This window comes from Streptomyces odonnellii, from assembly GCF_000981895.1.
GTDB lineage: Bacteria > Actinomycetota > Actinomycetes > Streptomycetales > Streptomycetaceae > Streptomyces > Streptomyces odonnellii.
Genome location: NZ_LATD01000026.1, coordinates 1 through 47,879, shown reverse-complemented (window position 1 = coordinate 47,879; position 47,879 = coordinate 1). Strand labels below are relative to the sequence as shown.

Annotated in this window: 34 protein-coding genes and 1 pseudogene; 32 read left to right on the top strand and 3 right to left on the bottom strand. The window is 71.6% G+C overall.

Annotated elements, in window-relative coordinates; translation table 11 throughout:
• Positions 1–59: 59 nt before the first annotated feature.
• Positions 60–2,564, bottom strand: coding sequence for a SpoIIE family protein phosphatase (locus WH07_RS03885; protein ID WP_052744226.1), 2,505 nt, complete (start codon positions 2,562–2,564; stop codon positions 60–62).
• Positions 2,565–2,824: 260 nt separating this feature from the next.
• Here WH07_RS03885 and WH07_RS03880 point away from each other — a divergent pair, with 260 nt between their 5' ends.
• Positions 2,825–4,408, top strand: coding sequence for an extracellular catalytic domain type 1 short-chain-length polyhydroxyalkanoate depolymerase (locus WH07_RS03880; protein WP_079022921.1), 1,584 nt, complete (start codon positions 2,825–2,827; stop codon positions 4,406–4,408).
• Positions 4,409–4,684: 276 nt separating this feature from the next.
• Here WH07_RS03880 and WH07_RS03875 read toward each other — a convergent pair whose 3' ends face one another.
• The gene (locus WH07_RS03875; RefSeq protein ID WP_079022920.1) at positions 4,685–5,191 is read right to left on the bottom strand and encodes an SPW repeat protein; all 507 of its coding nucleotides are present in this window, start codon (positions 5,189–5,191) and stop codon (positions 4,685–4,687) included.
• 279 nt (positions 5,192–5,470) lie between these two features.
• Here WH07_RS03875 and WH07_RS03870 point away from each other — a divergent pair, with 279 nt between their 5' ends.
• From WH07_RS03870 to WH07_RS03755, 24 genes and pseudogenes are all read left to right on the top strand, one after another.
• Complete coding sequence (locus tag WH07_RS03870; RefSeq protein WP_046495265.1) at positions 5,471–5,977, top strand: MarR family winged helix-turn-helix transcriptional regulator; 507 nt, start codon at positions 5,471–5,473, stop codon at positions 5,975–5,977.
• Between the two features lie 121 nt (positions 5,978–6,098).
• Positions 6,099–6,428: a CU044_2847 family protein gene (locus tag WH07_RS03865; RefSeq protein WP_046495263.1), complete on the top strand. Its 330-nt coding sequence runs from the start codon at positions 6,099–6,101 to the stop codon at positions 6,426–6,428.
• A 334-nt stretch (positions 6,429–6,762) separates the two neighbouring features.
• Positions 6,763–8,496 carry an aa3-type cytochrome oxidase subunit I gene (ctaD, locus tag WH07_RS03860; RefSeq protein ID WP_046495262.1) on the top strand — a complete coding sequence of 578 codons (1,734 nt, stop codon included), beginning with the start codon at positions 6,763–6,765 and terminating at the stop codon, positions 8,494–8,496.
• Positions 8,497–8,523: 27 nt separating this feature from the next.
• Complete coding sequence (locus WH07_RS03855; protein WP_046495260.1) at positions 8,524–8,871, top strand: hypothetical protein; 348 nt, start codon at positions 8,524–8,526, stop codon at positions 8,869–8,871.
• Positions 8,872–9,333: 462 nt separating this feature from the next.
• Positions 9,334–11,184, top strand: a complete 1,851-nt coding sequence (locus WH07_RS03850) for a phage tail sheath C-terminal domain-containing protein (RefSeq protein WP_046495258.1) — start codon at positions 9,334–9,336, stop codon at positions 11,182–11,184.
• A 28-nt stretch (positions 11,185–11,212) separates the two neighbouring features.
• A pseudogene (locus WH07_RS41905) lies at positions 11,213–11,735 on the top strand (phage tail protein).
• The gene (locus tag WH07_RS03840) at positions 11,732–12,475 is read left to right on the top strand and encodes a T4 family baseplate hub assembly chaperone (RefSeq protein ID WP_046495256.1); all 744 of its coding nucleotides are present in this window, start codon (positions 11,732–11,734) and stop codon (positions 12,473–12,475) included. Before WH07_RS41905 ends, WH07_RS03840 begins: the two are co-directional and overlap by 4 nt.
• Positions 12,468–13,190, top strand: a complete 723-nt coding sequence (locus WH07_RS39515) for a hypothetical protein (protein ID WP_046495254.1) — start codon at positions 12,468–12,470, stop codon at positions 13,188–13,190. Before WH07_RS03840 ends, WH07_RS39515 begins: the two co-directional genes overlap by 8 nt.
• 4 nt (positions 13,191–13,194) lie before the next feature.
• Positions 13,195–14,100: a DUF4255 domain-containing protein gene (locus WH07_RS03830; RefSeq protein WP_046495252.1), complete on the top strand. Its 906-nt coding sequence runs from the start codon at positions 13,195–13,197 to the stop codon at positions 14,098–14,100.
• 33 nt (positions 14,101–14,133) lie between these two features.
• Complete coding sequence (locus WH07_RS03825; protein ID WP_046495272.1) at positions 14,134–16,101, top strand: ATP-binding protein; 1,968 nt, start codon at positions 14,134–14,136, stop codon at positions 16,099–16,101.
• Positions 16,092–16,388, top strand: a complete 297-nt coding sequence (locus WH07_RS03820) for a hypothetical protein (RefSeq protein ID WP_046495250.1) — start codon at positions 16,092–16,094, stop codon at positions 16,386–16,388. Before WH07_RS03825 ends, WH07_RS03820 begins: the two co-directional genes overlap by 10 nt.
• Positions 16,385–23,140 carry an eCIS core domain-containing protein gene (locus WH07_RS03815; protein WP_046495248.1) on the top strand — a complete coding sequence of 2,252 codons (6,756 nt, stop codon included), beginning with the start codon at positions 16,385–16,387 and terminating at the stop codon, positions 23,138–23,140. Before WH07_RS03820 ends, WH07_RS03815 begins: the two co-directional genes overlap by 4 nt.
• A 14-nt stretch (positions 23,141–23,154) precedes the next feature.
• Entirely contained in the window at positions 23,155–23,847 is a 693-nt protein-coding gene (locus tag WH07_RS03810; RefSeq protein WP_046495246.1) for a hypothetical protein, read from the top strand.
• Positions 23,844–24,524 (top strand): hypothetical protein, encoded by a 681-nt coding sequence (locus WH07_RS03805; RefSeq protein WP_046495243.1) that lies wholly within the window; start codon positions 23,844–23,846, stop codon positions 24,522–24,524. Before WH07_RS03810 ends, WH07_RS03805 begins: the two co-directional genes overlap by 4 nt.
• A 7-nt stretch (positions 24,525–24,531) precedes the next feature.
• Complete coding sequence (locus WH07_RS03800; protein WP_046495241.1) at positions 24,532–24,882, top strand: LysM peptidoglycan-binding domain-containing protein; 351 nt, start codon at positions 24,532–24,534, stop codon at positions 24,880–24,882.
• Positions 24,875–26,014: a hypothetical protein gene (locus WH07_RS03795; RefSeq protein ID WP_046495240.1), complete on the top strand. Its 1,140-nt coding sequence runs from the start codon at positions 24,875–24,877 to the stop codon at positions 26,012–26,014. Before WH07_RS03800 ends, WH07_RS03795 begins: the two co-directional genes overlap by 8 nt.
• 18 nt (positions 26,015–26,032) lie before the next feature.
• Complete coding sequence (locus tag WH07_RS03790) at positions 26,033–26,560, top strand: phage baseplate assembly protein V (protein ID WP_046495237.1); 528 nt, start codon at positions 26,033–26,035, stop codon at positions 26,558–26,560.
• A gap of 77 nt (positions 26,561–26,637) precedes the next feature.
• On the top strand, positions 26,638–26,982 hold the full coding sequence (locus WH07_RS03785) for a hypothetical protein (protein WP_232788702.1): 345 nt from the start codon (positions 26,638–26,640) through the stop codon (positions 26,980–26,982).
• Positions 26,979–27,356, top strand: coding sequence for a GPW/gp25 family protein (locus tag WH07_RS03780; RefSeq protein ID WP_046495233.1), 378 nt, complete (start codon positions 26,979–26,981; stop codon positions 27,354–27,356). Before WH07_RS03785 ends, WH07_RS03780 begins: the two co-directional genes overlap by 4 nt.
• Complete coding sequence (locus WH07_RS03775; RefSeq protein ID WP_046495231.1) at positions 27,353–30,607, top strand: putative baseplate assembly protein; 3,255 nt, start codon at positions 27,353–27,355, stop codon at positions 30,605–30,607. The genes WH07_RS03780 and WH07_RS03775 overlap by 4 nt, the downstream gene beginning before the upstream one ends.
• Positions 30,604–34,404 carry a putative baseplate assembly protein gene (locus WH07_RS03770; RefSeq protein WP_046495229.1) on the top strand — a complete coding sequence of 1,267 codons (3,801 nt, stop codon included), beginning with the start codon at positions 30,604–30,606 and terminating at the stop codon, positions 34,402–34,404. Before WH07_RS03775 ends, WH07_RS03770 begins: the two co-directional genes overlap by 4 nt.
• Positions 34,401–36,635 carry a hypothetical protein gene (locus tag WH07_RS03765; protein ID WP_046495227.1) on the top strand — a complete coding sequence of 745 codons (2,235 nt, stop codon included), beginning with the start codon at positions 34,401–34,403 and terminating at the stop codon, positions 36,633–36,635. Before WH07_RS03770 ends, WH07_RS03765 begins: the two co-directional genes overlap by 4 nt.
• A 141-nt stretch (positions 36,636–36,776) precedes the next feature.
• Positions 36,777–38,354 (top strand): DUF6519 domain-containing protein, encoded by a 1,578-nt coding sequence (locus tag WH07_RS03760; RefSeq protein WP_046495226.1) that lies wholly within the window; start codon positions 36,777–36,779, stop codon positions 38,352–38,354.
• A gap of 28 nt (positions 38,355–38,382) precedes the next feature.
• A complete protein-coding gene (locus WH07_RS03755) occupies positions 38,383–39,267 on the top strand; it encodes a peptidoglycan-binding protein (RefSeq protein ID WP_046495223.1) in 885 nt (294 codons plus the stop codon).
• Positions 39,268–39,457: 190 nt separating this feature from the next.
• Here WH07_RS03755 and WH07_RS03750 read toward each other — a convergent pair whose 3' ends face one another.
• Positions 39,458–41,161: an IclR family transcriptional regulator domain-containing protein gene (locus tag WH07_RS03750; RefSeq protein WP_046495220.1), complete on the bottom strand. Its 1,704-nt coding sequence runs from the start codon at positions 41,159–41,161 to the stop codon at positions 39,458–39,460.
• 115 nt (positions 41,162–41,276) lie between these two features.
• On the opposite strand from WH07_RS03750, the gene WH07_RS03745 reads away from it, so the two are divergent.
• The 7 genes from WH07_RS03745 to WH07_RS03715 all read left to right on the top strand — a co-directional run.
• Positions 41,277–42,032, top strand: coding sequence for a CoA transferase subunit A (locus WH07_RS03745; RefSeq protein WP_046495218.1), 756 nt, complete (start codon positions 41,277–41,279; stop codon positions 42,030–42,032).
• Positions 42,032–42,685 carry a CoA transferase subunit B gene (locus tag WH07_RS03740; protein ID WP_046495216.1) on the top strand — a complete coding sequence of 218 codons (654 nt, stop codon included), beginning with the start codon at positions 42,032–42,034 and terminating at the stop codon, positions 42,683–42,685. The genes WH07_RS03745 and WH07_RS03740 overlap by 1 nt, the downstream gene beginning before the upstream one ends.
• Positions 42,686–42,687: 2 nt before the next feature.
• Positions 42,688–43,878: a thiolase family protein gene (locus WH07_RS03735; protein WP_046495215.1), complete on the top strand. Its 1,191-nt coding sequence runs from the start codon at positions 42,688–42,690 to the stop codon at positions 43,876–43,878.
• 4 nt (positions 43,879–43,882) lie between these two features.
• Positions 43,883–44,749, top strand: coding sequence for a protocatechuate 3,4-dioxygenase subunit beta (gene pcaH / locus WH07_RS03730; RefSeq protein ID WP_079022919.1), 867 nt, complete (start codon positions 43,883–43,885; stop codon positions 44,747–44,749).
• Positions 44,749–45,354, top strand: a complete 606-nt coding sequence (gene pcaG, locus WH07_RS03725; RefSeq protein WP_046495213.1) for a protocatechuate 3,4-dioxygenase subunit alpha — start codon at positions 44,749–44,751, stop codon at positions 45,352–45,354. Before pcaH ends, pcaG begins: the two co-directional genes overlap by 1 nt.
• Positions 45,338–46,858, top strand: a complete 1,521-nt coding sequence (pcaB, locus tag WH07_RS03720) for a 3-carboxy-cis,cis-muconate cycloisomerase (protein ID WP_063775732.1) — start codon at positions 45,338–45,340, stop codon at positions 46,856–46,858. Before pcaG ends, pcaB begins: the two co-directional genes overlap by 17 nt.
• Before the next feature lie 245 nt (positions 46,859–47,103).
• Positions 47,104–47,879 (top strand): alpha/beta fold hydrolase (locus tag WH07_RS03715; RefSeq protein WP_157877186.1); only part of this gene is annotated, 776 nt, incomplete at its 3' end.

The following is a 47,879-nucleotide window of genomic DNA, read 5'->3' as shown; positions in this document are numbered from 1 at the left end:
GCCCTCGCCTGCCCTCGTATGCCCCCCGTGCCCTCGCGTACCGGAAGACCGTACGGGGATCAGGCCGCCGGAAGCGCCTGTTCCGCCCAGATCGCCTTGCCGGTGGGAAGCTGTCTGGTCCCCCACCGCTCGGTGAGCTGGGCCACCAGCAGCAGCCCCCGCCCGCCCTCGTCGAAGACCCGGGCCCGGCGCATGTGCGGGGCGGTGGTGCTGCCGTCGGAGACCTCGCAGATCAGTGTGCGGTCGCGGATCAGCCGGAGCTGGACGGGTCCGCCGGCGTGCAGGATGGCATTGGTGAACAGCTCGCTGACCACCATCTCCGTGGTGAAGGTCAGTTCCTCCAGGCCCCACATGGCGAGCTGGTCCGCCGCACGCTCGCGGGCGTCGGCGACCAGCGCGGGCTCGGCCGGCAGCTCCCAGGTGGCGACCTGTCCGGCGTCGAGGGCCTGGGTGCGCGCGACGAGCAGCGCCACGTCGTCGACGGGCCGGGTGGACTGGAGGGTCCGGAGAACGATGTCACAGACGGCCTCGGGCGAGGCGGACGAGGCGGACGCGGTGCGCAGGATGTCGCACAGGACATCGATGCCGGAGCCGACGTCGTGTTCTGGTGATTCGATCAGGCCGTCGGTGTAGAGGACGAGCAGACTGCCCTCCGGGATCTCGAACTCGGCTGCCTCGAAGGGCAGATCGCCCAGCCCCAGGGTCGGGCTCGGCGGCAGCCGCAGCACCTCGACCGTGCCGTCCGGCCTGGCGAGTATGGGCGGCGGATGGCCCGCCCTGGCGGCGCTGCAGTGCCTGGAGACCGGGTCGTACACGGTGTACAGACAGCTCGCGCCGAGATAGGCGTCGTCCGCCGACTGGTCGGCGTTCTCCGAGGCGAGCCGCAGGACCACGTCGTCGAGGTGGGTGAAGAGTTCGTCCGGCGGCAGGTCCATGTCCGCGAGGGTGCGTACGGCGGTACGGAGCCGGCCCATGGTGGCGGAGGCGTGGATGCCGTGCCCGACGACATCGCCGACGACCAGCGCGACCCGGGAGCCGGAGAGCGGAATGACATCGAACCAGTCGCCGCCCACGCCGTACTGGGAGTCGGCGGGCCGGTAGCGGGTGGCGACCTCGACGGCCGACTGCCGGGCCGCGCCCCTCGGCAGCAGGCTGCGCTGCAGGGCGACGGCGGTGCTGCGCTCGCGGGTGTAGCGCCGGGCGTTGTCGATGCAGACGGCGGCCCTGGCGGCGAGCTGTTCGGCGAGGAGCAGATCGTCCGCCGTGAAGGCCTCCGGGTTGGCGCTGCGGCAGAACAGAGCCGCGCCCAGCACGTTCCCGCGCGCGACCAGCGGCGCGGCCACGATCGACTGGACCCCGTAGTTCGGGCAGTTCGCGGCCCGCCGGGGGTCCCGCGCCATCCACTCGGTGTAGCCGGCGTCCCAGGGCCCCGTGAGGACGGCGCGGCCGGTGGCCAGACAGCGCGCGGGCGGTGAGAACTCGGGGTAGTTGTCCACCTCGCCGATGGCGACGGCGGCCTCGGGCACATCGGCGCGCTGGGCCGACTGGTGGGCGACACGGCGCAGCCGTATGTCGCCGGAGAGGGGCCCGGGAGTTGGCTCGTCCCCGTGCAGTACGGAGTCCAGCAGGTCGACGCTGATGAAGTCGGCGAACTGCGGCAGGGGGGTGCTCGCCAGTTCCTCGGCGGTACGGGTCACGTCCAGGGTGGTGCCGATCCGCAGACCGGCCTCGCTGAGCAGGGTGAGTCCCTCGCGGGCCCGGAACTCCTCGCTGATCTCGAGACCGGCCAGGGCGATGGCTCTGACCTTGCCGTCCTGGCCCTTGAGGGGCGAGAGCGAGACGAGCCAGGCCCGCTCACGGCCCTCGCCCGCGGCGGTACGGAAGGTCATCGCGGTCTCCGCCTCGCCGGTGCGCAGCACGCGCCGCATGGGCCCGGAGACCTGGACGTCCTGACGGTTGCCGGTCAGGAACCCGGTCCGCTTTCCGCGCATCCCGTCCTCGGTCAGCCCGGTGATCCGGCACATCTCCGGGTTGGCGCGGATCACCCGGAGGTCGGTGTCATGGATGGCCATCGGAAGCACCGACTGGGCGAACGCGTGATCCATCAGGTCGGTGTCGAGCGGCTCTGTTCCGTGCGGGTCCGTGTCGTGTCTCCGGTCTGTGCGGGAACGGGGAGGGACGTCACGGCCGGTGCCAGGTCCGGACACGGCCGCCAGCAGCCACGCCCCGGCTCCTTCGGCGTCCGTTCCGTCGACGTCCGTTAGCGGGCAGGCGAACAGGTCCATGTCCACGGGGTCGCCGTCCCGGTGGCGCGCCGCGACCTCGCCGCTCCAGGGTTCCCGGCCGGCCAGCGAGCGCCGGGCCGACTCGGGCAGCGAGCCCCGGAGAAGCCTCTTGGCCGCGTGACCCACGATCTCGGCCGGCAGATAGCCCAGCGCCTGCTCGGCGCCCGCGCTCCAGCACGCCACTATGCCGTCGGCGTCGATCGTTGCTGTCGCCCACCTCACCCCCGCACCGGACCCTTCCGGCGCCTTCCAGGTGGCCGCACCACGCGTGTCATCCATCCCGATCTCTACCCTTTGATGATTCTACCATTTCCCTTTTATCGGACTTTAGACCTCCCAGTGATATTCCCTCTGGGCGGAACCGTCATGCCTTGGGCGGTACCGCTCCCAGGGGCGCCGGTGGTATCGCCCCCGGAACGTCCATATGGCCGGACCCCACCGATCCGCTGGATTGATGGTGGTCCGGCCCGTGCTCCGTGCTGTGCGAGCGGCCCTACTGTCCGTATCCCACAGAGGGGGGACACCTCTAAGGAGCCGCCATGCATGCGATCCGTACCGGTATCCGTACTCGTACGAGAACACTCCGTACACGTACGAGAAAACTCTCCGCCGCCGGGCTGCTGCTCGCGCTGCTGGTCGCCCTGCTCGGTGCGGGCGGACCCGGGTTCGTACCCGAGGCACGGGCCGCCTCGCTCACCGAGGTGACCGGCTTCGGCTCGAACCCCGGCAATCTGCGGATGTTCCGCTATGTGCCGGACGGGCTGCCCGCGGGCCGGCCGCTGGTCGTGGCGATGCACGGCTGTACGCAGTCGGCCGCCGCGTACGACACGGAGACCGGCTGGACCAAATGGGCCGACCAGTGGGGGTTCGCCCTGGTGCTGCCGCAGCAGCAGGGCGGTAACAACCTCAATTCCTGCTTCAACTGGTTCGAGTCCGGGGACATCCGGCGCGGAGCGGGCGAGGCCCTGTCGATCAAGCAGATGACCGACCGGATGAAGACCGACCTGGGCAGCGACCCCGCGCGGGTGTACGCGACCGGGCTCTCCGCCGGGGCCGCGATGACCAATGTGATGCTTGCCGCCTACCCGGACGTCTTCAGCGCCGGAGCGCCGGTGGCGGGGCTGCCGTACGCCTGCGCGACCAGTGTGCTGGCCGCGTACACCTGCATGAACCCGGGGACGAACCTGTCGCCGGCGGCCTGGGCCGACAAGGTCCGTGGCGCCTATCCCGGGTACGCGGGTCCCTGGCCCTCGGTCTCCGTCTGGCAGGGCACGAGCGACACGACCGTCGTCCCGGCCAATATGACCGAGACCGTGGAGCAGTGGACCGCGGTCCACGGCACGGACACCACGGCCGATGCCACCGACACCGTGGCCGGCTATCCGCACGCGGTGTACCGCGACGGCGCGGGGCGCGCGGTGGTGGAGACGTACGCGCTCACCGGGATGGGGCACGGCCAGCCGGTCGACCCGGGAACGGGGGCGCAGCAGTGCGGTACGGCGGGCGCGTACATCCTTGACGTCAATCTGTGCGCGTCGTACCGCATCGGCCAGTTCTGGGGGCTGGACGGCGGCGACGGCGGCGGGACGCCGCCCGGTGAGGAGCCGCACTCCGCGGTGTTCCCGAGCCTGGCCTCGGACGACGGCTATGTGAAGGCGTCGGCGACCGGCGGCGGTCCCGCGGTCGGCACGCTGGAGGGCAGCCTCGGGCTGGCGGTCGGCCGGGGCACGGACGGGCTGCACAACCGGACCCTGCTCTCCTTCGACACCTCGTCGATCCCGGACGGGGCGACGGTGACCCGCGCGTATCTGACGGTGACGCGCGCCAGTGGAAGCGGTGACCCGTGGGCGGGCGGCAACCGGATGGTGGCGGACATCAGGACGGGCTGCTTCGGGGCGGCGTGCACAACGGGCACGGACGACTGGGCCGCCGCGGCCTCGGTGACGGAGGCGGCGGAGTTCGGCGCCTTCTCCTCGGGGACGAAGGCGTCGGGCTCCTTCACCACCGTGAACCGTACGGGCGTCACCCAGGCGCGGCTGCGGCTGGTGAACGCGCCCGCGTCGACGGCGTACGTCTTCCTGAGGCCGGGGGCGGACGCGACGCTGACGGTCGAGTGGGAGTAGCCGCCGGTCCGACGTGACACCACGAACACGCGGTGGTGCGGCCGAGAGCGGAATGCCGGCCGCACCACCGCGGATCAGCCGTTCAGGGCGGACGCCCGGATGAGTCGTTCAGGGCGGACGCCGTCGTTCAGCGGGACGCCGGTCCGGATCCATGGCACAACTGCCTTGCCGGCAGCGGGAGTCGGGCAGCGCGGGCATGCGGCAGGCCTCGGCGGAGCCGAGGCCTGTGTCCGCTCCGGCCCGGGTCAGGCCTGCGGAGTCCGCTGGCCGGTCACCTCATTTTCCTTCCGTGGTACCGACCCTGGGGCCTTCCGCGGGCCCGAGCCTGCGGCCCCGGCCGCCGCCCCTCATCGCCCCGCTCTTCATGGCCGCCGCCGCGCAGACCAGACCGAACAGGAAGACGAGCGCACCGATGACGACGTTGCTCCAGATGATGCCCTTGTCGGCACCGCTGCCCACGACCCACGGGGTCACGATCATCCAGATCCCCATCAGGCACATGGCCCAGCTCAGCCCGTACATCCTGGACGGTGTGTTGGTGAAACCGAGCGCCAGCACGGCGATGGCGATACCCATGATCAGGTTGTGTGCCGCCAGCGACGGCTGAGTGCGGGAGAAGTGCAGGATCCAGGGTGACAGCGCGCAGTACAGACCCACGAGGAACAGTGGTCCGTCCACGAGTGCCACATCGCGCCCGCCGAGCAGGCGCGCGTAACGCTCCCGCATCTCGGGGACATCGGGATGACCGGCAAGGTCCCCCCTCGCATGTGAGACGTCGGCCATACGACTCGCCTCCTTCGTTCGCGCAAGTCCGACCGCGATGCGCGACGCCGAGTCGCGCCCTATCTATTTTGCGCGCTTTGTCGGTTTTTGTGTAGCGCAGGCATCTTGGGCGCGGAATGCACTTCGCTGGTAAAATTCCGCGCTTCCATTTCGGGCCGCCGAGGACCGTATACAGAGCCCGGTATTGCCTGGCCGGGCGCGCCATGGACCGGCCTCCGGCTGGGCAGAATCGGCCTCTGACCGGAACCATGCCCCTGACAGGACCAGAGGAGCGCACAGGTGGCCGAGGATGTCGTCGCAGGGGTGATACGGCAGTGGGAGCAGGTACTGCCCGGACTTGAGCTGGCGCCGATCGCGGTGATCGGGCGGCTCAACCGCTGTTTCGCACTGCTCCAGCAGGCCGCCGACGCGCCCCTGCGGCGGGAGGGCCTGACCAGGCCGGAGTTCGACATCCTGGGCGCCCTGCGGCGTACGGACCGGGAGCTGACACCCGGACGTATCGCACGCGAGACCTTCGCCTCCGGAGCCGCCGTGACCAAGCGGCTGCGGCAGTTGGAGGGCCGGGGCCTGCTCACCCGACGGCTCGACGAACGGGACCGCCGGGTCGCGCATCTCTCCCTGACCGCCGACGGCCGCACGCTGCTCGACCGGCTGCTGCCCGAGCAACTGCGGTACGAGGCGGCCCTGCTGGAAGGCCTCGGCGCCCGGAGCCAGGCCCAGCTCGCCGACGGTCTGGGCGAGTTGCTCGTACTGCTCGAAGGGCGGCTGGGCAGCCTGGTCGACTGACACCGGGGGCGGGCACACCGTACCGAGGGCGACCGTGTGGCAACTCCATTGATTTCGGGGTCATTTCGCCGGATCCTTACGGAACCGGCCGACCGCCGGGCCGAGTCAGCGAGGAGTTGCCATGCCGTATGTGGGGGAACTGCGGCTCGCGGACGGGACGTCGGTCCCGCTGGAGATCGCCGAGGGCGAGGGCGGCGGTATCTCCCGGGCGGGCCGCGGGGGCGCGCAGGTGGGAGCGGTCGCCGACACCCTTCAGGAGGCCCTGGACCTGGTGCGGCCCGCGCTCAACGCGATGGTGGAGCGGGTACGCGATCTGGCGCACCCGCCGGACACGGTCGCCGTGGACTTCGGGGTCAAACTGACCGCGGAGGCGGGAGTGGTGGTGGCGAAGGCGGCCACCGAGGCGAATTTCACCGTCCATCTGGAGTGGCACACCGACCGGCCGGCGTAATACGCGCCGGGCCGGGCCGGGCGTCCAGCACGGCCCACGCCGCGGCGGGCCGACACGCCGACCGACACCGCACACTCTCTCGCGGACACAACACGACCGGACAGCACCCACGCATCCACTCCATCGGGTGAATGTTGCGCGCCGCGGCTGACGGCAGGGAGCCCCGGGCCGGTGACCGGCTCTGCCACGGGCCCCCGGAAACACCGCACCTCCGAGGCGTACGGACACGGTCCGCACGACGCGCCGGGGACGAACCGGTCGCGCCACGCCGGGGAAAGCGGCGCCATGCTGCTTGCCGACCCCACCCCAGGCGTTGACCGGAGGAACGTTCGCAGTGACGACCACAGGCACCGAAGAGCCGGCCGAGGCCGAGGACTCCTATGAGAACGAGGTGCCGGTACGGCGCAAGCAGCCGGGCCGTGTCATCGTCGGCTGGCTGACCACCACCGACCACAAGACGATCGGCACGCTCTATCTGATCACCTCGTTCGGATTCTTCATCGTGGGGGGCGCGCTGGCGCTCTTCATGCGTGCCGAACTCGCCAGGCCCGGCATCCAGATCATCTCGCACGAGCAGTTCAACCAGGCGTTCACCATGCATGGCACGATCATGCTGCTGCTGTTCGCGACACCGCTCTTCGCGGGATTCACCAACTGGATCATGCCGCTCCAGATCGGGGCGCCCGATGTGGCCTTCCCCCGGCTGAACATCCTGGCGTACTGGCTCTATCTCTTCGGCGGCCTCATCGTGCTCGGGGGCTTCGTCACCCCCAACGGCGCCGCCGACTTCGGCTGGTTCGCGTACTCCCCGCTCACCGACGGGGTCCACTCGCCCGGTGTCGGCGGGGACCTGTGGATCATGGGGCTGGTGCTGTCCGGCTTCGGCACGATCCTCGGTTCCGTCAACTTCATCGCGACGATCATCTGTATGCGGGCACCCGGTATGACGGTGTTCCGAATGCCGATCTTCACCTGGAATGTGCTGCTGACCGCCGTACTGGTGCTGTTCGCCTTCCCGGTGCTGGCCGCCGCGCTGCTCGCGCTGGAGGCCGACCGCAAGTTCGGCGCGCACGCCTTTGACCCGGCCAACGGAGGCGCGCTGCTGTGGCAGCACCTCTTCTGGTTCTTCGGGCACCCGGAGGTGTACATCATCGCGCTGCCGTTCTTCGGCATCGTGACCGAGATCCTGCCGGTCTTCAGCCGCAAGCCGGTCTTCGGCTACATCGGACTGGTGGGCGCCACCATCGCGATCGCGGGGCTGTCCATCACGGTGTGGGCGCACCACATGTTCGTGACCGGCGGTGTGCTGCTGCCGTTCTTCTCGTTCATGTCGTTCCTGATCGCCGTGCCGACCGGGGTGAAGTTCTTCAACTGGATCGGCACGATGTGGCACGGCTCGATCTCCGTCGAGACACCGATGCTCTGGTCGATCGGCTTCCTCGTCACCTTCCTCTTCGGCGGGCTCACGGGCGTCCTGCTGGCCTCGCCCCCGCTGGACTTCCACGTCTCCGACTCGTACTTCGTGGTGGCGCACTTCCACTACGTCGTCTTCGGGACCGTGGTGTTCGCGATGTTCGCCGGATTCCACTTCTGGTGGCCGAAGTTCACCGGCAAGATGCTGGACGAGCGGCTGGGGAAGATGACCTTCTGGACGCTCTTCGTCGGCTTCCACGGCACCTTCCTGGTGCAGCACTGGCTGGGCGTCACCGGGATGCCGCGCCGGTACGCGGACTATCTCGCCTCCGACGGCTTCACCACACTCAACACCGTGTCCTCCATCTCCTCGTTCGTGCTCGGGCTGTCGATGCTGCCGTTCTTCTACAACGTCTGGAAGACCGCGAAGTACGGCAAGAAGGTCGAGGAGGACGACCCCTGGGGCTACGGGCGTTCGCTGGAGTGGGCGACGTCCTGCCCGCCACCGAGGCACAACTTCCTCACCCTGCCGAGGATCCGCTCGGAATCCCCCGCGTTCGATCTGCACTACCCCGCCATCCGGTCGCTCGACGAGGCCATGAACCGCCGCACCGGCACCACCACCGCGGCGCCGCCCGGGGACAGGCCGGAGTGAGCGCCGTCCCGGAACGAGGAGGTACGCGTGGAGCGTGACGAGAACAGCGCCGGCGCGCCCGGACTGGTCCGGCTGGAGGGGTATCTGCTGTGGAACGCCGAGATCGAGGACGCGCGCGGCCGGGCAGCACGCTTCTGCGAGCAGCTTCCCTGGCTCACCACGGCCCAGCGCGAGGATGTGGAGCGCGCCTACATCGCGGACCGGCTGGCGGCCTCCCGGGCGATGCTCGTCCGTATCTCGGAGCGCGCCGCCGAGCTGCGCGGCGAGTACACGGAGCGCTACCGGACGCTGCGAACGCGCTGTGTGGCGGCGGCAGTTGTGGCGGTGGGCGCGGCGAGCGGCGCCTGCACCGCGGTCACTTACCTCGCCCGATGAGCGTTGATCGATTCCGTTGCCCCGGACGGCCCCGGACACGGACCGGCGCTTCGCAAGGCGGCGCGCCGGGGGAAAATCCATTCGGCTTGTTTGCCGCACTTAATCGAATTTTCCTGTGAAGCGATCGTGAACCGTTCTCCATATTCATCCCCGGTCATCGCTCTGACCACGCCCCATTGCCCGGAAGAGCGTCACAGTCAAATGATCACCCATTGACCGGATCGACGCCTTGACCATCTCTTGGGGCGGAACCACACTCGCCAGTGGCACTGATGCAACAAGAACCACAAGCGCGTGCGCCGTTCGTCTGTGCATCCGCATACGGATGGCTGTGCGAGACCGATATCGCACGGGGTGTGTGACCGGGGGAAAACCGAGAACGTTTATGCGAACTCGCGGCATCGACGCTCTTTCTTCACCTCCTCTCCTCATCTCTTGGTGCGCGAAGGGAATGGAGGGGGAATGCCGACGCATATGAGCTATCCCGGCGTTTACATCGAAGAGCTTCCCAGCGGCATCCGGACCATCGCCTCGGTCACCACGTCGGTGACCGCGTTCGTGGGGCACACCCGCCGGGGTCCGCTCAATGAGCCGGTCCGGATCAGCAGTTTCGCCGAGTTCGAGCGCCGCTTCGGCGGGCTCACCTCGCAGAGCGCGGTCTCGTACGCCGTGCACCAGTTCTTCGGCAACGGCGGCACGGTCGCCGTGATCGTCCGGGTGGCCAGGGCGGGCACCGGCGAGGAGGCCTGTGTCACGCTCGACTCCACCGAGGGGCACAGCGAGTGCCCGGTGCTGGAGGTACGCGCCAAGGAGCCCGGCGTCTGGGGCTCACGGCTGCGGGTGGCCGTCGACCACGACACGCCCACCCCCGACAAGACGTTCAACCTGCGGATCCTCGACGCGCGCGGCGGTGCCCGCGAGTCCTTCACCGGACTGTCGATGAGCGCCGGCCACGGCCGTTTCGTGGAGACGGTCGTCAACGCGGGTTCCTCTCTCGTACGGGTGAAGGCCCTGGACGAGGGGCGGCCCGACCCGTCCGGGACGGTCTCCAAGCCCTTCTCGGCCGAGCTGCCCGATCTCGATGTCGAGCTGAAGGTCAAGATCGGCGATGTGGAGCGGGAGTTCACCCTCCACGAGCCCGACCATGACGGCGAAGCACCCGGGAGCGTCACCGAACTGGCGCTGCTGCTGGAGCGCAAGCTGCGCTCGCTGCCCGACGCGCCCGGCAAGCACACCTACGCGGGCGCCGAGGTCACCGCCTTCGGCCGGCGTCTCCAGGTCGTGGCCGGGTCCCTCGACCCGGACGACGTGGTGCGCTTCGTCGGCGAGTGCGCCAACGACCTGGGGCTGGAGGCCTCGGTCAACCCGCCCGTCTTCCCGCTGAAGGGCGGCAAGGACGGCGACCCGCCGGGACCGCGCGATCTGATCGGCAGCGAGGCCGCCAAGACCGGGCTCCAGGCGCTGCGCGACATGGACGACGTCAATCTGCTGACGCTGCCCGAGCTTTCGGCGTACGAGTCCACCGAGGACATGGTCACCGTCCTGTCCGCGGCCGAGCAGCTCTGCCGCGAGCGGCGGATCTTCCTGCTCGTGGACTCGCCCTCGGCCTGGGGCGGGGTGGACGCCGCGCGCGCCGGGATCGGCACGTTCGACGCCGTACGCAGCAATCACGCGGGCCTGTACTTCCCGCATCTCCAGCTCACCGACCCGCTCACCGGACGGCTGCGCTCCTTCCCGCCGTCCGGTGCCGTCGCCGGGGTGATCGCCCGTACCGACGCGGAGCGCGGGGTATGGAAGGCACCGGCCGGGACCGAGGCGCGGCTCGCCGGGGTGCGGTCGCTGACGGTCAAGCTCACCGACCGGGAGAACGGCCTGCTCAACCCGCTGGGCGTGAACTGTCTGCGCACCTTCCCGGTGGTCGGCCCGCTGATCTGGGGCTCGCGCACCCTGGAGGGCGCGGACGCGCTCGACAGCGAGTGGAAGTACGTACCGGTGCGGCGGCTCGCGCTGCATGTCGAGGAGAGCCTCCACCGCGGCCTCCAGTGGGTCGTGTTCGAGCCCAACAACGAGCAGCTCTGGCTCCAGATCCGGCTCAAGGCGTCGGCGTATCTGAATGATCTCTTCCGGCAGGGCGCCTTCCAGGGCGGCACCCCGCGCGAGGCGTACTTCGTCAAGTGCGACAAGGACACCACCACCCGGGCGGATATCGACCGCGGAGTGGTCAATGTCGTGGTCGGTATCGCGCCAGTGCGGCCCGCGGAGTTCGTGATCGTCACCATCCAGCAGGTGGCCGGAGAACTCTCCCTCTCTTAACCAAGGCAAAGGAACACGAAGGAAAACGATGGCCGAGTTCCAGGTCAATGCCCATCGCTTCGACCCCTACAAGAATTTCAAGTTCCTGGTCCTGTGGGACGGTCGGACGGTCGCGGGCATCAGCAAGATCAGTCCTCTGAAGCGCACCACCGAAGTGGTCAAGCACCGCCATGGGGGAGATCCGAGTTCACCGCGGAAATCGCCGGGCCGCTCCGAGTTCGAAGGCGTGACCCTCGAACGCGGGGTCACCCACGACCCGGAGTTCGACCGCTGGGCCAACAAGGTCTGGCAGGTCGGTGCCGGGCTAGGCGCGGAGGTCTCGCTGCGGGACTTCCGCAAGGACATCATCATCCAGGTCCTCAACGAGGCCGGACAGGTGGCCGTCTCGCACAATGTACCGCGCCTGGGTGAGCGAGTACCAGGTCCTCGGCGAGCTGGACGCCAACGCCAACGCGGTCGCCATCCAGAGCGTCAAGCTCGAATGCGAGGGCTGGGAGCGCGACTACGAGGTGGAGGAACCGGTCGAGCCCTCGTTCACCCATCCGGCATGACCGGGCCGGCCGAGCTGCTCGCCACCTGGGAGGCCGGCCTGGCCCAGCACGGTCCGGGGAGGTCTCTGCTGCTGCACCGGGCGGCCCGCCCGGGGGCCGGCGCCGACGAGCTGCTGTCGATGCCGGTCGGTGCGCGGGAGGCGGACCTGTTCGCGCTGCGCCGGGCGCTGTTCGGCGAGCGTATGCAGGTCCGTACCGAGTGCGCGTCGTGCGGTGAGGCGATGGAGTTCGACCTCGACGCGGCTCAACTGGCCGCCGCCCGGCCGCCGGCCGTGGCCGGTCCGCTGCGGGTGGCCGAGGGCGAGTGGGTGGTCGAGTTCCGGCTGCCCACCGTCGCGGATGTCGCGGCGGCGGGAGCGGTACGGGATCCGGGCGAGGCCCGCCGACTGCTGGTGGAGCGCTGCACGGTCTCGGCCGTACGGGGCGGGGAGACCGTACCGGCGGACCGGCTGGCCGGACTGCTGCCCGAGCGCATCGAGCGGCGCCTCGCCGAGGCGGCGGCGGACGCCGACCCGGCGGCCGATGTGACGCTGAACGTCCGCTGCCCCGAGTGCGGCGCGGCCACCCCGGCCGAGCTGGACATCACCTCGTATCTGTGGACCGAACTGGACTGCTGGGCACGGGACTTGATGCTCGATGTCCATCTGCTGGCCTCCGCCTACGGGTGGAGCGAACCGGAGATCCTGGCGCTCAGCCCGCTGCGGCGCCGCTACTACCTGGAGCTGTGCGCGGATGGCTGACTACTTCGACCGGCTGCTGGCCCGGTACGCACCGGGGTCCGCCGCGGGCGGCGCCGGGGACGCGGTGCGGGTACGGCCCCGGCTGCCGGGTCCGTACGAGCGGCCCGAGGCGGTACGGACGGGCCTGCCGGAGCCGGACGAGCCGGCCGCGCTGATCCCGGCCGCGCCCCGACCCGCCTTCGGGCCGGTGGAGTCGGTGCGCCTGGAGCGCGAGGTGCGGACCGACCGGCACACGGTCGTACGGACGGAGCCCGCGCGGCCCGGCGAGCCCGGGCGGCCGGCCGTGGTCCCTCCGCCGAACGCCGGGCCGGTGCTGCGGCCTTCGGCGACCGTGGTTCCGGGACCGCGGCCCTCGGCGACGGAGGGTCCGCGCGCGGCCGGGCGGGCGCCGGTGCCCCCGGTGCCCGGTCCGGTACGGGCACCCGGGGCCGGGACCGTACCGCGTGCCCCGGTCGCTCCGGCGGCCGACGCCCCGGTTCGTGCGCGGCCGCGCGACGCCGACACAGCGGTGGCGCGGGGCGCGGCGGCGAACGGGGTGGGGCGGCGGGCTTCACGGACGCCGGAGCGAGTCGTCCACGTGCGGATCGGCCGGCTGGAGGTGAGCGCGGCAGTGGCGCCGGGAGCTTCTGTACGTACGCCGGCCGGGCAGACGGGACGGACCGCGCCCGCACTGACGCTGGACGCCTATCTCGCGCGCGGCGAGACGAGGAACTGAGGCCATGAGCAACGCACTTGCCCTCGCGACGGTCACCCAGGCGCTGGCTCTGCTGATCGAGAGCAACCTCGGCCCCGAGATGGACATCGCGGTCAAGGTCGAGACCCGTAAACCACCCGCCGAGCCGCCGGTCGAGCCGACGATCAATGTCTTCCTGTACCAGGTCACACCGAACGCCTCGATGCGCCACACCGACCTGCCGACGCGTGCCTCGGACGGCACCCTGCTCAACCGGCCCGCCGCGCCGCTGGATCTGCACTATCTGATCAGCGCGTACGGCGAGGAGGCGGAGCTGATCGGCCAGCGCCTGATCGGATGTGTGGTCCGTACTCTGCACGAATTCCCGCTCCTGCCATACGAGTTGATCGAGCTGGCGGCGGAGCGCCCGCATCTCGCGGGCAGCGATCTGGCGGTGTCGGCGCAGCGGGTGCGGTTCACACCGACGGTGATGGACATCGACGAGACGTCGAAGCTCTGGGGGATGCTCCACCAGACGCCGTACTCGCTGTCGGTGGCGTATCAGGCGTCGCTGGTGCTGATCGAGGGCCGCGAACGGCCGGTGGCGGCTAAGCCGGTGGAGAAGCGGACGGTACGGGTGGTGCCGCTGGGGTCGGAGGGGGCACCGGGACGGCCTTCGGCGCCGACGCCAGCACCTGTGCAAGTGCCTGCGCCTGCGCCGCCTTCAGTGGAAGACCCGGTCAGGGAGCCGGGGTCTGCGGCTGCCACGCCGGCCAAGAAGCGCGCGGCTCGCAAGACGACAACCAAGCGGGCAGCGCCGACTGCTCGTACCCGGAAGAGCACGCGGTCCGGGCCGGGTGCGGGGTCGGGGCCAGGCTCGGGATCGGACTCGGGCAGGGACTCGGGCTCGGGCGCCGGGTCGGGCTCGGGCGAAGACGGCGGGGAGAGCTGAGGCACGGTGCGCGACACGGGGGCGGGTGAGGGCATGAGCACCAACGACGAGGCGAGCACGGACGGCCGGACACTGGCCGCCGCCATGCGTTCGGTCCTGGCCCGCGTCGACGCACACGCCGAGCGCACCCGTAACGGCGGCACACCCACGCCGGAGGCGGCCGGGCGGGCCGCCTCGCACGACGAGACGGGCGTGCCCTCCGGGCCCGCGTCCCTCGACGCGCTTGTCGCCTGTTTCGGGCTCAGTCCGTTCGAGCGGGATGTCGTCCTGCTCACCGCCGCCGCCGAGCTGGACCCCACCACCGGCAGCCGTTGCGCCGCCGCGAGCGGTCATCCGGAGCGGGCGCATCCGACCTTCTCGCTCGCCCTCGCCGCGCTGGGCGAGCCGCACTGGAGTGCGCTCACGCCCGTCGCGCCACTGCGCCGCTGGCGGATCGTCGAGCTGGACGACGAGTCGCGGCTGACCACCTCGCGGCTCCGGCTCGACGAGCGCATCCTGCATTTCCTCGTCGGCTCGCCGTACTTGGACGCCCGGCTGCACGGCCTGCTGCGCCGGACACCCGCGCCGGACAGCCTCCCCCCTTCGTACGACCTGGCGGCGGCCCGGGTCGCCGCGAGCTGGGCGGCCACCGGACCGTACAGCCCGCGCCGCGCCGAACTGGTCGGCGGCGACCCGCGGTCCCGTGCCGAGATAGCCGCGGCGGCGGCCCGTCGTGCGGGGCTCGGCCTGTACACGATGGCCGCCGCTGACATTCCGTCAGCTCCGGCCGAACGCGACCGGCTCGCTCGGCTCTGGCAGCGCGAGGCGGTCCTGCTGCCCGCCGCGCTGCTGCTGGAGACCGGTGAGCTGGACCGTGAACAGGCCGCCGCCACCGACGCGTTCATCGAGAGCGCGGCCGTACCACTGGTCGTCTCCAGCACCGATCCCCGGGCCGGCGCCGGTCCGCGCGGCGCGCGGGTCACCGTACCGGCGCTCGGTCCCGACGAGCAGCTCGGTGTGTGGGCGGACGCGTTCGCGGGCGTACCGGAGGTGTCGGAGGACGAACTGCGGGACCTGGTCGAGCAGTTCGCGCTCCCGCCGTATCTCGTCCGCTCCGCCGCCGCGGCCGTCGTACGGGACCTGCCGGGTGAGGACGGGCCGGACGCCGCGGCGCTGGCCTGGCAAGCCGGCCTGGCCGAGGCCCGGATGGGCATGGACGAGCTGGGCCGGCGCCTCGAACCACGGGCCGGCTGGGACGACTTGGTGCTCGCGGAGCGGCAGTCGAGGATCCTGCGGGAGATCGTCGCGCATGTACGGCAGCGGGCCACCGTCTACCAGGAGTGGGGCTTCGCGGCGACGCTGCGCCGGGGCCTCGGTGTCACCGCGCTGTTCGCGGGCGGCTCCGGCACCGGGAAGACCCTGGCCGCCGAGGTGATGGCGCGCGAGCTGGGTCTCGATCTGTTCGTCATCGATCTGTCGCAGGTGGTCAGCAAGTACATCGGCGAGACCGAGAAGAACCTGCGCCGGGTGTTCGACGCGGCCGAACGCGGCGGCGCGCTGCTGCTGTTCGACGAGGCGGACGCGCTCTTCGGCAAGCGCAGTGAGGTCAAGGACAGCCACGACCGGTACGCGAATCTCGAAGTCAGCTATCTGCTGATGCGGATGGAGGCGTACCGGGGTCTGGCGATCCTGACCACGAACATGAAGCAGGCGCTGGACACGGCGTTCATGCGTCGGATCCGGTTCGTGGTGGACTTCCCGTTCCCCGGCGAGAGCGAACGCGTCGAGATCTGGCGGCGTGTGCTGCCCGCGCGGGCGCCGCTGAAGGACATCGATCCGGAGCGGCTCGCCCGGCTGACCGTGGCGGGCGGCTCGATCCGCAATATCGCGCTGTCGGGCGCCTTCCTCGCGGCGGAGGAGGGCGGCCGGCTCCAGATGCGGCACATGCTGGAGGCGGCACGTACCGAATACCTCAAGCTGGACCGCTCCTTGACGCCCTCGGAGGTCCACGGATGGGTCTGAACGAGGCACGGCGTATGTCGTCGTCCGAGGTACGGGTGGACATCGGCGAGCTGGTGCTCGACGGTTTCGAACGGCTGGACCCCGAGCGGGTGTCGGCGGCGTTCCAAGCCGAACTGGCCCGGCTCGTAAGGGAACGCGGCGTGCCGCTGGCGGCCGACGGCGGCCGGACCCTGGACGCCCTGTCCGGACTGCCGCCGCTGCCCGCGACCACTTCGCCGGGCCGGCTGGGCGAGGCGCTGGCGCGCGCGGTGCACGCGGGTCTGTCGGGGCGGGGTGAACCACGATGAGTACGTCGTCCCGCAGCGCGTCCCAGGACGCCGAGGCGGCCCGTACCGAACGGCGGAGCAAGCGCAAGGAGCGGGCCAGATCCGCCGCGCCCGAGCCGAAGAACATCGTCAGCGGCGCGGGCCAGCCGCTGGATCCGGGCGTACGGCGGGAGCTGGAGGAACGGCTCGGCCACGACTTCGGCCAGGTGCGGCTGCACACCGACCGCGACGCGGGCGCGCTCACGGAACTGCTGGGCGCGGACGCGGTCGCCGTCGGCCAGGACATCTTCTTCCGCGAGGGCGCGTACGTATCGGGCACGGCGGACGGCCAACGCCTGCTCGCCCACGAACTCCTGCACACGGTCCAGAACCCGCACGGCCTGGGCACCCTCCGCGCGGGCCGCGACCTGGGCGCGGTGAGCCTGCCGCAGCAGGCGATCGAACAGGAGGCGGAGTCGACGGCGCGCGATCTCGTACGGGACGGATTACACGCCCGGGACGAGGAGCCTTCGACGGTCGAGAAGGGCCAGTCCACCCCCGGCTGGCTCCGCTACGCGACGGTCGACGCCGACCGCCGCCGCATGGAGGAACTGGACCCCGCGACACTGCTCGACCGCCTGGCGCACGGGGTGGTGCGCTCGTTGCGGGGCGACCCGGAGGACCGGTCGGGTCGGGTGCGGCTCCAACTTGCGCGGATGGCGCCGCAGGTGCAGGACCTTGTCCTCGATCGACTGGAACTGCGGCTGACCACCCCCGTACTCGACCGGCTGCTGGACTTGGTCGACGAGACTGAGCAGCAGGGGCCGTTGCCACTGGCGGCCACCGGTGCCCCCGAGGCGGTCCCCGGCGAGGCCGAGGACATCGCACAGGAACGTGAGCGCGAGTCTGCCGAGGAGAAGCGGCAGCCGACGGAGGGCACCGGTCACGGCCGGCGCGAGCCTGGTCCGCAGGGAGAGGACGGGAAGTCCACCGGAGACGGTGAGACGGCCGAAGAGTCGACCGCGCCTGGAGGACGGGGAGGGGCTGGCGCGGACGGGAACACCACGTCTCCGGAACAGGCGGCGAGCCAGGACCGTGGAGAGGCCGCCGCACGGCAGCAGGACCGGTCCCAGGAGCGGCAGGAGGACAGGAACGCCTCTGCCGAGAGGGATGCGCCGAAGGACGAAGCGGGTGCGGAGGAGGAGCGGGAGTCGTCAGGTCCGGAGGAGGAGGCCACCGCTCAGGAGCAGGAACAGCAGGCTGCGGAACAGGAGCCGCAGCAAACCGAAGGCCCGGCCGGGAGCCCCGCCGTCAGCAGGGGTGCCGCGGCTGCCCCGGCAGCCGTGGACAGGAGCGGTGCCGAACCCGGCGAGAAGGCCAGGACCGGCGGTGACCCCGGCACAGCTCGCGCTGCGGGCGATCCGGAGAACGAAGAAGGCACCGACGACGAGCCGTTGGGGCTGGAGTCGGAGTCCGCGGACGGCGCCGAGGAGCAGGGGGACGCGGCGGCGGACGAGGAAGCGGGCAGAGGTGACGTACCCGTTCCCGGCATCGACCTCGTCGGGTACACGGATGCGGCCAAGAACCCGAGCCTCGTCGAGGAACGGCGGAAGGGAACGGCCGCTCGGCCCAGCCTTCCGTCCACGACTGCCGAATTGGCGCCGGACGCGGTACAGGACCAGACCGAATCCGACACGCCCCAGGACAGTCCCTCACGTTCCGAGGCCGAGGAGGAGTCCGAGAGGCGCGCCATCCAGGACCTCCTCGGTGTCAGCTCCGCCGATCAGGACCTCGGCTCCACAGAAAACAGCGGGGCAGGCGACTCCGGGTTGGCGGGCTCTGGGCCGACCGCGACCCCCATGACTGATTCCGCCGAAACGCGGTGGGAGAAGAAGCAAACGGAGGAACGCGGGGAGGACGCCGAAGCCGAAAGGCGGGACGAGGAGGCTCGTACCGCCGATGGCGCGGGGGGCGGAGCGGTCTCCGGGCCCGGCGAGACGGCTGCCCCTCGGCAGTTGGACAAGGCCGGTGAGGACGCCCGTAGCCAGGGAGCCGGCACGGCCTCGTCCGGTTCCGCGGCGGAGAGCAGGGCCGCGGGGGCGGACGGAAGCGGCCAGGCGGATACGGCCAGGGAGTCGGGCCGCGCCGCCGACAGCCAGAGCGCTGCCGGGACGGCCGGGACGGAGACCGACGCCGGGTCCGGGGGGACCGCCGAGACGGGTACGGACCGAGCCGGGGGCGGCGGGAACACCGGGCAGGAAACGCCCGCCCCCGGGCCCAGTGCTGTCCCCGCCGACCAGGACGTCACCGAGGGCAAGGGTCCTGCCACCTCCCCCGCCCCGCAGAGCGGCCCGGACAAGGTCTCTGCGCCGGGGCCGGTTTCCGCCCCGGCGCCGGCGCCGGGCAACGGTCCCGCGCCCATGGCCGGCCAGGAGGCGAAGGCCAACTCCCCCAAGGCCACCGGGGCGCCACGCGCCGGGTCCACGGGGGCGGGTCCCCGGGCAAGGCCGACGGGGGCCAAGCGTCAGGCCGCCCGGCAGGCGGCGAAAACCGTCCGCCGGGGCGGAGGCGGCGGGGGCGGCAGCCGCTCGGCCTCGGCCTCCGCCCCGGCTCCCGGGCGGGCCGGTCGTGGCGGCGGCCGGGCCGGCGGGTCCGGCGCGGGGAAGGCCAAGAAGGAAGCTCCGGCACCCGATGTCTCGAACGCCACGCCCGAATCGGGGCTGGCCACCGCGGCGGGGCTCAAGCCGCACCAGGCACTGGAGACGCTGAAGGGCGTCGACGGCGCGGTCGGCCGTTCGGTCGACAAGGAGCGGACGACGCTGCGCAAGGCGCCGCCGAAGACGCGGCGCCCGTCGGGCTCCCCGAGGACGGTGCCGGGCGGCCCGACGGTGGCGGCCCCCGGCACGTACACCAACGCCAAGGTGGCCCGTACCCAGGCGGCGCAGGGCAGCACGCCCGAGATCACCGGTGAGCAGAAACCGGAGGGCGAGCTGCCGGGTTCGAACGTGCCGGAGCCCAGTTGGTGGGACATCGCCGTGACGATCGGCGCCCAGTTGTTCGGCAGCCTCCTGAAGGAGATCCTGCCGCTCGACGATCTGATCGACTCGATCCTGGGGCTCCCCACCAAGGACGAGGGGCTGCGGAACGCCAAGGTGGGCGATGCGCCCAGGCTCCCGCTGGAGGACGACTCCGATCCACAGCGCACGGACGAGCAGAGCCGGAAGCTGGACGAGCGGAAGAACGAGCTGCATCAGTCGGGCCGTACGGACGCGGGCCTGCCGATGGGCGAGGACCAGATCTATCCGGACGTGCCCGGGGAGACCCTGACCGGCAAGGTGTCCGGCGGGAAGAAGACCGCGAAGGGAAGCGGCCCTCGGTCGGTGTCCGGGGGCGTGCCCATCGAGTCCGCCTCCGCCGTGGCCGAGCACGACCGCGGCCCGCAGATCCAGGCGGGCTTCACCGAGGGCCGGCAGAAGATGGGACAGGAGCGCCGGACCAAGGATCAGAAGGCTCAGCAGGACCGGCAGAAGCACGACCAGGACCTCAAGCGCGAGGTCGATGTCAGCAGCGAGAAGCAGTCGGACGCCCGCGACAAAGGCCGCACCGACATCGCCGACTCCCGTGACCAGTGGCGCAAGGAACAGGACGACAAGGTCGCGGAGATCGACGGCAAGAAGGGCAAGAAGTACGAGAAGGTCCGCCAGGACATCACGGACAAGGAGAAGGAGACCGACGAGGACGTCGACAAGCGCACCGAGGACGACAACCAGAGGATCACGGACACGCAGAACGACGCCGAGCGGGAGGCCGAGGAGAAGCAGGACGAGGGCAAGAGCGACGCGGACAACTGGCTCGAAGAGGCCATCGAGAAGCTGAAGGAATTCTTCGAGGAACTCAAGAACGCCATCAAGACGGTCTTCGAGGAGGCGCGTCGGGTCGTCACCGACCTCATCGACAGGTTCAAGCAGGCGGTCTTCCAGCTCATCGACGACGCCCGCAACTGGGTCATCGACCAGATCAACGTCTTCGCCGACGCCCTGATCGCCCTCGGCGACGAACTCCTCGCCGACTACCCGGCGATGCGCGACAAGTGGCGCAACACCATCGACGGCGCGCGCGACTGGGCCGTGGAGAAGGTCAACGAGTTCGCCGACGCTCTCAAGGAAGTCGCTGGCAAGCTGCTCGACGGCCTGTGCGACGCTCTGGTCGCGGGGCTGGACCTGCTGGAGACGGGGCTGCTGGCGGCCGTAGACATGGCGGAGACCGTGACCGTCGGCGCGCTGGAGTTCGGCGCGGCCGTTGTACAGGGGCTCGGCGAGTGGGCCGCCATCTTCAACGACATCGTCTCCGATCCGGGCGACTGGATCAGCAAGGCGGGGGCCGCCGCGGAGACCGGGGCGCAGGACCACCTCTTCGAGGAGATCAAGACCGCGGTCAAAGCCTGGTTCAACCAGAAGGTCCAGGAGATCATCGGCATCCCGATGGAGGATTTCCAGGAACTGCTGGACGGCGGGGTCACCGCAGAGCAGATGGGCCAGATGGCTTGGGACGAGGCCCTGCCGCAACTGCCGCTCATCATCGGCGTCCTGGTCGTCGAGAAGGTCGTCGCCAAGCTCATCCCCGGCGCAGGCTGGGTCATGGCGATCATCGACGCCCTGCAGACGGCCTGGGGGGCGCTCAGCGAGATCCTCGCCGCCTTCGGGCTCTTCATGGACTTTCTGAAGTCGGTCAAGAGCGGCAACGGCGCGCTGCCCTTCGCGAAGGCGGTCGCGGCGGGGGTCGTCGCGCTGCTGGAGCTGGTGTACCAGTTCCTGATCGAGGGCGTCGGCCGGTTCATGGGCAAGGTGGCCGACCGGCTCGGCGACATGCTGAAGAACCTGCGCAAGAAGAAGCCGGGACCGTCCGACTCTCCGGGCCAGCCGGACCCGCCCGGCAAACCCAGGAACGACGAGCCCGCCACGGCTGCGGACGACCGCACCCCGACGACCGACCGTCCGGCCACCGACCGCCCCGCCACCGACCGCCCGGCACCCCGCAAGCCGACAGCGGACCAGACGTCCCGTCCCCGGCCGAAGCCCAGCCCCGGCAAGCGCTCCTCCCCGGAGAAGAAGCCGCGCCCCTCGCACACGACACGCCCGAAGGAGCGCCACGACGACGAGACGCGACGTGAGGACGGCCGGGAGGTCAACGCGGCGAGGAGGCGGGCGCGGGACGCGGAGCGCAGGACACGCGACGAGGACCGGGACGGCCCCACGAGCAGGCCCACGCGCCGCGGCCCGGCCCGGGACACGCTCCGCCCCGATCGGCGTCGTCCCGACTCGGACCGTACGAACGACCGCGACCGGGACCGCGACCCCAGGAACACCCGCCGCGAGGACCGCCGACGACCGGACGACCGCCGCCGGGACGACGACCGCAGGGACGAGCGGCGCCGCGACACCGACAAGGACCGACGCCCCGGGGACCGCCCCCGGCGCCGGCCGCTCCGACGTGCCCGCCAGACCATCAAGTCGGCCGTCAACAGGGCACGTCGCGCCGGCCGCAGGCTCTACGGCAAAACCCGTCGCAGGATCGGCAGCCGCCTGAACGACCGGCTGCGTCGCCTGCTGGACCGATGGCGGCGTCGGCAGGAGGGGCAGCACGACCGGCGGCGCCGGGAAGAGCGCAGGCCGCAGGAGCGAACGCGTGAGCAGGAGATGCCGAGAGTGGTCTTCCGCAACCTGGACGGGGAGACGCACACCCTGATGTTCCGTGGGCGAGGCCCCGGTGCCGAGATGGTGGTACGCAGCCAGACCGACCCGGTCGAGAGGTACCTCAAGGAGTGGGAAGGCGAGGCCAGGCAGATCGAGGACGCCCCCGACCGCCGGGACCGCCAACTGGCATCCATTCGTTCCGCGTGGGCGGAGCATCGTGTGACGGCGGGCATCCAGCGGAGACTGCCGGCCAAGGGCACGACCGCTCACAGCCCGACCGGCCAAGCTGCCTACTCGGCCCTGCACATTGCCCTGCGCAGGCTGGCGGGGCTATTGGAGCTGCGCGAGGTCGATCCGAACGATCCACCGCTGCTGCCGATGATTCTCCCTGCCTACACCGACGGCGTACGCGCTGCGGGATTCCAGGCCACAGGCATCAACAAGTCCATCAAGAACCACAAGGGACAGAAACCACGCGGGAACAACCTGATTCCGCTCGGCTGGCAACTGGTACCGCCTCAGCTCCGGAACGAGACGGCGTGGGTGCGTATGCACATGTTCACCGAGAAGTTCGGCGGGAAGGCATCGGCGTCCAACCTCGTGCCTGCCCCTGGCACGGCTGTCAACAGCCGATTCGCGTACCGCATCGAACTGCCGGCGCACAAGTCCATCACCAAGGACCCTCAGGTGAAAATGATCTGGTACAACTACGCGGTCAATTTCTATCCGGCTCCTGACGAGTACTTTCCCAAAAAGATCTCCATGTCCTGGGGCAAGTACGGGGCCACGGGCAACACATGGCGGAAGCAGCCCGCCGAGGGCCACTACACGCGCGACGGCATCGAGCGCCCTACAGCTCTGGATTCCAGATTCGACATCAACGGAAAAGGTCCGGACTCCATCAGTAGCGAATTCGGTGTCAGCCGCGCCTTCGCGCTGGCCGTACGAGACCAGTCACCCTACCGCGACATCTATCAGCTGATGGTGCGCCTGAAGGTGCACAAGCGGAACCTGAACGCCACCGCACCGAGGAAGCTCAGGAACTTCGAAAAGGAGCTCAAGGCAGTCGTCAAAAAGAAGGGCAACATTCGCTTCACGTAGAAATCCAAGGGATCATGGCACGCTTCACGGAACAGGAACTCAGATACCTCCGGATCCTGAACGAACTCCAGGACGCCACGGAGGTGCAGGTTTTTTACGAGGAGAGGGGGGATATCGAAGAGGCCGTCGGAGAGGCTCCGAATGCCTTTGCCCTCTTGGAGGAGTGGCACGGCATCCGACTTGCTCCGGAACTACAGCGTGTCTTTCTCCGGTTCGACGGAATCTCTAGTCACTGGAGTTTCACGAGGGGTGAGTCAAGCCTCAGCGGTGAATTCTCGCTGCGTCATCTCTCCGCCGCCATGTTCGCCACCGGCGAGCACTTGATCCACGAGGAGGTCGACGCGGAACGGCGCGTTCTCTACTCGGAGTTCCGTATCTTCGACGAGCATCCCAGGACCGGGGCAGGCACCCTCGCTGCACTGCGCGTCCCGCCCACCGCGACCGGGCTCCTCTCGCCGGAGATCTGGTACTACGACAGTTCCGACAGCGAACTCCGACTGGACCTCGACTACGCCCAGTACCTGGACACGCTCCTCGTCACCAAGGGTACGAACGGCTGGCAGTACCTGTACGCCGACGTAGACCTCACCGACACCGGCCTCGGGGGTGTCGCGGATGACCTGTCCACCATGTTGGACGTGTTCCCGAAACTCTTTCCCGCATACGACTACTCGGATCTGCGGGCCCGGCTGGAGGAACGACTGTGAGCCGTTACGCGGACATACCCAAACCCATCCGGTCCGGCATCGTCATCGTCGACCCCGAGCGCGGTACCCCGCAGCGCATCATCGTCCTCCAGTTCAATCCCGACACCCTCGAACGCTCCGTCGCGCCCCAAGCCGCCGGGGGCAGCAGTGACTCCGGCGGGGGTGGCAGTGGAAGCGGGGACCGGAACGAAGCCCTGCGGCTCAAGGGGCCGGCGCAGGAGACGTGGAAGTTCACCGCCGAGATCGATGCCACTGATCAGCTCGATGTCGCCGCTCCCGATGGGATTCATCCTCAGCTCGCCGTGCTGGAGATGCTCGTGCAGCCCACCACCGCGCAGCTCCGGGCCGCCTCGCGGCTCGCGCAGAACGGGTCCATCGAGATCAGTCCCATCGAGACGCCGCTGACGCTCTTCACCTGGGGGAGCAAGCGGGTGATGCCCGTGCGGCTCACCGAGTTGTCCGTCAACGAGTCGGCGTTCGACGTGAATCTGAATCCCATCCGGGCCTCGCTCAGCATAGGGCTGAAGGTGCTGACCGTCAGTGATCTGCCGGCCGGGCATCGCGGGGCCGAGTTGTATCTCGCGCACCTCGCGCAGAAGGAACGGCTCGCCGGGGCCGCCGTCGGTGGGCAGTTCGGGAGCCTCGGGCTCAGTGGCGGGATCGGGACGGGGAGGTAGCGGACACATGGTCGAGCCCTATGAGAGTGCCTGGGACGGGATACCCGGGGCCCATCCGTATCCCCGGTCCAGTCGGTATCACGACGCCGAGATCGGGGTGTACCGCATGGCGGACGGGACCGAAGTCCGGTACGCCAAACGGCGGTTGCTGCCACCCCTGCCCCAGAGCGGCGACGAGACCGCGCCGCACACCGTCAGCAGTGGCGAGCGGCCCGATCAGCTCGGGCAGCGGTACTTCGGGGATCCCAGGCAGTGGTGGCAGATCGCCGATGCCAATCCGGTCCTCGATCCGGGCGAGCTGACATGCGAGCCGGGGCGCGTCATCGAGATTCCGCTGCCAGGTGGGTTCCGTGGCTGACGAACCCATCGGGAACGGGCCCGTACACCTCACCCTCCACATGGGTCCCAAGCTCACCCGGCCCGTGCCCGCCGAGGTGACCGAGGCGCTGCTCTCCGCGCAGATCACCACGACCGCCGGGGAACGGAGCGGATTTCAGATCGCGTTCGATCTGACCAAGAAGGGGGTGATCAGCCAACGGCTGCTGCCCGAGGGGTATTTCGATCCTCGGACTCGGGTGATCGTCACGGCCACCGTCAAAGGGACGCCCACCGTACTGCTCGACGGGCTGATCGTGCGGCAGGAGGTCGGCGCCAGCAACCAGCCGGGGCAGACCACCCTCACCGTCACGGGCGAGGACCTCACCCTGCTGCTGGACCTCGAAGAGCGGACGGACCGGTATCCCAATCTCGCGCCCTCGCAGCGCGTCGAGCGGATCCTCGCCAAGTACGCCGACTACGGGATCGACACGCGCATCATCCGCGAGCAGATCCAGCAGCCGCCCAACGAGCAGCGCCGCGTGGACTATCAGACCGGGACCGATCTCCAGTACGTGAACGACCTGGCCAAGGCCAACGGGTTCACGTTCTATCTCGATCCCGGGCCCGTTCCCGGCCGCTCCACCGCGTTCTGGGGGCCCGAACAGCGCCTCGGTCAACGGCAGCACGCGCTCAACGTCAATATGGACAACAACTCCACCGTCGACCAGCTCACTTTCGCGTACGACGGAACCGCCCGCGAGGAACCGCAAGCGCGTGTGCAGGACCCCAAGTCGCGCGATTCCACCCTGCTCGCCCAGCCCGACATCAGCCCGCTCCGGCCGCCGCTCGGACGGCGCGCCACCCCCGCGCTCAAACGCAGAACGCTCTCCGGCACCGCCAAGATGGACCAGGGGCAGGCGGAGGCCACCGCGCTCGCCAGGGCCGCCACCTCCGCCGACGCCATCTCTGGCTCCGGATCGCTGGACGTCAACCGCCACGGGTACGTGCTGCGTCCGCGCGAGCTGGTCGGGGTGCGGGGCGCCGGGGTGACGTACGACGGCGACTACTACGTCAAGTCCGTGACGCACAACCTCAGGCCCGGCTCGTACCAGCAGAACTTCACGCTCTCCCGCGAGGGGCTGATCGCCCGCAGCGGGACCGTACGCCCGTAAGGACCAGGAGAATTCCGTATGGCGGCACCGAACAGCAACCGCTTCCTCGGCAAGTTCCGGGGCCGGGTCATCGACAACAAGGACCCGCTCAAGCTCGGACGGATCACCGCGCAGGTCCCCGACGTGCTCGGCGACGAGGCGTCCACCTGGGCGCTGCCCTGCCTGCCGTTCACCGGGCGCCGGTCGGGTCAGTACGCCGTGCCGGAGATCGGCGCGGGCGTGTGGATCGAGTTCGAGCAGGGCGACGCCAGTTTCCCGGTCTGGACCGGTTGCTGGTACGGGGACGCCGCCGAGCTGCCGCCCCGGGCGAGCGCCGAACTGCCCGGGTCCCAGCCGGTGGTGATCCAGACGCCCGGCGATCACAAGCTGGTCATGTCGGACGTGCCGGGCGGTACGGGGATTCTGCTGGAGGCCAAGGGCGGGGCGTTCATCCAGATCGACGAGAAGGGAGTGACCGTCGGCAACGGCAAGGGCGCCTCGATCGTGCTGATCGGCGACGAGGTCAACATCAACGAGGGTCGGCTGATCGTGCCGAAGAAGCGATAGCGGCGACAGCGATGAGGACCAGCAGAACAGCGATGAGGACGCACAGAACGAGGACCGACAGAACGGGGAGAAGAGTCTTGTCCGGCAACGGCAATCTCGTGAACGGCGGGTCCGCCATCAACTGCCCGCACGGCGGCCGGGTTTCACTCCCCGCCGCCCCGTCGTCCGCGGTACGGATCGACGGCCGGCCCGTGCCCACCGCGACCGATGTCTTCACGGTCAGCGGCTGCCGGCACACCGTCGACGGCGTACCGCGCCCATGCGTCTCCGTCCGCTGGACGCCGGACCGCGACAGTGTGCTGATCGACGGCGCGCCCGTACTGCTCCACACCACGGGCGCGGTCTGTTTCAGCGCCGCGCTGGTGCCGCAGGGTCCGCCGGTCGTCGGCCACGCGGCCTCGCGGGAGGTGTCGTCACGATGACGACGGTACGGAGCGACATCGCCTTCCCCTTCCGTACCGACCGGCGCGGACGCACCGCGCATGCCGCGTACGACGCCCATGTGCGCGATCTGATCGAGCAGTTGCTCTTCACCTCCCCCGGCGAGCGTGTGATGCGGCCCGATTTCGGGTGCGGACTGCTCGATCTGGTCTTCACCCCGAACAGCCCGGAACTCGCCTCCGCCCTGGAGCTGTCCGTACAGGCCTCGCTCCAGCGCTGGCTGGGTGAGCTCATCGAGGTGGAGGCGCTGGACGTGGTGAGCGAGGAGAACGTGGTGCGGGTGTATCTGCGGTACGTGGTGCGCTCCACCGCGAGCCGGCGCGACGAGGTGTTCGAGGGGAGCGGCCCGGTATGAGCGACGTCGGCAATCCGCAGCCCGGCGGCCCGCTGGTGTGCCGTACGGACAGCCGCCGCGCCGGAGTCCGTGCCGCGCGCCTCGGCGGTGTCGACGCGGTCGAGGCCGGTGACGACGGGCTGACCCTCACCGTCACCTTCCTCGGCAAGGCACCCCACGGTGTGTCCCCGGAGAACGTACGGATCGACGGCGGCCGGCGGATCACCGGTATCGAGGCGGTCGAGGTGGCCGTCGAGCGGGAGGAGGACCCGGAGCTGGACGACCGGCTGTACGTCACGCTGGACCGTACCGGCGACAGTTCCCGCTACCGGCTCTCGCTCGTCGACACCGATCCGTACGGCCGGCCGGGCACCGAGCCGTTTCCCGGCTTCGATCAGCGTTATTTCCAGGCCGAGTTCACCTTCCGCCCCGACTCCCCCGGCCCCGTCGTCCCCTTCGACCGCGCGGACCACGGCCCCGGCCCCCGCCTCCCGTACCCGCCCTCACCGGTCATCGACTACACCGCGCGCGACTACGACACGATCCGCCGGCTGATCCTGGACCGGCTGGCACTCACCACTCCCGCGTGGACCGAGCGCAATGCCGCCGATCTCGGCATCACACTGGTCGAACTCCTCGCGCACACCGCCGACCGGATCAGTTACCAGCAGGACGCGGTCGCCACCGAGGCGTATCTCGACACGGCCCGCCGCCGGGTCTCCGTACGCCGTCATGTGCGGCTCATCGACTATCCGATGCACAACGGGTGCAACGCCCGCGCGTTCGTCGCCGTCGAGACCGTACGTCAACTGACCCTGCCGCCCGGTACGTTCCGCTTCGCCGCGGTCGATGTCCGTACGCTGGGCCCGCGCGACCGGCCCGAGATCGGCACTGTCATCGACGACCGGGATCTGGCGGCGCTGGAGGAGCGCGGTTCGGTGGAGGTGTTCGAACCGCTGGTGGCCGAGGAGCCGCTGGTGCTGCGCCCGGCGCACAACACCATCCGTTTCTGGACCTGGGGCGACGACGTGTGTTCGCTGCCCGCCGGTGCCACCGCCGCGACACTGAGAGACGAGTGGACGGACGAGAGGTGCGAGAACCGCGCGCTGGATCTGGCGCCGGGCGATCTGCTGCTGTTCGAGGAGGTACGGGGGCCGCGCTCCGGTACGCCCGGTGACGCCGATCCCGCGCACCGGCAGGCCGTACGCCTCACTTCGGTCACTCCGCTGGTGGACCGGCTGGCGGACCAGCCTGTCCTGGAGGTCACCTGGGCACGGGAGGACGCGCTCGCCTTCCCCTTCTGTCTGGCCACCCGCGGTGGCCCGGACTGTGAACCGGTCGGGGATGTGAGTGTGGCGCGCGGCAATGTGGTGCTCGTCGACCACGGCTGGTCGCCGGCCTTCCACGGAAGCGAATCCGACACGCACGGAAACGAACGCGACACGCACGGAGGCGGGTCCGAGACATACGGAGGCGGGTCCGAGACGGTCACCGTGCCGCCCGCGCCCGCCGTACCCGGCTCCTGTGATCCGCCGGGCTTCGGCTGCTGGGACCGGAACGCGGGAAATGCGACGGCCGCTCTCATCAACTCCCTTCTGGACCGGACGCGTCACGGCCGTTCGCTGACGGCGCATCAGATCCGTGAGCTGTTCACCGTGGCCGGCGAGGACGCGACCGTACGGGCCGGTCTCGGCCTGGAGAGCGTCGGCCGGCGGACCGAGAAGGTCGTCCCCGGCACCGCCTACGCCCAGGCGGAGGCGCTCGGCGCCCTGCTGGCCCAGGTCACCTATCCGGGGATCCGGCCGCGCTTCCGGCCGGTACTGGGCCGCTCGCCGGTCGTCCAGGCCGTACCGTTCCCCGAACCCCGCCAGGTCTCGGCCGGGCAGGCCGACCGGCTGGCGTCCATCCCGGGACGGGTCCGGCAGCGGCTGGTGGAGCTGTGGCGTAGCGCCCGCGACCGCGACGGCCTCGCCGAGCCCGAAGTCGCCGAACTGACCGTGCTGTTCGGGTTACAGCTGCTGGAGCGGCTCGAACTCCGCCGCCATCCGGTCCGCGCGCTGCGCGAGCTGCTGCACCGGAGCGAGCGGCTGTTGGCGGCGAAGCTGCGCCGCCTTGAGGTGCTGACGGCACGTGCCCGTGCGGGGACGGTGCTGGACGGCGGGATCGCCTGGGAGATCGCGCACACCTGGGGCGGTGCGTACGCGGCCGGACTGCACCCCGGCGAGCCGGTGCTGCGCGGCCCCGCCGCCGCGCTCGTCCAGGACCCCAGAGCCGCGCTGCCCGCGGTGACCGTGGCGGACGGCGACGAGCGCTGGACTCCCCGGCGCGATCTGCTCACCAGCGGCCCCCGCGACCGCCACTTCGTCGGTGAGCTGGAGGACGACGGCCGGATCGCCCTGCGCTTCGGCGACGGACGGCACGGCGCGCGGCCGAGGCCGGGCGCCGCGCTGGAGCTGCGCTACCGCCTCGGCGGCGGTACGGCGGGCAATGTCGGCGCGGAGGCCATCAACCATCTCGTACTGGTCCGTGATCCCGACGCGACCGACGCCGGTGACCCGATGCCGGTGGCAGGGGTACGCAATCCACTCCCCGCAGTCGGCGGCACCGAGCCCGAACCTGTGGAGCAGGTACGGCAGTTGGCCCCGCTCGATCTGAAGCGCGCACGGCTGCGGGCCGTCACCGCCGAGGACTACGCGGCGCTGGCGTCGAGGCTCCCGGGAGTGGCGCGGGCGGCGGCGGAGATCCGCTGGACCGGCAGTGTCCAGGAGGCGCATGTCGCCGTGGACGCGCTGGGCTCCGCCGAGCCCTCCCCGGAACTGCTCGACTCGGTGTCGTACGCCCTGGAGAGCTACCGCCGGATCGGCCACGATCTGGTGGTCGGCCCCGCCCGTGCCGTACCGCTGGACATCGTCCTCGCGGTGTGTGCCGCGCCCGGCCGGCAGCACGGGCAGATCCTGGCGGAGCTGTACGGGCTGCTGGGCAGCGGGCGGCTGTCCGGCGGGCGGCTCGGCTTCTTCCACCCCGACGCGCTGCCCTTCGGCGAACCGGTGCGGCTCAGCCGACTGGTGGCCACGGCCGCGGCCGTCCAGGGCGTGGAGAGCGTACGGGTGACCCGGCTGAGCCGGCTCTTCGACGACGACCCCCTCGACGGCATCGCGCTGGAAGCGGGTGTGCTGGGGCTCGGCCCGCTGGAGGTCGCGCGCTGCGACAACGACCCGGACCGGCCGGAGCACGGCCGACTGACGATCGAACTGGGCGGAGGTCCGCGATGACCCGCACACACGCCGGCTGCGGCTGCGGCGGGCACGACGAGCGGCACGCTCCCGCGCCCCTCCACAACCCGCCGGGCCGCTCGGCCCTCGACTACCGGGTCGGTGAGTACGGCTCGTTCCTGGCGGCGATGCTCGACCGGCTCGCCTCCCCTGCTTATCCGGCGCTGCGCGGGCTGACCGTCCGTACCCCCGACGACCCGGCGATCGGGCTGCTGGACTCCTGGGCGGTCGTGGGCGATCTGCTGACCTTCCACTCCGAGCGGATCGCCGACGAGGGCTATCTGCGCACCGCCGACGACCACCGCTCGCTGGTGCTGCTGGGGCGTCTGGTCGGGCACCGGCCGCGGCCCGGGATCGCGGCGGACGCCCATCTGACGTACACACTGGACCGCGATCCGCGGGCGGCGGACCTGCCGGTGCTGATCCCGCGCGGGGCGCGCAGCAACAGCGTGCCCGCCTCCGCGACCGAGGAGTCGCAGGCCTTCGAGACGAGCGAGGACCTCATGGCCCGCTCGGCCTGGAACGAACTGGCGGTCCGCAGGCGCCGCCCGACCCGTCTCACCCCCGACGATCTGCGCCGCCGCTCGGAGATCGACATCGCGGGGACCGGCACCTCCCTCCAGACCGGCGACAGGCTGCTGTTCGTCTTCGGCGGGGAGGAGCCGGACAGCGGCGGGCGCCGGCTGCTGCTGCCGGTCGCACGGATCAGGATCGACCGGGACGACGATGTGACGGCGATCGGGCTGCCGCAGTCCGCCCCGCCGACGCTGAGCGAGCTGGTGGCGGAGCTGCGAAAGTGGATCGCCGAGGACGAGCGCGAGGGCGAGGGCGGGGAGCCCACTCCGGACCGTCCCCATCCCCGGCCGGTCAGCCTGATCGTCGAGGAGTTCGACAGGCAGGTACTGGCGCCGCTGCGCGCCGATCTGGACGGCATCACCACCCCGGCGCGGTTCGCCCGGCGGCTCGCGGATCCGTACGAACGGCTCGCCGAGGCACAGGCGGTGGCCGCCCCGTACGAGGAAGTGGCCGCCTGGTTCGAGCGGTTGGAGGCGGTGGTCGGTGAACTGATCGAGCGGGCGGGCGAATTGGCGCCCTCCCAGCCGGTGCCGCCGGACTCCGTTCCCTCGCCGGACAGTTCGGCCGCGATGCGGGCGCTCGGCGCCGTACTGCCCGCCCTGCGCGCTCGTACCGCGGGTCCGCCGCCGGGCTCCCGGGCGCGGGCGTACGATCCCGGGGCGCTCTTCGCGTCCGGCTCGGACCTCGGCGCGCAGATGCTCGCCGCGCTGGATCCCCGGGTGGCGGACGGACTGTACGCGGCCTGGCGCGGCGCCACCGCGCCCGGCACAGCCGGAACCGCCGCCGCACCGGCTCCCGCGCCCGGTCTGCTGCGTGAACTCCAGACCCTGCGGGTGACCGCCGCGCCGTTCGGCGCGACCGCGCCCCTCAAGCCGGTGCAGGACGAGCGGGGCCGGGTGATCCGGCAGACGGACTGGCCGCTCAACGGCTCCTCGCTCACGACCATGCGGGTGGTGTACGACGCGGCGGGCCGGGTTCCCGTACGCGCCGAGTTCCAGCACACGGAGCTGGGTTCCTCGGCTCAGCGTTCCAAGAATCTGCCCGCGGAGACCAGCTTCGAGCTGCCGCCGGGACGGGTCACGCTGATGACCCGTTCCGCGCAGGACCGGGATCTGAGCTGGCTGGCGCGGCGCCCGGCCGACTCCCAGGAGCCGGGTGTGACAGCCCAGTTGGAGTCGGGTCTGCCGGAGCTGAAGCTGTTCGTGTCCCGGCCCGGCGAGGACGGACGGGTCCATGTCGGCGTGCAGAACGGGGAACCGCTGGACTGGTATCTGTCCCCAGGCGAGTACAAGCGGGCCGCCCACGGCGGCTTCGAGGTGCACGTGCGCTACACCGTGGGCGGTGAGCCGGCGAATGTCGAGGTCGGCATCGTGACCGTGCCCGAGCGCGCCGACCTTCATGTGCTGCCCCTCGATTCGGTGCAGGACGGGATCACGGTGGGGAGCTGGGTGGCCGTCGAACGCCCCCGCAAGGGGGCGGAGGGACCCGACGGCATCCCCGGCGACAAGAATCTGGCGCTGGTGACGACCCGGGTGACCGCCGTGCGCACCGCCGCGTACACCAATTACGGCATCACCGGCCGGGGCACCGAACTGACGCTCGCCGACCCATGGCTGGACAAGCACGATGTGCTGCTCTCGATGATCCGGGACACCACCGTGCACGCGGGCGGCCAGTCGCTGCGCCTCGCGGGCGAGCCGCTGGGCGAGGACGTGCACGGCAATGAGCTCGAACTGGCCGAGCTGTACGACGGGTTGCGGCCGGGGCGGCATCTCGTGGTCTCCGGCGAGCGCACCGACATCCCCGGGACCGCCGGGGTGCGCGGCACCGAACTGGCCGTGATCGCGACGGTGGAGCAGCATCTCGATCCGCTGCTGCCCGGCGACCATGTCCATACGAGGCTGGTGCTCACCGCGGATCTGGTCCACCGCTACCGCCGGGACACGGTCCGGGTCCAGGGCAATGTGGTGCCCGCCACGCACGGTGAGAGCCGCGACGAGCCGATCGGCAGCGGTGACGCCGACCGGACCAATCAGACGTTCACACTGTGGCAGTCGCCGCTGACCTGGCTGCCCGCCGACAATCCGCTGGGCGCACGGCCGACGCTGGAGGTACGCGTCGACGGTCTGCTCTGGCACGAGGTGGACAGCCTGGCGGGACGCGGTCCGCGCGAGCGCGTGTATGTCACGGGGACGGCCGCGGACGGGCGGACGACGGTGACCTTCGGCGACGGTGTGTTCGGCGCGCGGCTGCCCACCGGGCACGAGAACGTCCGGGCCCGCTACCGCTTCGGCACCGGCCGGGCCGCCAATCTGCCGGCCGACCGGATCACCCAGGCGGTGACCCGGCCGCTGGGGGTCACCGCGGTCACCAACCCGCTGCCCGCGACGGGCGGTTCGGACGCCGACGGACCCGGACTGACGCGGCGCACCGTCCCGCTGGCGGTCTCGGCGCTCGACCGGCTGGTGTCGGTGGCGGACTACGAGGACTTCGCGCGCTCGCGGGCGGGCATCGGCCGGGCGTCGGCCCGCGAACTCTACGACGGGCGGCGCCGGGTGCTGCATCTGACGGTCGCCGGTGTGGACGACATCCCGGTCGCCGGGGACTCCGAGGTGCTGCGGGCGCTGCGTTCCTCACTCGCCCGGTACGGCGACTCGCGCCTTCCGGTGCGGGTGGATGTGCGCGAGCTGGTCCTGCTGCTGCTCGCGGCGCGGGTGAAGGTGGCCCGCGACCACACCTGGACGGTGGTCGGGCCACGGCTGCGGCAGGCGCTGCTCCATGAATTCGGCAGCGGACGCCGGGAGCTGGGCCGCCCGGCGGTGCTGTCGGACGTGCTGGCGACCGCGCACAGGGTGCCGGGGGTCGACCACGTCGATGTGGACGTCTTCGCCGGAATCCCCGCCTCCGTCACCCCGGACGAGCTGAGCGGGCTCGCGGGCCGGCTCGGTGAGCCGCGCACAGCGGTGCCGGCGCGGCTCGCCTCGTACGACGAGACCGTGCACCGGGTGACGGCCGAGGAGGGGGAGACACTGACGCGGGTCGCCGGCCGGTACGGGATCTCCCCGGCCGAACTGCTGCGCCTGAACCCGGACATCACCGACACCCGGCCGCTCGCCAAGGGCCGCGCCGTGTGTGTCTTCCGTGGCATCAGGCCCGCCCAACTGGCCCTGCTCTCACCGCGGGTCGCGGACACACTGATTCTGACGGAGGTCACCGCATGAGCAGGGAACCGGACGGGCTCGCGGAGCTGCTTCCGCAGTGGCACCGGCTGCGTGACGCCGGGACCGGCGAGGACGGCGGAGCGGGCGGGGGCGGTGAGCCGCTGCGGGCGCTGCTCGCCGTGATCGCCGAGCAGGTGGACCGGGTACGGGACGGGGTCGAGCAGGGTTACGAGGACTGGTTCGTGGAGACGGCCGCGCCCTGGGTGCTGCCGTACCTCGGCGATCTGGTCGGACACACCCCGCTGCCCGGCTATGAGCGGGTCCAGGCGAAGGGCCTCAACGGCGGTACGGACGCGGGCGGTTCACGCGAGCTGCTCGCCGAGGCGCTGGCACCGCGCCGTGATGTCGCCGCGACCGTCGCCAACCGACGGCGCAAGGGCACCCTGGCCCTGCTGGAGGAGCTGGCCGACGCGGTCGCCGGATGGCCCTCGCGGGCCGTCGAGTTCTCCCGGCTGGTCTCCCATCAGCAGCCGGTCGGACTGTACGGATCGGGGACGGCGGCCGGGAACGCCCGGCGGCTGGAGCGCGGTCGGCTCGCGGACGTACGGGAGGGCGCGGCGCTGGATCTGGCGGGCGGGCCGTTCGGCACGACCGCCCGGTCGGTGGACGTACGGCGGGCCGGCTCGTCCCGTAGCCAAGGGGGCAACTCCCCGGCCGGCGTCGGCCTGTTCGTATGGCGGCTGAAGCCGTACCAGGTGACCGGGGCGCCCGCGTACTGCGTCGACCGGGCCCGCAACCTCTACACGTTCTCGATCCTGGGCAATGACACTCCGCTGGTGACGAAGCCGGTGCCCGAGCCGTCGGCCACGCATGTCGCGACGGTCGACAACGTCCCCGCGTACATCCGCCGCAGGCAGTTGGCCGACCGGCTCGCCGACTACTACGGGCCCGGCAAGAGCTTCACGGTCCGGTGCGACGGCCGCGAGGAACCGGTGCCGATGTCGGACCTCGTGGTGGCGGATCTGTCGGACTGGCGCTACCGGCCCAGACGCGGGCAGGTGGCCGTGGACCCGGTGCTCGGCCGGATCGCCTTCGGCTCGCGGTCCGCACCGCGCCAGGGTGTCTGGGTCACCTACCACTACGCGTTCGCGGACGACACGGGCGGCGGCGAGTATCCGCGCGACCGTGAGACACCGCCGACGGCGGCCGTCTACCGGGTGGGTCCCGGCCAGGCCCACCGGCGGATCATGGACGCGTACGGCGAGTGGCGCGACGACCGGCGGGCCGGGCGCTGCGGTCCGGACGGTGTCATCGAGATCACGCACAGCGGCGCCTATCAGGAGCAGCTCGACTTCGAACTCGAACCCGGCGACCGGCTGGAGCTGAGGGCTGCCGAGGGCACCCGTCCGGTGATCCGGCTGCTCGACTGGTACAGCAACCGCCCGGACGCGCTGAACATCCGCGCGCGGGAGGACGACGGGAGCAGTGGCGCAAGCGGGGGTGGAAGCGGGGGCGGGGCGGCTAGGGCCCGGCCTCCGCGGATCGTGCTGGACGGACTGCTGGTCACCGGGCGCGGCCTCCATGTCAGCGGTCCGGTCGGCGCGGTGGTGCTGCGGCACTGCACCCTCGTGCCCGGCTGGTCGCTGGAGCCCGAGTGCACACCGCACTCCCCCGAGGAACCGAGCCTGATCCTGGACAGGACCACCGCCTGTGTCGCGATCGAGCGGAGCGTCCTCGGCACGATCGAGGTGATCGGCGACGAGGTGGGCCACGATCCGCTGCCGATCCATGTCCGCGACAGCATCCTGGACGCCACCGGCCACGACCGGGCGGCGCTGTCCGCCCCGGACTGCCGTCACGCCCATGCCGTCCTGCACGCGTACCGCACCACCGTCATCGGCGAGGTCCACACCCACGCGGTGGAGATCGCCGAGGACAGCGTCTTCACCGGGCGGATGCGGGTGGCCAGGCGGGGCACCGGCCGGCTGCGCTTCTCGTACGTACCGCCCGGCTCGCGCACTCCGCGCCGCCATCGCTGCCAGCCGGATCTGGTGGGGAGCGAGGACGCGGAGCGGGTACGGCCGCTCTTCACCGGCGGGCGGTACGGCACGCCGGCGTACGGGCAGCTCGCCGCCGGCTGCGCCGAGGAGATCAAGCGGGGCGCGGAGGACGGCTCCGAGATGGGCGCCTTCCACGATCTGTACCAGCCGCAGCGCCTGGACAGCCTGCGGGCCCGGCTGGCCGAGTACACCCCGGCCGGCACCGACGCCGGGATCTTCCACGTCACCTGAACCGCCCGCCACCGGGCACCGACTCGCCGGGCACGCCCGGACCCCACCGTACGACCCGTGAGCCACCGAGCGCCCCGTACGACCCCAGCACCCGCCCGCACCGGACCGCCGAACGCAGAACTTCCGAGGGGACCCCTTCCCATGCACGCAGACATCTCCCGGCTCACCTTCCGCCCCGACCGGCACTACTCGGCGGTGATCGCCCAGCAGGGCCGGGTCCAGCTCGACGCGGACGCCAACGAGCAGGCCGCGATCCAGCTTCTCCAGGCCCGTACCGTCGCCGCCGATCTGATCGGGCAGCACGGCGGCCCGCGCGGTGCCACCGGCTTCCGGGTGGGCTTCGTGGGCGGCGGCCGGGAGCTGGACGATCTGTCGATCGGAGGCGGCCGCTACTACGTCGACGGCATCCCGCTGGACGCGACGCGCCCGCTGCCCGGCGTCCCGGTGGTGGCGGACGGGCAGCGGGCGGAGGACGGCGAGGCGGCTCCGGAGCCGCCGGCCACCTGGACGTACTGGGATCAGCCTGACGCGTACCGGGACCCGGAGCGCCCCGGCGACCGGCTGCCCGACCGGTTCCCCTATCTGGTCCATCTGAAGGTGTGGGAGCGCTCGGTGACCGCGGCGGAGGACCCGCTGCTGCGCGAAGTGGCGCTGGGCCCGGCGATGCCCGACACCGCAGCCCGGCTGAAGGTCGTCTGGCAGGTGCTGCCGCTGGCCGCCGAGCGGCTGGAACTGGCGGACGGGGCGTCCGGCGACGAGGTGCGCGCGGCGTTCGCCGAGTGGGCGCGGGCGCAGACGCCGACGGCCCGGATGGCGGCGCGCAGCCGACGGCCCGAACACACCGACGAGGACCCGTGCCCGGTGCCTCCGGACGCCCGGTACCGGGGCCCGGAGAACCAGATGTACCGGGTGGAGATCCATGACGGCGGCACGGCCGAGGACGCGACGTTCAAGTGGTCGCGCGAGAACGGCTCGGTGACGTTCGTCGTCGACGGACTCGACGGCACCTGGGCCGAGCTGGCCTCGCTCGGCGGTGACGACAAGCTCGATCTGAACGTCGGCGACTGGGTCGAGCTGGTCGACACCGCCTACATCAGCAGGGGCGAGCCGCTGCCGCTGCTGCGCGTGGAGGAGGTCGATCTGCCGGGACGGCGGGTACGGCTCTCCGGCGAGCCCGATCCGTCGGTGGGGCGGCGCCCCGGCCTCCATCCTTATCTGCGGCGCTGGGACCATCCGTCGGGGGCCCGGCAGACCGGCGGCCATGGGCCGTCGGGCCGTACGGGACGGGGTGCGCCCAAGCTGCGCCATGGCGCGCTGCGGATCGAGGAGGGCGGCTGGCAGCCGCTGGAGGACGGGGTTCTCGTCTACTTCGAGCCGGGCAGGACCTATCGCTCCGGTGACTTCTGGACCGTGGCGGCCCGTACCGCCACGGGCGATGTGGAGTGGCCGACGGACACGGCGCGCCGTCCGCTGTTGCAATCGCCGGACGGGATCGAGGTCCATTACGCACCGCTGGCCTGGGTGCCCGGCGAGGGCTCGCCGGTGGATCTGCGGCTGTCGTTCGGCCCGCTGGCGAGCCCGGTACCCGCGGCGGACGAGGGCGAACTCGCGGCAGAGGCAGCCGCCGAGGAGGAGGCCCTGGCCGCCGAGATGGCCGCTCCCGACAGCCATGTGACCGAAACGGACGAGCGGAACGGGCGTCAGCAGCCCGAGAATTGAAACATCGCACTTGGGAAGGAGCACCACGATGGCAACTCCTCTGACCGCCGCGAAACTGCTCAAAGCCCTCAAGGACGAGGGCCTCACCGTGGTCGAGCACCGGAGCTGGCGCACACACAACCGCAATCACAAGGGCCCCTGGGGGCCGCTGCACGGGGTGATGATCCATCACACCGTCACCTCGGGCACACAGAACTCCGTGGAACTCTGCTACAACGGCCATTCGACCCTGCCCGGCCCGCTGTGCCACGGGGTGATCGCCAAGGACGGCACGGTCTATCTGGTCGGCAACGGCCGGGCCAATCACGCGGGTTCCGGGGACGACGAGGTCCTGCGGGCGGTGATCAACGAGTCGGCGCTGCCCGCCGACAACGAGGCCAACACCGACGGCAACCGCTATTTCTACGGCTTCGAGTGCGTCAACCTGGGCAATGGCACGGACCCCTGGCCGGCCGCCCAGTTGGAGGCGATCGAGAAGGCCGCGGCCGCGATCTGCCGGGCGCACGGCTGGACCCACCGCTCGGTGATAGGGCACAAGGAGTGGCAGCCGGGCAAGATCGACCCGCGCGGCTTCACCATGGACTCGATGCGCGAGCGCGTCAGAGCGCGCCTCGGCAGCAAGCCGGACGGCCCCGCCAAACCGCCCGCGCAGAAGCCCCCGGCGAAGTACGAACCGTTCCCCGGGGCCGGTTTCTTCGCGGCCGGACGGCACAGCGCCGTCATCACGGCGATGGGCAAGCGGCTGGTCGCGGAGGGCTGCGGGCGCTACCAGGTCGGTCCCGGACCCGACTGGTCGGAGGCCGACCGCAACTCCTACGCCGCCTGGCAGCGCAAGCTCGGCTACTCGGGCAGCGACGCGGACGGCATCCCCGGCAAGACGAGCTGGGACAAGCTGAAGGTGCCCAACGTCTGAGAGTGCGGGGCGCGTCGGCCCGCCGTACCGCCGCCGTGCGCACGCGCGCACGGACGTAAGGATTCGGTACGGCGGTACGGCGGGCCGCGAGCCCCCGCACCGGCACGGCCCTGCCCGGCCCTCTCTGCCTGTCCGCGGCGACTGCCCCGTCCGCGGCCCCAGCCCTGCCCGCGGCCCCCGCCGGCCCCGGTCAGGCAGCGGGGATACGGCTGAACCGGCCGGCGATATGGAGATCCGCCTCGATACTCCCCGCTGTGGCCCGGAGTTCGGGCAGCACATCGGTCAGGCACCGCTCGACGGAGCGACGGCTGCTGTGCATGGCGACATTCACCGCCGCCACCGCGCGCCCCGCCCGGTCGCGCACCGGTACGGCGAGGGAACGCAGCCCCTCCTCCAACTCCTCGTCGACCAGGGCGTATCCGTCGCGCTCCGCCCGCTCCAGCAGCGCGGCCAGCTCCGCCCGGCCGGTGACCGTACGCGGCGTCAGCGCGCGCGGTTCGGTGTGGGCGAGCCGGGCGGCCCGCTCCTGCGGCGGCAGCGCGGCCAGCAGCACCCGGCCCATCGAGGCCGCGTACGCCGGGAAGCGGGTGCCGAGGGTGATGTTGACACTCATGATGCGGCCGGTGGCGACGCGCGCCGTGTACTGGATGTCGTCGCCGGTGAGCACCGCCAGGGACGCGGAGTCGTGCACCTTCTTGACGAGCGCGGTCAGATGCGGGGTGGCGATCTCGGGGAGTGTGGTGCGGGAGAGCGGCGGATAGCCGAGCGCGAGCACTCGCGGGGTGAGCCGGAAGGTCCGGTCCTCCGCGACGGCAAGGCCCAGGTGTTCGAGGGTGATCAGGGCGCGCCGGGCGGTGGCCCTGGCCAGCCCGGTGGCCTCGGCGACCGCGGTGAGTGTCAGTTCGGGACGCCCCTCGCCGAAGGCCGTGACCACGGTCAGGCCACGGGCCAGGGACTCCAGGAACTCCGCGCCGAGCTGCTGCTTGGAGGCGCTGGTCCAGTCGGCGAGTCCTGCCGGGGCGGCGGGCGAGGCGGGCGCGGCCGTCCGCAGCGTACGTTCCATGCCGGCCACGGCTTCCCGCACCCGGGGCAGCAGCGAGCGGCGCAGTGAGTCGGCGCTGTGCCGGCTGGTGTGGCTGACCGCGCTCACCGCGCAGACGGTACGCCCGTCCGCGTCCCGCACGGGGACGGCGAGGGCGATCAGCCCCGGCTCGATGAGCTGGTCGTCCAGGCCCCAGCCCCGCTCGGCCGCGCGCGCCGTGCGCTCCTCGAAGCCGAGCCCGCCGGGGTCGGACCCGCCGGGGTCGGCGCCGCGCGGCGGTACGGCGGGGAAGCCGCGGTCCTCGGGGTCGGCCGCCCGGCGCTCCCGCCACCGCGCCCACTCCCGCTCGTCCCAGTCCGCGGCGAACAGCGGTCCGGGCGCGGTGCGTTCGGCGGGCAGCAGGTCGCCGATGCGGAAGGTGAGCGACATCGCGCGGCGCCGGGTGGTCTGGTGCACGAAGCGGATGCCGTCGGCGTCGGGGACGGCCAGGGAGACCGACTCGTCGAGTTCCTCGGCGAGTTGTTCGGCGAGCGGGGCGAGCAGGGCGGGGAACCGGAGGGCGCCCAGAAAGGCGTTGCCCAGCTCCATGAGCCGGGGGGTGAGGGCGACGGAGTGGCTGTCGAGCCGGAGGTATCCCATCCGCGCGAGGGTCGCGGCGATCCGGTCGGCGGTGGAGCGGGCGAGACCGGTCGTACGGACCAGATCGCTCAGGGCCGCCCGGCCCCCCGCGTCGCTGATCGCCCGCAGCACGGCGATCCCGCGCATGAGCGGGCCGACGGCCTCGGACGGCACGGCCTCGGGGGATGCCGCTGGACCGGCGTGGGTCGTGGCGGCGGGACGTGTGGAGGTCATCGGCTCTCCGGTGCAGGGCGTTGACACGCGTGCCGGGTGCACGCACACTCAGGGACAGCAAATGAGTGAACTGTAGTTCATTCTGCGAACAATGCGAAGCGCGGGGAGTCCTTCCATGGACAAGGTCACACAGTCCGCGGCCGAGGCGGTCCATGACATCGCGGACCACGCGTCGCTCGCCGTCGGCGGTTTCGGCCTGAGCGGGGTGCCCGCGGTCCTGATCGAGGCGGTGCGCGCCCGGGGCGTACGCGGGCTGAGTGTGGTCTCCAACAACTGCGGGGTGGACGGCGAAGGGCTCGGGCTGCTGCTCGCCGAAGGCCGGATCTCACGGGTCACCGGTTCGTACATCGGCGAGAACAAGGAGTTCGCCCGCCAGTACCTCGGCGGCGAACTGGAGGTCGAGCTGGTCCCGCAGGGCACGCTCGCCGAGCGGCTGCGCGCCGGCGGCTGCGGCATCCCCGCCTTCTACACCCCGGCCGGTGTCGGCACCCAGGTCGCCGACGGCGGACTCCCCTGGCGCTATGCGCGGGACGGTTCGGTGGCGGTGCGCTCGCCGGCCAAGGAGGTCCGGGTGTTCGGCGGGCGCGACCATGTCCTGGAGCACGGCATCACCACAGATTTCGCGCTCGTACGGGCGGCCAGGGGCGACCGGCACGGCAATCTCGTGTTCAGCAAGGCCGCCCGCAACTTCAACCCGCTGGCGGCGATGGCCGGGCGGGTGACCGTCGCCGAGGTGGAGGAACTGCTCGAACCGGGGGCGCTGGACCCCGACTCGGTCCATGTCCCGGGGGTGTTCGTGCAGCGCGTGGTGCCGCTCACGCCCGAGCAGGCCGGTGCCAAGCGGATGGAGAAGAGGACGGTGAGGGCCTGATGGCCCGTACGCGCGACGAGATGGCCGCCCGGGCGGCGGCCGAGCTGACCGACGGCTCGTATGTGAACCTCGGGATCGGGCTGCCCACCCTGATCCCCGGCTTCCTCCCCGAGGGGGTCGATGTGGTGCTGCACTCCGAGAACGGGGTGCTGGGCGTCGGCCCGTACCCGACGGAGGACGCGGTCGACCCGGATCTGATCAACGCGGGCAAGGAGACGGTCACGGTCCTGCCTGGCGCCGCGTACTTCGACTCCGCGCTCTCCTTCGGAATGATCCGCGGCGGCCATGTCGACACCGCGGTGCTGGGCGCCATGCAGGTGTCAGCGGGCGGCGATCTCGCCAACTGGTCGGTCCCCGGGCGGATGATCAAAGGAATGGGCGGGGCGATGGACCTGGTCCATGGCGCCCGCCGGGTGATCGTGCTGATGGACCACACGGCGCGGGACGGCTCCCCGAAGATCGTCGAGAAGTGCACCCTGCCGCTCACCGGCAAGGCGTGCGTCCACCGGATCATCACCGATCTGGCCGTCATCGACATCACCGCCCGGGGGCTGGTCCTCGTGGAGACCGCGCCGGGTGTCGCACCCGAGGAGGTACGGGCCAGGACGGCCGCGCCCCTGCGCACACCGGCTCCCGACAAGAGCGAGGAGTAGGCATGTCCGGCCGACTGCGTGAGGTGTATGTCGTCGACGCCGTGCGGACCCCGGTCGGCGCGTACGGGGGCGCGCTGAGCGGGGTGCGCCCCGACGATCTCGCCGCCGGGGTGCTGCGCGCACTGCTCGCCCGTACCCCCGCGCTGGACCCCGCCCGTATCGACGACGTCTTCCTCGGCAACGCCAATGGCGCCGGCGAGGAGAACCGCGATGTCGCCCGGATGGCGGTTCTCCTCGCCGGGCTCCCGGTCACCGTGCCCGGCACCACCGTCAACCGGCTGTGCGGCTCGGGCATGGAGGCGGTGATCCAGGCGGCGCGCGCCATCGCCGTCGGCGACGCGTCGGTCGCGGTGGCGGGCGGTGTCGAGTCGATGAGCCGCGCACCCTGGGTGGTGCCGAAACCTGAGCGTGCCCTGCCCGCCGGACATCAGCAGATGTACTCGACAACCCTGGGCTGGCGGCTGGTGAATCCGCGGATGCCGGCGGAGTGGACGGTTACGCTCGGCGAGGGCGCGGAACTGGTCGCCGACCGGTACGGCGTCGGCCGCGCCGAACAGGACGAGTTCGCACTGGCCAGCCATCGGAAGGCGGCGCGGGCCTGGCGGGAGGGGCTGTACGACGCGGAGACCGTACCCGTCGAGGGCGTGGACCTCGGGCGTGACGAGTCCGTCCGCGACAACACCTCGGCGGAGGCGCTGGCCCGGCTGAAGCCGGTGTTCCGCGAGGGCGGCACCGTCACCGCCGGGAACTCCTCCCCGCTCAACGACGGCGCGGCGGCGCTCCTGCTCACCGACGAGGACGGTCTGCGGGCGACGGGCCGCGAGCCGCTCGCCCGTATCGGTGCCTCGGCCGTCACCGGGATCGAACCGCAGTACTTCGGCGCGGGACCGGTGGAGGCGGTGGAGCGCGCGCTGAAGAAGGCGGGCCGAGACCTCACCGAGGTCCGTGTCCTCGAACTCAACGAGGCGTTCGCCGCCCAGGCGATCGCCTGCCTGGGCCAGTGGCCGAGCCTCGATCCGGCGGTCGTCAATCCGCGCGGTGGGGCCCTGGCCCTGGGCCATCCGCTCGGCGCCTCCGGCGCGCGGATCACCGGGGCCGTCGCCCACCAGCTCGCCGCCGCGGGCTCGGGCACCGGCCTCGCGGCGCTGTGCATCGGTGTCGGCCAGGGCCTGGCCCTCGTACTCGAAAGGTGATCCCGTGCCGCCTCCCGAACCTCTCGCTCCTTCCGCACCCCTCGCCCCGTCCGAACCCCTCACGCAGCGCCGGATCAGCGCGGAGATAGCCGCAGCACACGGGGCGGCGGCCGATGCCGTGGCCGGCGGCGCGGACCGGCCGGCGCATCCCGGCCGGGACTTCGCCCCGTACCGCAGCAGTGTGCTGCGCCATCCGAAGCGGCCGCTGGTCCCGATGGGCGGGGACCCGGATGCCGCGGAGCTGTACGGACCGGTGTTCGGCGTCACCGATGTGACGGAACTCGACGCGGATCTGACCCGGCAGCACCAGGGCGAACCGCTCGGCGAGCGGATCACCGTGACCGGGCGGGTGCTCGACCGGGCGGGTCGGCCCGTACGCCATCAGCTCGTGGAGATCTGGCAGGCCAACGCCTCGGGGCGGTACGCGCATCAGCGCGACCAGCACCCGGCGCCGCTCGATCCCCATTTCACCGGAGTGGGACGGTGTCTGACGGATGATCAGGGACGCTATCTGTTCACCACGGTCAAGCCCGGCGCGTACCCCTGGCGTAATCATCTCAACGCCTGGCGGCCCGCGCACATCCACTTCTCGCTCTTCGGCACGGCCTTCACCCAGCGGCTGGTGACCCAGATGTACTTCCCGGGCGACCCGCTCTTCCCGTACGACCCGATCCTCCAGTCGGTGACCGATCCGGCGGCGCGGGAACGGCTGGTCGCGGCATACGACCACGAGCTGTCCCGCCCCGAGTTCTCGCTCGGCTACCGGTGGGACATCGTGCTCGACGGCCCGGCCGCGACGCTCTCCGAGGCCGCGCTGCCGGAGGCCGTGGTGTCACACGCCGCGCTGCCGGGATCCGGAGAGGACCGCTGATGCCACGCCCGACGCCTTCCCAGACGGTCGGCCCGTTCTACGGCTATGCCCTGCCTTTCCCGGGCGGCGGCGAGGTGGTGCCCGCGGGGCATCCGGAGGCGCTCACCGTGCACGGGTACGTGTACGACGGCGGGGGCGCCCCGGTGCCCGACGCGCTGGTGGAGACCTGGCAGGCGGCGCCGGACGGCTCGCTCGCCGGGCGCCCCGGATCGCTCCGCCGCGACCCGGTGACCGGCGGCTTCCTGGGGCGCAACGGTCTGGACTTCACCGGATTCGCACGGGTGGCCACGGACGCGGACGGGCACTGGACGGTACGGACCCTTGAGCCGCCGAGCGGGCGGCCGTATCTGGCGGTGTGCGTGTTCGCGCGGGGGCTGTCGCACCATCTGTTCACCCGGGCCTATCTGGGGGCTCCGGCCTCCTCGGACGCGCTGCTGTCGGCGCTGCCCGAGGAGCGCAGGACCACGCTGATGGCCCGTCAGGAATCCGAGCGGGTCCACCGCTTCGACATCCGTCTACAGGGGGAGAAGGAGACAGTCTTCCTTGATTTCACCACCTCCCACACCTCCGACACCTCCGGCCTGCGGCATGGATCCGGTCGATGAGCGCGGCGGCGCGGACGGCGCGCTGCTCGCGCCGGTGCGGGCCGGCCGCGCCGCCGAGGCGGCCACCGGCGACCGGGCGGTCCTCCAGGCGATGCTCGACGCCGAGGCCGCGCTGACCCGTGCCCAGGCCGCGGTCGGACTCGCCCCGGAGCGCGCGGCGCGTACGGTCACCGCGGCGGCCCGCGCCGAACGGTTCGACATACGGTCGCTCGCCCTGCGCGGCCGGGCCGGCGGCAACCCGGTCATCCCGCTGGTCGCCGATCTCACTAGTGCCGTGGCCGAACTGGAGCCGGAGGACGCCGAGTTCGTCCATCAGGGCGCGACCAGTCAGGACATCGTGGACACCGCGCTCATGCTGGTCGCGGTCCGCACACTGGACCTGATCAGGGGTGATCTGGAGCGCACCGCCGACGCGCTGGGCGCGCTGGCGGCCGGGCACCGCGACACCGTGATGCCGGGCCGCACCCTCACCCAGCACGCGGTTCCGACCACCTTCGGGCTGAAGGCGGCGGGGTGGCGGTCGCTGGTGCTGGACGCCCGTGACCGGCTCGTGGTGGTACGGGCATCGCTGCCCGCGCAGCTCGGCGGCGCGGCGGGCACACTGGCGGCGTTCCGGGCCGCCGCCGACGGGGACCCGGACATGGAGCGGGCGCTGACGGCCGCGTTCGCGTACGAGACGGGTCTCGCCGAGCCGGCGCTGCCCTGGCATGTGCTGCGTACCCCGGTCGCCGACCTCGCCGGGGCGCTCGCCTTCTGCGCGGGCGCGCTGGGGAAGATCGCGGCGGATGTGCTGGTGCTGTCCCGAACCGAAATCGGCGAGGTCGCCGAGGGGACGGGCGGCGCCTCCTCGGCGATGCCGCACAAGCAGAACCCCGTACGGGCGGCCCTGGTCGCGTCCGCCGCCCGCCAGGTCCCCGCCCTCGCGGCCGTCCTCTTCTCCTCCCTGGCCGCCGAGGACGAACGCCCGGCGGGCGCCTGGCACGCCGAGTGGCAGCCCCTGCTCGACGCGCTGCGCCTGACCGGCGGCGCGGCCGGGACAGCGGCGGAACTCTCCGCCGGCCTGCGGGTCTTCCCCGCCCGTATGCGCGCGAACCTGTCCCTGACCGGCGGCCGGTTGCTCACCGAACGCCTAACGGCCCACCTCACCCCGCTGCTGGGCCGCGCGATGGCGAGGGACCTGCTGACAACGGCGTCCCGGCGGGCGACGGACGAGGGCAAGGAGCTGGCCGAGGCGCTGGCGGAGGACCCCCGGGCGAGCGCTGTGCTCTCCCCGGAGAAGCTGCGGGAGCTGACCGTCCCGGAGACCTATGTGGGCGCGGCGCCCGGCCTGACCGACCGGGCGCTCAGCCGCCCGACACACTCCGGCCAGGACCAGGACCTAGGCCCTGTCCGACGGATCTTCGCGGGCCCGGAACGCCTGGCACGGCACCTCGCCGCGTTGTCGGAGTCGTCCGAGTACGTCCAGTACGAGGACAATCCTCCGCCCTGCGATGCTCCCCCGTAGCCTGAACGGCACGGGAGGGACCCCCTCCACCAGCCGCCCCGGGCTGATCCACGAAGATCCGCCGGCCAGGACCTAGCGCCGGACCCCGGTCGGGATGCTGCCCAGGGCCCCCCGGACACCCCCGTCCGGAACTTCGACCGCGCCTGCGACCCGACGCCCGGCCAGGTCCGCGAACCGGCTCGCGGCCGGGGGCCCGGCCCGGCCGGTGGCCGTCGTCCCCGTCCGACTCCCGACCAGGACCTCCCATGACTCCTCTCCTTCACCACCGTGTCGACGGCCCCGCCGACGCACCCGTGCTCGTCCTCGGACCCTCCCTCGGGACGTCGCTCGGCGTCTGGGAGCCCCAGATGGCCGGTCTGACGGCGCGGTTCCGGGTCGTACGGTGGGATCTCCCCGGGCACGGCCGCTCGCCCGCCTCGCTCCTCCCTGCCGGACGCGACGTGGCCGGCCTCGGGCGGCTTGTGCTCGGCCTGGCCGACTCGCTCGGGGTGGAGAGCTTCGCGTATGCGGGGATCTCGTTGGGCGGGGCTGTCGGGGCATGGCTCGCGGCGCGTCGTCCTCGGCGGGTCTCGTCGCTCGCGCTGGTGTGTTCCTCGGCGCACTTCGGCGGGGCAGGGCCATGGCGTGAGCGCGCGGAGCTGGTTCGTACCCAAGGCACCGAATCGCTGGCCGGCACCGCTCCCGGACGCTGGTTCGCCACGAGCGGCGACGCGGCCGTGGAAGCGCTCGTGGCCGATCTGCGGGCCGTCGACCCCGAGGCGTACGCCGTCTGCTGTGAGATCCTCGCCGACCTCGATCTCCGCGACGACCTCGCTCGGATCGACGCACCCACCCTGGTCGTCGCCGGCCGCGACGATCCGGCCACCCCGCCCGCCCATGCCCGCGAACTCGCCGACGGCATCCGTGACGCCACGCTCGTCGAGCTGCCCCGCGCCGCGCACCTCGCGAGCGTCGAGCGGCCCGGTGCCGTACTCGACGCGCTGCTGTCACATCTGGGCCGGCCGCCTTCGGACCCGCAGGA

Bases quoted from the DNA above. Each gene is read 5' to 3' on its own strand.
- WH07_RS03735 (WP_046495215.1), top strand. From the start codon at position 42,688: ATGTCCGGCCGACTGCGTGAGGTGTATGTCGTCGACGCCGTGCGGACC.
- pcaG (WP_046495213.1), top strand. From the start codon at position 44,749: ATGCCACGCCCGACGCCTTCCCAGACGGTCGGCCCGTTCTACGGCTAT.
- WH07_RS03815 (WP_046495248.1), top strand. From the start codon at position 16,385: ATGAGTACGTCGTCCCGCAGCGCGTCCCAGGACGCCGAGGCGGCCCGT.
- WH07_RS03775 (WP_046495231.1), top strand. From the start codon at position 27,353: ATGAGCGACGTCGGCAATCCGCAGCCCGGCGGCCCGCTGGTGTGCCGT.
- WH07_RS03820 (WP_046495250.1), top strand. From the start codon at position 16,092: ATGGGTCTGAACGAGGCACGGCGTATGTCGTCGTCCGAGGTACGGGTG.
- WH07_RS03850 (WP_046495258.1), top strand. From the start codon at position 9,334: ATGCCGACGCATATGAGCTATCCCGGCGTTTACATCGAAGAGCTTCCC.
- pcaB (WP_063775732.1), top strand. From the start codon at position 45,338: ATGGATCCGGTCGATGAGCGCGGCGGCGCGGACGGCGCGCTGCTCGCG.
- WH07_RS03770 (WP_046495229.1), top strand. From the start codon at position 30,604: ATGACCCGCACACACGCCGGCTGCGGCTGCGGCGGGCACGACGAGCGG.
- WH07_RS03840 (WP_046495256.1), top strand. From the start codon at position 11,732: ATGACCGGGCCGGCCGAGCTGCTCGCCACCTGGGAGGCCGGCCTGGCC.
- WH07_RS03740 (WP_046495216.1), top strand. From the start codon at position 42,032: ATGGCCCGTACGCGCGACGAGATGGCCGCCCGGGCGGCGGCCGAGCTG.
- WH07_RS03765 (WP_046495227.1), top strand. From the start codon at position 34,401: ATGAGCAGGGAACCGGACGGGCTCGCGGAGCTGCTTCCGCAGTGGCAC.
- WH07_RS03875 (WP_079022920.1), bottom strand. From the start codon at position 5,191: ATGGCCGACGTCTCACATGCGAGGGGGGACCTTGCCGGTCATCCCGAT.
- WH07_RS39515 (WP_046495254.1), top strand. From the start codon at position 12,468: ATGGCTGACTACTTCGACCGGCTGCTGGCCCGGTACGCACCGGGGTCC.
- WH07_RS03810 (WP_046495246.1), top strand. From the start codon at position 23,155: ATGGCACGCTTCACGGAACAGGAACTCAGATACCTCCGGATCCTGAAC.
- WH07_RS03750 (WP_046495220.1), bottom strand. From the start codon at position 41,161: ATGACCTCCACACGTCCCGCCGCCACGACCCACGCCGGTCCAGCGGCA.
- WH07_RS03760 (WP_046495226.1), top strand. From the start codon at position 36,777: ATGCACGCAGACATCTCCCGGCTCACCTTCCGCCCCGACCGGCACTAC.
- WH07_RS03885 (WP_052744226.1), bottom strand. From the start codon at position 2,564: ATGGATGACACGCGTGGTGCGGCCACCTGGAAGGCGCCGGAAGGGTCC.
- WH07_RS03790 (WP_046495237.1), top strand. From the start codon at position 26,033: ATGGCGGCACCGAACAGCAACCGCTTCCTCGGCAAGTTCCGGGGCCGG.
- WH07_RS03755 (WP_046495223.1), top strand. From the start codon at position 38,383: ATGGCAACTCCTCTGACCGCCGCGAAACTGCTCAAAGCCCTCAAGGAC.
- WH07_RS03825 (WP_046495272.1), top strand. From the start codon at position 14,134: ATGAGCACCAACGACGAGGCGAGCACGGACGGCCGGACACTGGCCGCC.
- WH07_RS03830 (WP_046495252.1), top strand. From the start codon at position 13,195: ATGAGCAACGCACTTGCCCTCGCGACGGTCACCCAGGCGCTGGCTCTG.
- WH07_RS03780 (WP_046495233.1), top strand. From the start codon at position 26,979: ATGACGACGGTACGGAGCGACATCGCCTTCCCCTTCCGTACCGACCGG.
- WH07_RS03880 (WP_079022921.1), top strand. From the start codon at position 2,825: ATGCATGCGATCCGTACCGGTATCCGTACTCGTACGAGAACACTCCGT.
- WH07_RS03745 (WP_046495218.1), top strand. From the start codon at position 41,277: ATGGACAAGGTCACACAGTCCGCGGCCGAGGCGGTCCATGACATCGCG.
- WH07_RS03865 (WP_046495263.1), top strand. From the start codon at position 6,099: ATGCCGTATGTGGGGGAACTGCGGCTCGCGGACGGGACGTCGGTCCCG.
- WH07_RS03800 (WP_046495241.1), top strand. From the start codon at position 24,532: ATGGTCGAGCCCTATGAGAGTGCCTGGGACGGGATACCCGGGGCCCAT.